The 57,359-nt window shown below is 53.0% G+C and carries 56 protein-coding genes and 2 tRNA genes (1 of these 58 cut by a window edge); 19 read left to right on the plus strand and 39 right to left on the minus strand.

From position 1 onward, the window contains the following. On the plus strand, window positions 1–248 hold the 3' end of the coding sequence (locus tag C0557_RS23015; protein ID WP_007369936.1) for an LLM class flavin-dependent oxidoreductase. 760 nt of this gene lie to the left of the window's left edge; only the last 248 of its 1,008 coding nucleotides appear in the window; the start codon falls outside the window, past its left edge; the stop codon is at window positions 246–248. 81 nt (window positions 249–329) lie between these two features. Here the strand turns inward: C0557_RS23015 and mtr are convergent, their stop codons facing one another. The 12 genes from mtr to C0557_RS23075 all read right to left on the minus strand — a co-directional run bounded on the left by mtr (window position 330) and on the right by C0557_RS23075 (window position 14,137). Next, entirely contained in the window at window positions 330–1,574 is a 1,245-nt protein-coding gene (gene mtr, locus C0557_RS23020; protein ID WP_208661495.1) for a tryptophan permease, read from the minus strand. Window positions 1,575–1,712: 138 nt separating this feature from the next. Next, window positions 1,713–3,623 (minus strand): DEAD/DEAH family ATP-dependent RNA helicase, encoded by a 1,911-nt coding sequence (locus tag C0557_RS23025; RefSeq protein ID WP_208661497.1) that lies wholly within the window; start codon window positions 3,621–3,623, stop codon window positions 1,713–1,715. After that, window positions 3,616–3,696, minus strand: a complete 81-nt coding sequence (gene yrbN / locus C0557_RS27705; protein ID WP_107147034.1) for a protein YrbN — start codon at window positions 3,694–3,696, stop codon at window positions 3,616–3,618. Before yrbN ends, C0557_RS23025 begins: the two co-directional genes overlap by 8 nt. 106 nt (window positions 3,697–3,802) lie before the next feature. Further along, entirely contained in the window at window positions 3,803–4,687 is an 885-nt protein-coding gene (gene nlpI, locus C0557_RS23035; RefSeq protein WP_035887942.1) for a lipoprotein NlpI, read from the minus strand. A 110-nt stretch (window positions 4,688–4,797) separates the two neighbouring features. Next, on the minus strand, window positions 4,798–6,933 hold the full coding sequence (gene pnp, locus C0557_RS23040; RefSeq protein WP_074778552.1) for a polyribonucleotide nucleotidyltransferase: 2,136 nt from the start codon (window positions 6,931–6,933) through the stop codon (window positions 4,798–4,800). A 244-nt stretch (window positions 6,934–7,177) separates the two neighbouring features. Beyond that, window positions 7,178–7,447: a 30S ribosomal protein S15 gene (rpsO, locus tag C0557_RS23045; RefSeq protein WP_007369931.1), complete on the minus strand. Its 270-nt coding sequence runs from the start codon at window positions 7,445–7,447 to the stop codon at window positions 7,178–7,180. A gap of 148 nt (window positions 7,448–7,595) precedes the next feature. Further along, complete coding sequence (truB, locus tag C0557_RS23050) at window positions 7,596–8,543, minus strand: tRNA pseudouridine(55) synthase TruB (protein ID WP_074778553.1); 948 nt, start codon at window positions 8,541–8,543, stop codon at window positions 7,596–7,598. Beyond that, complete coding sequence (gene rbfA, locus C0557_RS23055; RefSeq protein WP_039056815.1) at window positions 8,543–8,944, minus strand: 30S ribosome-binding factor RbfA; 402 nt, start codon at window positions 8,942–8,944, stop codon at window positions 8,543–8,545. Before rbfA ends, truB begins: the two co-directional genes overlap by 1 nt. A gap of 204 nt (window positions 8,945–9,148) precedes the next feature. Next, window positions 9,149–11,860 carry a translation initiation factor IF-2 gene (infB, locus tag C0557_RS23060; protein WP_208661499.1) on the minus strand — a complete coding sequence of 904 codons (2,712 nt, stop codon included), beginning with the start codon at window positions 11,858–11,860 and terminating at the stop codon, window positions 9,149–9,151. A gap of 24 nt (window positions 11,861–11,884) precedes the next feature. Next, window positions 11,885–13,372, minus strand: a complete 1,488-nt coding sequence (gene nusA / locus C0557_RS23065) for a transcription termination factor NusA (RefSeq protein ID WP_043956400.1) — start codon at window positions 13,370–13,372, stop codon at window positions 11,885–11,887. Between the two features lie 28 nt (window positions 13,373–13,400). Then, on the minus strand, window positions 13,401–13,853 hold the full coding sequence (gene rimP / locus C0557_RS23070) for a ribosome maturation factor RimP (RefSeq protein ID WP_017457352.1): 453 nt from the start codon (window positions 13,851–13,853) through the stop codon (window positions 13,401–13,403). Window positions 13,854–14,060: 207 nt separating this feature from the next. Next, a tRNA-Met gene (locus tag C0557_RS23075) sits at window positions 14,061–14,137 on the minus strand. 376 nt (window positions 14,138–14,513) lie between these two features. Between C0557_RS23075 and argG the strand changes: the two genes are divergently transcribed. Continuing rightward, on the plus strand, window positions 14,514–15,860 hold the full coding sequence (argG, locus tag C0557_RS23080; RefSeq protein ID WP_043956399.1) for an argininosuccinate synthase: 1,347 nt from the start codon (window positions 14,514–14,516) through the stop codon (window positions 15,858–15,860). 107 nt (window positions 15,861–15,967) lie between these two features. On the opposite strand, the gene C0557_RS23085 is transcribed toward argG, so the two are convergent. The 6 genes from C0557_RS23085 to rlmE all read right to left on the minus strand — a co-directional run bounded on the left by C0557_RS23085 (window position 15,968) and on the right by rlmE (window position 21,560). Further along, window positions 15,968–16,054 (minus strand) — tRNA-Leu (locus C0557_RS23085). Window positions 16,055–16,063: 9 nt separating this feature from the next. After that, window positions 16,064–16,396: a preprotein translocase subunit SecG gene (secG, locus tag C0557_RS23090; protein WP_007369924.1), complete on the minus strand. Its 333-nt coding sequence runs from the start codon at window positions 16,394–16,396 to the stop codon at window positions 16,064–16,066. A 226-nt stretch (window positions 16,397–16,622) separates the two neighbouring features. Continuing rightward, window positions 16,623–17,960, minus strand: a complete 1,338-nt coding sequence (glmM, locus tag C0557_RS23095) for a phosphoglucosamine mutase (protein ID WP_208661502.1) — start codon at window positions 17,958–17,960, stop codon at window positions 16,623–16,625. Further along, the gene (folP, locus tag C0557_RS23100; protein ID WP_208661504.1) at window positions 17,953–18,801 is read right to left on the minus strand and encodes a dihydropteroate synthase; all 849 of its coding nucleotides are present in this window, start codon (window positions 18,799–18,801) and stop codon (window positions 17,953–17,955) included. Before folP ends, glmM begins: the two co-directional genes overlap by 8 nt. A gap of 98 nt (window positions 18,802–18,899) precedes the next feature. Further along, entirely contained in the window at window positions 18,900–20,831 is a 1,932-nt protein-coding gene (gene ftsH / locus C0557_RS23105) for an ATP-dependent zinc metalloprotease FtsH (RefSeq protein WP_074778561.1), read from the minus strand. A 102-nt stretch (window positions 20,832–20,933) separates the two neighbouring features. Further along, on the minus strand, window positions 20,934–21,560 hold the full coding sequence (gene rlmE, locus C0557_RS23110; protein ID WP_007369920.1) for a 23S rRNA (uridine(2552)-2'-O)-methyltransferase RlmE: 627 nt from the start codon (window positions 21,558–21,560) through the stop codon (window positions 20,934–20,936). 118 nt (window positions 21,561–21,678) lie between these two features. On the opposite strand from rlmE, the gene yhbY reads away from it, so the two are divergent. Continuing rightward, entirely contained in the window at window positions 21,679–21,972 is a 294-nt protein-coding gene (yhbY, locus tag C0557_RS23115) for a ribosome assembly RNA-binding protein YhbY (protein ID WP_007369919.1), read from the plus strand. 152 nt (window positions 21,973–22,124) lie between these two features. On the opposite strand, the gene greA is transcribed toward yhbY, so the two are convergent. Beyond that, the gene (gene greA, locus C0557_RS23120; RefSeq protein ID WP_035887959.1) at window positions 22,125–22,601 is read right to left on the minus strand and encodes a transcription elongation factor GreA; all 477 of its coding nucleotides are present in this window, start codon (window positions 22,599–22,601) and stop codon (window positions 22,125–22,127) included. Window positions 22,602–22,848: 247 nt separating this feature from the next. On the opposite strand from greA, the gene dacB reads away from it, so the two are divergent. Next, complete coding sequence (dacB, locus tag C0557_RS23125) at window positions 22,849–24,282, plus strand: serine-type D-Ala-D-Ala carboxypeptidase (protein WP_208661506.1); 1,434 nt, start codon at window positions 22,849–22,851, stop codon at window positions 24,280–24,282. Between the two features lie 79 nt (window positions 24,283–24,361). On the opposite strand, the gene cgtA is transcribed toward dacB, so the two are convergent. The 4 genes from cgtA to rplU all read right to left on the minus strand — a co-directional run bounded on the left by cgtA (window position 24,362) and on the right by rplU (window position 27,206). Continuing rightward, window positions 24,362–25,540, minus strand: a complete 1,179-nt coding sequence (cgtA, locus tag C0557_RS23130; RefSeq protein WP_208661509.1) for an Obg family GTPase CgtA — start codon at window positions 25,538–25,540, stop codon at window positions 24,362–24,364. 15 nt (window positions 25,541–25,555) lie between these two features. Continuing rightward, window positions 25,556–26,521, minus strand: coding sequence for a DMT family transporter (locus tag C0557_RS23135; protein ID WP_208661511.1), 966 nt, complete (start codon window positions 26,519–26,521; stop codon window positions 25,556–25,558). Between the two features lie 95 nt (window positions 26,522–26,616). Beyond that, window positions 26,617–26,874 carry a 50S ribosomal protein L27 gene (gene rpmA, locus C0557_RS23140; RefSeq protein WP_035887967.1) on the minus strand — a complete coding sequence of 86 codons (258 nt, stop codon included), beginning with the start codon at window positions 26,872–26,874 and terminating at the stop codon, window positions 26,617–26,619. Between the two features lie 20 nt (window positions 26,875–26,894). After that, window positions 26,895–27,206 (minus strand): 50S ribosomal protein L21, encoded by a 312-nt coding sequence (gene rplU / locus C0557_RS23145; protein WP_003025032.1) that lies wholly within the window; start codon window positions 27,204–27,206, stop codon window positions 26,895–26,897. A gap of 258 nt (window positions 27,207–27,464) precedes the next feature. Here rplU and ispB point away from each other — a divergent pair, with 258 nt between their 5' ends. Both ispB and sfsB read left to right on the plus strand, forming a co-directional pair. After that, on the plus strand, window positions 27,465–28,436 hold the full coding sequence (gene ispB / locus C0557_RS23150; protein WP_208661513.1) for an octaprenyl diphosphate synthase: 972 nt from the start codon (window positions 27,465–27,467) through the stop codon (window positions 28,434–28,436). Between the two features lie 204 nt (window positions 28,437–28,640). Continuing rightward, window positions 28,641–28,916, plus strand: a complete 276-nt coding sequence (gene sfsB, locus C0557_RS23155; protein ID WP_074778571.1) for a DNA-binding transcriptional regulator SfsB — start codon at window positions 28,641–28,643, stop codon at window positions 28,914–28,916. Window positions 28,917–28,974: 58 nt separating this feature from the next. On the opposite strand, the gene murA is transcribed toward sfsB, so the two are convergent. From murA to mlaF, 7 genes are all read right to left on the minus strand, one after another. Further along, window positions 28,975–30,234: a UDP-N-acetylglucosamine 1-carboxyvinyltransferase gene (murA, locus tag C0557_RS23160; protein ID WP_208661515.1), complete on the minus strand. Its 1,260-nt coding sequence runs from the start codon at window positions 30,232–30,234 to the stop codon at window positions 28,975–28,977. A 55-nt stretch (window positions 30,235–30,289) separates the two neighbouring features. Then, complete coding sequence (gene ibaG, locus C0557_RS23165; protein WP_007369909.1) at window positions 30,290–30,544, minus strand: BolA family iron metabolism protein IbaG; 255 nt, start codon at window positions 30,542–30,544, stop codon at window positions 30,290–30,292. 126 nt (window positions 30,545–30,670) lie between these two features. Continuing rightward, entirely contained in the window at window positions 30,671–30,964 is a 294-nt protein-coding gene (gene mlaB / locus C0557_RS23170) for a lipid asymmetry maintenance protein MlaB (RefSeq protein ID WP_208661517.1), read from the minus strand. Further along, a complete protein-coding gene (gene mlaC, locus C0557_RS23175) occupies window positions 30,961–31,599 on the minus strand; it encodes a phospholipid-binding protein MlaC (protein ID WP_208661519.1) in 639 nt (212 codons plus the stop codon). The genes mlaB and mlaC overlap by 4 nt, the downstream gene beginning before the upstream one ends. A 15-nt stretch (window positions 31,600–31,614) precedes the next feature. Further along, complete coding sequence (gene mlaD / locus C0557_RS23180; protein ID WP_043956385.1) at window positions 31,615–32,166, minus strand: outer membrane lipid asymmetry maintenance protein MlaD; 552 nt, start codon at window positions 32,164–32,166, stop codon at window positions 31,615–31,617. 4 nt (window positions 32,167–32,170) lie between these two features. Continuing rightward, window positions 32,171–32,953 carry a lipid asymmetry maintenance ABC transporter permease subunit MlaE gene (gene mlaE, locus C0557_RS23185; RefSeq protein WP_043956384.1) on the minus strand — a complete coding sequence of 261 codons (783 nt, stop codon included), beginning with the start codon at window positions 32,951–32,953 and terminating at the stop codon, window positions 32,171–32,173. A gap of 7 nt (window positions 32,954–32,960) precedes the next feature. Next, entirely contained in the window at window positions 32,961–33,773 is an 813-nt protein-coding gene (gene mlaF, locus C0557_RS23190; protein WP_074778577.1) for a phospholipid ABC transporter ATP-binding protein MlaF, read from the minus strand. A 229-nt stretch (window positions 33,774–34,002) separates the two neighbouring features. Between mlaF and C0557_RS23195 the strand changes: the two genes are divergently transcribed. From C0557_RS23195 to npr, 11 genes are all read left to right on the plus strand, one after another. After that, a complete protein-coding gene (locus tag C0557_RS23195) occupies window positions 34,003–34,977 on the plus strand; it encodes a calcium/sodium antiporter (protein WP_074778579.1) in 975 nt (324 codons plus the stop codon). Between the two features lie 13 nt (window positions 34,978–34,990). Beyond that, window positions 34,991–35,977 carry an arabinose-5-phosphate isomerase KdsD gene (gene kdsD, locus C0557_RS23200; RefSeq protein ID WP_074778581.1) on the plus strand — a complete coding sequence of 329 codons (987 nt, stop codon included), beginning with the start codon at window positions 34,991–34,993 and terminating at the stop codon, window positions 35,975–35,977. A 14-nt stretch (window positions 35,978–35,991) separates the two neighbouring features. Then, window positions 35,992–36,558: a 3-deoxy-manno-octulosonate-8-phosphatase KdsC gene (gene kdsC / locus C0557_RS23205; RefSeq protein WP_035887972.1), complete on the plus strand. Its 567-nt coding sequence runs from the start codon at window positions 35,992–35,994 to the stop codon at window positions 36,556–36,558. After that, window positions 36,555–37,130 carry an LPS export ABC transporter periplasmic protein LptC gene (lptC, locus tag C0557_RS23210; protein WP_074778582.1) on the plus strand — a complete coding sequence of 192 codons (576 nt, stop codon included), beginning with the start codon at window positions 36,555–36,557 and terminating at the stop codon, window positions 37,128–37,130. Before kdsC ends, lptC begins: the two co-directional genes overlap by 4 nt. Further along, window positions 37,099–37,653: a lipopolysaccharide ABC transporter substrate-binding protein LptA gene (gene lptA, locus C0557_RS23215; RefSeq protein WP_074778584.1), complete on the plus strand. Its 555-nt coding sequence runs from the start codon at window positions 37,099–37,101 to the stop codon at window positions 37,651–37,653. Before lptC ends, lptA begins: the two co-directional genes overlap by 32 nt. A gap of 6 nt (window positions 37,654–37,659) precedes the next feature. Beyond that, window positions 37,660–38,385, plus strand: coding sequence for an LPS export ABC transporter ATP-binding protein (lptB, locus tag C0557_RS23220; protein ID WP_074778586.1), 726 nt, complete (start codon window positions 37,660–37,662; stop codon window positions 38,383–38,385). Between the two features lie 48 nt (window positions 38,386–38,433). Beyond that, entirely contained in the window at window positions 38,434–39,867 is a 1,434-nt protein-coding gene (gene rpoN / locus C0557_RS23225; protein ID WP_035887975.1) for an RNA polymerase factor sigma-54, read from the plus strand. 22 nt (window positions 39,868–39,889) lie between these two features. After that, window positions 39,890–40,177 carry a ribosome hibernation promoting factor gene (hpf, locus tag C0557_RS23230; RefSeq protein WP_007369896.1) on the plus strand — a complete coding sequence of 96 codons (288 nt, stop codon included), beginning with the start codon at window positions 39,890–39,892 and terminating at the stop codon, window positions 40,175–40,177. 81 nt (window positions 40,178–40,258) lie between these two features. Next, complete coding sequence (gene ptsN, locus C0557_RS23235; RefSeq protein WP_007369895.1) at window positions 40,259–40,750, plus strand: PTS IIA-like nitrogen regulatory protein PtsN; 492 nt, start codon at window positions 40,259–40,261, stop codon at window positions 40,748–40,750. A gap of 42 nt (window positions 40,751–40,792) precedes the next feature. Then, entirely contained in the window at window positions 40,793–41,647 is an 855-nt protein-coding gene (rapZ, locus tag C0557_RS23240) for an RNase adapter RapZ (protein ID WP_007369894.1), read from the plus strand. Continuing rightward, window positions 41,644–41,916, plus strand: coding sequence for a PTS phosphocarrier protein NPr (gene npr / locus C0557_RS23245; RefSeq protein ID WP_007369893.1), 273 nt, complete (start codon window positions 41,644–41,646; stop codon window positions 41,914–41,916). Before rapZ ends, npr begins: the two co-directional genes overlap by 4 nt. 1 nt (window position 41,917) lies before the next feature. Here npr and mtgA read toward each other — a convergent pair whose 3' ends face one another. From mtgA to C0557_RS23265, 4 genes are all read right to left on the minus strand, one after another. Then, a complete protein-coding gene (gene mtgA, locus C0557_RS23250; RefSeq protein ID WP_208661521.1) occupies window positions 41,918–42,649 on the minus strand; it encodes a monofunctional biosynthetic peptidoglycan transglycosylase in 732 nt (243 codons plus the stop codon). Continuing rightward, window positions 42,646–43,299, minus strand: coding sequence for an isoprenoid biosynthesis glyoxalase ElbB (gene elbB / locus C0557_RS23255; RefSeq protein ID WP_208661523.1), 654 nt, complete (start codon window positions 43,297–43,299; stop codon window positions 42,646–42,648). Before elbB ends, mtgA begins: the two co-directional genes overlap by 4 nt. Before the next feature lie 230 nt (window positions 43,300–43,529). Next, window positions 43,530–45,872, minus strand: coding sequence for an aerobic respiration two-component sensor histidine kinase ArcB (arcB, locus tag C0557_RS23260; RefSeq protein WP_208661526.1), 2,343 nt, complete (start codon window positions 45,870–45,872; stop codon window positions 43,530–43,532). Window positions 45,873–45,973: 101 nt separating this feature from the next. Continuing rightward, a complete protein-coding gene (locus tag C0557_RS23265; protein WP_208663100.1) occupies window positions 45,974–46,900 on the minus strand; it encodes a TIGR01212 family radical SAM protein in 927 nt (308 codons plus the stop codon). A 672-nt stretch (window positions 46,901–47,572) separates the two neighbouring features. On the opposite strand from C0557_RS23265, the gene gltB reads away from it, so the two are divergent. Beyond that, entirely contained in the window at window positions 47,573–52,033 is a 4,461-nt protein-coding gene (gltB, locus tag C0557_RS23270; RefSeq protein ID WP_208661528.1) for a glutamate synthase large subunit, read from the plus strand. A 9-nt stretch (window positions 52,034–52,042) separates the two neighbouring features. After that, window positions 52,043–53,461, plus strand: coding sequence for a glutamate synthase small subunit (locus tag C0557_RS23275; RefSeq protein WP_074778602.1), 1,419 nt, complete (start codon window positions 52,043–52,045; stop codon window positions 53,459–53,461). 89 nt (window positions 53,462–53,550) lie between these two features. On the opposite strand, the gene sspB is transcribed toward C0557_RS23275, so the two are convergent. From sspB to zapE, 5 genes are all read right to left on the minus strand, one after another. Further along, window positions 53,551–54,054 carry a ClpXP protease specificity-enhancing factor gene (gene sspB / locus C0557_RS23280; protein ID WP_208661529.1) on the minus strand — a complete coding sequence of 168 codons (504 nt, stop codon included), beginning with the start codon at window positions 54,052–54,054 and terminating at the stop codon, window positions 53,551–53,553. Between the two features lie 4 nt (window positions 54,055–54,058). Then, entirely contained in the window at window positions 54,059–54,697 is a 639-nt protein-coding gene (gene sspA, locus C0557_RS23285) for a stringent starvation protein SspA (RefSeq protein ID WP_007369885.1), read from the minus strand. A 312-nt stretch (window positions 54,698–55,009) separates the two neighbouring features. After that, the gene (gene rpsI, locus C0557_RS23290; RefSeq protein WP_000829818.1) at window positions 55,010–55,402 is read right to left on the minus strand and encodes a 30S ribosomal protein S9; all 393 of its coding nucleotides are present in this window, start codon (window positions 55,400–55,402) and stop codon (window positions 55,010–55,012) included. 15 nt (window positions 55,403–55,417) lie between these two features. Then, window positions 55,418–55,846, minus strand: a complete 429-nt coding sequence (gene rplM, locus C0557_RS23295) for a 50S ribosomal protein L13 (protein ID WP_043956368.1) — start codon at window positions 55,844–55,846, stop codon at window positions 55,418–55,420. A 265-nt stretch (window positions 55,847–56,111) separates the two neighbouring features. Next, window positions 56,112–57,239: a cell division protein ZapE gene (gene zapE / locus C0557_RS23300; RefSeq protein ID WP_208661531.1), complete on the minus strand. Its 1,128-nt coding sequence runs from the start codon at window positions 57,237–57,239 to the stop codon at window positions 56,112–56,114. Between the last annotated feature and the right edge of the window lie 120 nt (window positions 57,240–57,359).

A 57,359-nucleotide genomic window follows, 5' to 3' on the forward strand; every position in this document is an offset into this window, starting at 1 on the left:
CGGCGCAGTTGCCGCCGCCGATCGCTAATATGGATCAGTTCTGGTCACCGTCGGAGCAGTATGGCGTACAGCAGGCACTGAGCATGTCGCTGGTCGGGGATAAAGCGAAGGTGCGCCACGGGCTGGAGTCGATCCTGCGGGAAACGGACGCGGACGAGATTATGGTGAATGGGCAAATTTTCGATCACCAGGCACGGCTCTACTCGTTTGAGCTGGCGATGCAGGTGAAAGAAGCACTGCTCGGGTAGCTTTTGTCTGTGCCGGATGGCGGCTTATCCTGCCTACAGCATTGAATAGGCCGGGTAAGCACAGCGCCACCCGGCCTGCAATTACTGATAAACCGGCAGCAGATTAAAGCTGGAAAGCAGGTGTACTACGGCGTTACCGATGCCAAACAGCAGAATCAGCATAATCATTGGCTTGCCGCCCCAGACGCGAAACGCCGGGCTGCCGAAGCGTTTACGTGACGCATTCGCCAGCAGCGCAGGAACAATCGCCGCCCAAATCGTCGCCGCCAGCCCCGCATAACCAATGGCATACAGAAAACCATTCGGCCACAGTAAACCACCGACAATTGGCGGTATGAACGTCAGCAAAGCCGTTTTGAAACGTCCAGCCGGTGAATCATCAAACCCAAACAGATCCGCCAGGTAATCGAACAGCCCTAAAGTCACGCCCAGGAATGAGCTGGCAACCGCAAAGTTTGAGAAAATCACTAACAGCAGATCCAGGCTACGGCTGTTCAACACGCCGCTGAGCGCCTGCACAAGTACATCAATATTGCCGCCCTTCGCTGCGATCTCAATAAATGCCGGACGTGGGATATTGCCCATCGTCACCAGCAGCCAGACAACATACAGCCCCAGCGCCAGTAACGTGCCGTAGACCAGGCAACGGGTGATGGTGCGCGGATCTTTGCCATAGTATTTCATCAGGCTTGGAACGTTGCCGTGATAACCAAACGAGGCAAGGCAAAACGGCAGCGTCATCAGCAAATAGGGGGTATAGGATGCGTCGCTTTGTGCCACATTAAACAGCGTCGCGGGCTGCACGTGCCCGAGCAGGCTGCCAAAGGTGAGGAAAAAAGTGATCACTTTCGCCCCCAGCACAATCGCCGTCATGCGGCTAACTGCGTGCGTGGAGAGCCAAACGATAAAAGCAACGCCCAACGCAAAGCAGAGTCCCGCCAGACGCGGCGACACGTTCAGCGACATTTCGCCAAAGGTGTGATGCAGAATGGAGCCGCTCGCCGAAATGTAAGCGTAGGTCAGAATATAGAGCACGAAGGCAATCGAGACGCCATTCACCAGATTCCAGCCTTTTCCCAGCAGATCTTTGGTGATGGTGTCGAAACTTGCCCCGCTGTGATAGTTAAGGTTGGCCTCAAGGATCATCAGACCCGAGTGCAGCATACAGAACCAGGTAAACAGCAGTGCCAGCAGTGACCAGAAGAACCACGCGCCGGACATCACTACGGGCAACGAGAACATGCCTGCGCCAATGATGGTGCCGCCGATTATTACCACCCCGCCGAACAGCGAAGGGGAAGCCTGTGTGGTTGTCAGTGTCGACATCTGAAATATTCTCCTGTGAATTCAACGCCTGGATTCAGGCCGCCGCATTGTACCAGTACAAGAGTACATTTCAGATAAAAAAAGCCCCGATCGTTTTGACCGGGGCTGTATCTTTTTCTTTACAGATCGTAAGGAAAATTATGCGTCGTTGCGACGACGGCTGGTGTTTTCGTCACGATCGCGGCGCGGAGCACGACGTTCGCCACCAAAACTACGGCCTTCCTGACGCTCACCGCTGAAACGACGGGCTTCGCCACGACCGCCTTCACGACGTTCGCCACCGAAACCACCACGGCGCTCACCGCCACCGCCACCGCGACGTTCGTTACGCTCGCGCGGCTGTGCATCGCCCAGCAACTGCATATTCATCGGTTTGTTGAGAATACGCGTACGCGTGAAGTGCTGCAGAACTTCACCCGGCATACCTTTCGGCAGCTCAATGGTGGAGTGGGAACCAAACAGCTTGATGTTACCGATGTAACGGCTGCTGATATCGCCTTCGTTAGCAATCGCGCCAACGATATGACGTACTTCAACACCGTCATCACGGCCCACTTCAATGCGGTACAGTTCCATGTCGCCAACGTCACGACGTTCACGACGCGGGCGATCTTCACCACCGCGCTCGGAACGCTCGCCACGCGGGCCACGGTCGTTGCGATCGCCACGACGTTCGAAACGCTCATCACGTTCGCGGAATTCACGCTTAGGACGCATCGGCGCATCCGGCGGCAGAATCAGCGGACGTTCGCCCTGTGCCATTTTCAGCAGTGCGGCGGCCAGCGTTTCAATGTCCATCTCTTCTTCAGAAGAAGGCTGGATTTTTGCCAGCAGCGCGCGGTACTGCTCCAGATCGCTGCTTTCCAGCTGCTGCTGTACTTTCGCGGCGAATTTTTCCAGGCGACGTTTGCCCAGCAGTTCTGCGTTCGGCAGCTCGACTTCCGGAATGGTCAGCTTCATGGTGCGTTCAATGTTGCGCAGCAGACGACGCTCGCGGTTCTCAACGAACAGCAGTGCGCGGCCAGCGCGACCCGCACGACCGGTACGGCCGATACGGTGAACGTAGGATTCAGAATCCATCGGAATGTCGTAGTTAACGACCAGGCTGATACGCTCAACGTCCAGACCACGCGCCGCAACGTCTGTTGCGATCAGGATATCAAGACGACCATCTTTCAGGCGTTCCAGGGTCTGCTCACGCAGCGCCTGGTTCATGTCGCCGTTCAGCGCGGCGCTGTTATAGCCGCTGCGCTCCAGGGCTTCAGCCACTTCCAGCGTCGCGTTTTTGGTACGAACGAAGATGATCGCCGCATCAAAATCTTCCGATTCGAGGAAACGAACCAGCGCTTCGTTTTTGCGCATGCCGTACACCGTCCAGTAGCTCTGGCTGATGTCCGGGCGAGTGGTTACGCTGGACTGAATGCGCACTTCCTGCGGCTCTTTCATAAAGCGGCGGGTAATGCGACGGATCGCTTCCGGCATGGTTGCAGAGAACAGCGCGGTCTGATGACCTTCCGGGATCTGCGCCATAATCGTTTCAACGTCTTCGATAAAGCCCATGCGTAGCATTTCGTCGGCTTCATCCAGAACCAGACCGCTCAGTTTAGAGAGATCCAGCGTGCCGCGTTTCAGGTGATCCAGCAGACGCCCCGGCGTACCGACGACGATCTGCGGCCCCTGGCGCAGGGCGCGTAATTGCACGTCATAACGCTGGCCGCCGTACAGGGCAACCACGTTTACGCCATGCATATGTTTAGAAAAATCAGTCATTGCTTCAGCTACCTGAACCGCCAGTTCGCGGGTCGGAGCAAGCACCAGGATCTGCGGCGCACGCAGGTCCGGATCGATGTTATGGAGCAACGGAAGAGAAAACGCTGCGGTTTTACCGCTACCAGTCTGGGCCATGCCCAGTACGTCACGACCAGACAGCAGGTGCGGAATGCACTCAGCCTGGATCGGAGATGGTTTTTCGTAACCGAGATCGTTCAGGGCTTCAAGGATAGGAGCCTTCAGCCCCAGATCTGCAAAAGTGGTTTCGAATTCAGCCATGTAGTACAAGTGCCTCTATGTCATTGGCGGCCAGTCTACATAACTCATCGTGAAAATGATTAGCAATTTTCATTGAAAAGTGTGAACCGGCTCAAAGTAGGTTAATTAACGAACAATGAAGCCCTCACCCGCGAAGATGATGGCAATCAAAAGAGATTACGGGCTGATATGTTCGTCAGCTATTGCTGGTCCGATTCTGCCAGGTCATCGTGCTCCTGGCCCAAGAGCGCTAATTCCAACAATGCGTAACGGTGCTCAACAAAATTATGGACATTGTTGGCAACCGTTAGTTTGAACAGTGCCGTGGCGCTGTCCTTATCCCCCAGACTTAGGTAATACTTACCTAAATAGAAGTTGGTTTCACTGAGATGCTCAGCGAGCGAGGTGTTATCCGTTGCGTCTGCCTTCAGGCGATCCATCAGCGTTGCTTCGCTAATGTCACCGAGGTAGAACTCGACAATATTCCATCCCCATTGTTCCTTGTCCGATTTCTCAAAGCGCTGTTTCAGTGCTTCTTTCGCCTGCTTCTCATCAAGCTTTCGCTCAACGATGTAAAGCCACAGGCTGCGGAAAGGATCATTAGGATCGTCTTGATAAAACGCCAGCAGATCATCTTGCGCTAACTTATCGCGACCGCCGTAATACAATGCGATCCCGCGATTTAAGTGCGCGTAGTTGTAAGTTGGATCAAGCTCAAGTACAGAATCAAACGCTTCATAGGCAGCATCAAAATTGCCTGCCTGCGTTAAATAAATGCCTAAGTAGTTGAATACTTCAGGCATATCCGGTCGAATTGCCAGCGCTTGTGAGAAATCATTCCGCGCTAAGGCCCTCAGACCGAGACTATCATACAACACTCCGCGCTCATATAAAAGCTGTGCGCGTTCGTCATCGGTTAAAGCCCGACTGGCAAGAATTTGTTCCATGCGTGCCAGAATCACTTCTTGCTGCAAAGTCGGTTGCAATGGCACCGCGAGGACTTCGCTCTTACGCCAGGCAGAGTTGCTGCATCCTGCCAGCGTTAAAGCTGTCGCAACGAAACACCAGCGCAAAAAAGGCTTCATTTCCCACTCCCGAAGACAACAATTGGATGAACGTCCTGTCCCCCGGCTGCAAACATGGCGTCCTGCCTGCGAATAAGCCCTCCGCCTGGTGGCGGAGGGTAAAGGCAACCTTACTCGCCCTGCTCTGCTTGCGGCGCTTCTAACGCTTCAGCAGGCTGAGTTTGTTCAGTCGCTTCTTTGATACTCAGACGAATACGGCCCTGGCGATCAACCTCCAGAACTTTCACCGGAACTTCCTGGCCCATCTGCAGATAATCGGTCACTTTCTCAACGCGCTTATCAGCGATCTGAGAGATGTGTACCAGACCTTCTTTACCGCCGCCGATGGCCACAAATGCGCCAAAGTCAACGATACGGGTCACTTTACCATTGTAGATACGGCCCACTTCGATCTCAGCGGTGATTTCTTCGATACGACGAATAGCGAATTTCGCTTTTTCACCGTCGGTGGCCGCGATTTTCACGGTACCGTCGTCTTCGATTTCAATAGTAGTGCCCGTTTCTTCGGTCAATGCACGGATAACAGAACCGCCTTTACCGATAACGTCTTTGATTTTGTCCGGGTTGATCTTGATGGTGTGGATACGCGGTGCAAACTCAGAGATATCGCCACGCGGCGCGTTAATCGCCTGCTCCATCACGCTCAGGATATGCAGACGTGCGCCTTTCGCCTGGTTCAGCGCGACCTGCATGATCTCTTTGGTGATACCTTCAATTTTGATATCCATCTGCAGCGCAGAGATACCGTCGCGGGAACCCGCTACTTTGAAGTCCATATCGCCCAGGTGATCTTCATCGCCAAGGATGTCAGACAGAACAACAAAGTTGTCGCCTTCTTTCACCAGACCCATTGCGATACCTGCAACGGCTGCTTTCACCGGCACGCCCGCATCCATCAGCGCCAGAGAAGCACCACACACAGAGGCCATGGAAGAAGAACCGTTGGATTCGGTGATTTCAGAAACCACGCGAACGGTGTACGGGAATTTTTCTGCATCTGGCATCACCGCCAGCACGCCGCGTTTTGCCAGACGACCGTGACCGATCTCACGACGCTTCGGCGAACCGACCATCCCGGTTTCCCCTACGGAATACGGAGGGAAGTTATAGTGGAACAGGAAAGAGTCAGTGCGCTCGCCCATCAGCTCGTCGATGATCTGAGCATCACGCGCAGTACCCAGCGTTGCCGTTACCAGCGCCTGAGTTTCACCACGGGTGAACAGTGCAGAACCGTGAGTACGCGGCAGAACACCGGTACGAACGTCCAGACCACGGATCATATCTTTTTCGCGGCCATCGATGCGCGGTTCGCCAGCCAGTACGCGGCTACGAACAACATTTTTCTCGATAGCGTGCAGAATTTCGCCCAGCTCGTTAGCGTCCAGCGTTTCATCTTCGGCAGTCAGAGCCGCGATAGTTTCAGATTTGATTACATCAACCTGAGCGTAACGTTCCTGTTTGTCGGTGATGCGATAAGCATCGCTCAGACGAGATTCTGCCAGAGCAGCGACGCGCGCGTTCAGCGCTTCGTTCACCGCTTCCGGCTGCCAGTCCCAACGCGGTTTGCCGGCTTCTTTCACCAGATCGTTGATGTTCTGGATAACAATTTGTTGCTGTTCGTGGCCAAATACCACAGCGCCCAGCATTTGATCTTCGCTCAGCAGTTCTGCTTCGGATTCCACCATCAGAACAGCCGCTTCAGTACCGGCAACAACCAGATCCAGCTTGCTTGCTTTCAGCTCTTCCTGGGTCGGGTTCAGCACGTACTGGTCGTTGATGTAGCCCACGCGAGCGGCGCCAATCGGACCATTGAACGGAATACCGGACAGAGACAGGGCCGCGGAAGCACCGATCATCGCGACGATATCCGGGTTAACCTGCGGGTTAACGGAAACGACGGTGGCAATAACCTGAACTTCATTAACGAAGCCTTCCGGGAACAGCGGGCGAACCGGGCGGTCAATCAGACGCGCAATCAGGGTTTCACCTTCGCTCGGACGGCCTTCACGACGGAAGAAACCACCGGGGATTTTACCAGCAGCGTAGGTACGCTCCTGATAGTTAACGGTCAACGGGAAAAAGTCCTGACCTGGTTTCGCTTTTTTCTGGCCAACAACGGTCACGAATACTGCGGTGTCATCCATGCTTACCATTACGGCAGCGGTGGCTTGACGCGCCATCATGCCGGTTTCCAGCGTAACGGTATGTTGACCGTACTGGAATTTACGAACGATCGGATTCAGCAAAATTCTGTCCTTTCTTAATGAATGTCAGCACACCAAAGGCGTGCTGACAATTAAACCGAATCTTCATGCATCCTCGCGACTAATGACAACCCTGACCCGCCCCATTGCGGATAAAGCCTCTCATTAGCCGCGCGAACCTCTGCAGTGAAGACATACATGGCAACAATACATTAGTTTACTGCCAATTGCTGCCGCCTGGTTGAAAAAAGGGGCCATAAAGGCCCCTTCTTGAAACTCGCCAGAATTAGCGACGCAGACCCAGACGCTCGATCAGCGAGGTGTAGCGCGCAACATCTTTGCGTTTCAGGTAGTCGAGCAGTTTACGACGCTGAGAAACCATACGCAGCAGACCACGACGGCTGTGGTGATCTTTTTTGTGCTCTGCAAAGTGACCCTGCAGGTGGTTGATCTGTGCAGTCAACAGAGCAACCTGAACATCGGTAGAACCGGTGTCGTTTGCATCACGACCAAACTCAGAAACGATTTTAGCTGTAGCTTCAGTACTTAGAGACATTTTAAAACTCCAAAGTATATATAAATGAAAGGGCGCCGATCTCTAATTCAGCGCTCCAGGGTTTAGCGCCGGGCAATGTTAAATACATGGCCCAACGTTAAGCGGCAATATTCTACTCGTAGTGACAGGTTCTCGCAAGGTAAGCCCGTTATACAGCAGGATACTCTACAACCAGACGACGCGGCGCCACGCGACCATCATCGTCCATCTCGCCCATACCGATAAATTTACCTTCATCACCTTCCGTCACGCGTACCAGCCCCTCTTTTGGTGCGGCTGATGCACGTACTGGCTGACCGTTTTTGAAATACGCGGCCACGACAGAAGGAATGTTGACGACGGGAAAATCGGATGCCGGGCTGTCCATCGGCATCAACAGCGGATCCAGTAGCTGCGCCGCCGGAATATTCTGCTGCTCAGCCTGGGCCACCAGCTCGTGCAGGTGCTCCAGGGTGACCATCCGCTCAACCGGGTATTTGCTCACCGCCAGACGACGCAGGTAGATAACATGTGCGCCACAACCCAGCTTCTCACCCAGATCGTCAATAATAGTGCGGATGTAAGTCCCTTTAGAGCAGTGGATTTCCAGCTCCAGCTCATTACCTTCATGACGAATAAATAGCAGCTCATAAACGGTAATAGGCCGGGCTTCACGCGGCACTTCAATACCCTGACGCGCATACTCGTAGAGTTTCTTTCCCTGATACTTCAGCGCGGAATACATTGACGGCACTTGCTGCGTATCACCACGGAAACTCTCCAGCGCCGCAGCCAATTGCTCGTCGGTAAAGGTTACCGGGCGCTCTTCGACAATTTGCCCGTCCGCATCAGAAGTATCAGTTCGCTGGCCCAGCCTCGCAATGACCCGATAGCGTTTATCAGAATCCAGCAGATACTGGGAAAACTTTGTCGCTTCGCCCAGACAAATCGGCAACATACCGGTCGCCAGCGGATCCAGCGCCCCGGTATGCCCGGCACGGTTAGCATTGTAGAGACGTTTGACCTTTTGCAGCACATCATTGCTCGACGCGCCTTGCTGTTTATCAAGCAGCAACACGCCATGCACGTCGCGACCACGACGACGAGGACGACTCATCAGTCCTCCTTGCTGTCGTCCGGATTCACACGACGTTCGTCATCGTGCTTCACCACGCTGGTCACCAGGTTGGACATACGCATCCCTTCCACCAGCGAATTGTCGTAGAAGAAGGTCAGTTCCGGCACGATACGCAGACGCATCGCTTTACCCAGCAGGCTACGAATAAAACCGGAAGCGTCCTGTAGCGCTTTGATGCCCGCTTTAACAGAAGCTTCATCTTTGTCGTTAAGGAAGGTGACAAACACTTTGGCATAAGCCAGATCGCGGGAAACTTCAACACCGGATACGGTAGTCATCATCCCCAGTCGCGGATCCTTGATTTCACGCTGCAGGATAATCGCAATTTCTTTTTGCAGTTCCTGGGATACGCGCTGCGGGCGACCAAATTCTTTCGCCATAATAATTCTCCAGACTAAAAAGGGGCCGTAGCCCCTTTTGATATTCTGCCGGGTGGCGTTTCGCTTACCCGGCCTACAATATTTGTATCCACGATGAATTACGGATTGCAGAAGGGCGGCAAATTCGTGCCCCCAGGAGCACAGATAACTCTGTAACCAGGGGTACACATGCCACCAACGCAGCAGCCCGAAAGGCGATGTGGATTACTCGATTGTGCGCTGAATTTCGATAATTTCGAACACTTCGATCATATCGCCAGTGCGCACATCGTTGTAGTTCTTCACGCCAATACCACATTCCATGCCGTTACGGACTTCGTTCACGTCATCTTTGAAACGACGCAGGGATTCCAGCTCGCCTTCATAGATAACCACGTTGTCGCGCAGGACGCGGATCGGGTTGTGACGTTTAACCACGCCTTCAGTAACCATACAGCCTGCGATCGCGCCGAATTTCGGTGATTTGAACACATCACGAACTTCCGCCAGACCGATGATCTGCTGTTTCAGTTCCGGAGAAAGCATACCGCTCATCGCTGCTTTCACTTCGTCGATCAGGTTATAGATGACCGAGTAGTAACGCAGATCCAGACCTTCAGCTTCGATCACACGACGCGCAGAGGCATCAGCACGAACGTTAAAGCCAACCAGAATAGCGTTGGACGCAGCTGCCAGAGTCGCGTCGGTTTCGGTGATACCACCTACGCCGGAACCCACGATCTTCACTTTCACTTCTTCAGTAGAGAGTTTCAGCAGAGAATCGGAGATCGCTTCTACAGAGCCCTGAACGTCAGCCTTCAGTACGATGTTCACTTCATGAACTTCGCCTTCAGTCATGTTGGCAAACATGTTTTCCAGTTTGGATTTCTGCTGACGCGCCAGTTTAACTTCACGGAATTTGCCCTGACGATACAGCGCAACTTCACGCGCTTTCTTCTCGTCACGCACAACGGTTGCTTCATCGCCCGCAGCAGGAACGCCCGAAAGACCGAGGATTTCCACCGGAATAGACGGACCCGCTTCAGTGACTTCACGGCCCAGCTCGTCACGCATCGCACGCACACGACCGTATTCGAAGCCGCACAGAACGATATCGCCTTTATGCAGCGTACCTTCGCGAACCAGCACGGAAGCAATCGGACCACGACCTTTATCCAGGAAGGATTCGATAACTACACCGCTCGCCATACCGTTACGAATAGCTTTCAGTTCCAGGACTTCGGCCTGCAGCAGGATTGCATCCAGCAGGTCGTCGATACCTGTACCGGCTTTCGCGGAAACGTGTACGAACTGGCTTTCGCCGCCCCACTCTTCCGGAATGATACCGTACTGAGCCAGCTCGTTTTTAACGCGATCCGGATCGGCTTCAGGTTTATCAATCTTGTTCACTGCAACCACCACCGGCACCTGCGCTGCTTTCGCATGCTGGATAGCTTCGATGGTTTGCGGCATTACGCCGTCGTCGGCAGCAACAACCAGAACAACGATATCCGTTGCCTGAGCACCACGGGCACGCATTGCGGTAAACGCGGCGTGGCCTGGGGTATCCAGGAAGGTGATCATGCCGTTGTCGGTTTCAACGTGGTATGCACCAATGTGCTGAGTAATGCCGCCCGCTTCACCGGAGGCCACTTTCGTCGAACGAATGTAGTCCAGCAGAGAGGTTTTACCGTGGTCAACGTGACCCATGATGGTCACAACCGGCGCGCGCGGTTCAGCCGCTGCACCAGTATCACGGTCGCTCATTACCGCTTCTTCCAGCTCGTTTTCACGACGCAGGATAACTTTGTGGCCCATTTCTTCCGCAACAAGCTGCGCGGTTTCCTGGTCGATAACCTGGTTGATGGTTGCCATCGCACCCAGTTTCATCATGGCTTTGATGACCTGAGAGCCTTTAACGGCCATCTTGTTCGCCAGTTCGCCAACGGTGAGGGTTTCACCGATTACCACGTCACGGTTAACTGCCTGCGCTGGCTTCTGGAAGCCCTGCTGCAGAGCGGAACCTTTACGCTGACGGCCACCTTTACCACCACGAACCGCTGCACGCGCTTCTTCACGGTCAGCTTTGCTTTCAGCGTGTTTGTTACCTTTCTTCGGACGCGGCGCTTTAGCAGTGCGGGTACGACCTCGACCACCTTCAACTTCACGGTCGTTGTCATCTTCCGCCTGGCGTGCATGCTGCGAAGTGGTTACGTGATAATCGCCGGTAGTCTCTTCTTCATCGCTGCTGGCTACCCAGCCATTTTCATTTTGTTCCGCCATACGACGAGCTTCTTCCGCTACGCGGCGCGCATTTTCTTCCAGTTTGCGGCGAGCCTCTTCTTCCGCTTTGCGCTTGAGTTCTTGCGCTTCAGCTTCGCGACGGGCTTTCTCCGTCTGGGCTGCCCTGGTCATTTCGTCAGATTGTTGGTTGCTCACTTTGCTATTTTCCGCAGCCTCGCGTTTTGCATTTTCAGCATGTTCGCGTTTAGCTTTTTCTTCAGCTTCACGTTTCAGGCGACTTTCGGCCTCACGCTTCGCTTTTTCCTCGGCTTCGCGCTCAGCGGCTTCCTCTGCTTCACGACGGGCCTTCTCTTCCGCTTCACGCATCGCCTCTTCTTCCGCAGCGAGACGTTCAGCCTCTTGTGGATCGCGTTTTACAAAGGTGCGTTTTTTACGGACTTCGATCTGCACCGATTTACTTTTACCACCGGTGCCCTGGATACTTAATGTGCTGCGCGTTTTGCGCTGCAGCGTCAGCTTATCAGGCGACGAACCATGTTCACGGTTCAGGTGCGCCAGAAGCGTCTGCTTTTCTTGTGCCGTCACTGAGTCTTCAGCGGACTTGCGGATCCCTGCATCAGCAAATTGCTGTACCAGGCGGTCCACGGAGGTCTGAATCTCAGCGGCCAGCGTTTTTACGGTTACATCTGTCATGCTGTTCCTTCCTGCTACAGTTTATTACGCTTCGTCACCAAACCAGCAAATATTACGTGCGGCCATGATGAGCTCACCTGCTTTCTCGTCGGTTAACCCTTCGATATCACTCAGGTCATCCACGCCTTGCTCGGCGAGGTCTTCAAGCGTACAAACACCACGAGCAGCCAGTTTGAAAGCCAATGCACGATCCAGACCTTCCAGATTCAGCAGGTCTTCAGCCGGCTCTTTATTGCCGAGACTCTCTTCCTGCGCCAAAGCCAGAGTGGTCAGGGCATTTTTCGCACGATCGCGCAGGGCTTCAACGGTGTCTTCATCCAGACCGTCGATTTCCAGCAGCTCTTTAATTGGCACATAGGCCAGTTCTTCCAGCGTAGAGAAACCTTCTTCGACCAGGACGGTAGCGAAATCTTCGTCAATATCCAGGTAACGGGTGAAGGTATCAATTGCTGCATGCGCTTCAGCCTGATGCTTGGACTGCAGATCTTCAACGGTCATAACGTTGAGTTCCCAGCCGCTCAACTGAGACGCAAGACGCACGTTCTGACCATTACGGCCGATAGCTTGCGCCAGGTTACCCGCCTCAACGGCGATATCCATGGTGTGCTTGTCTTCATCCACAACGATAGAAGCGACATCGGCCGGCGCCATCGCGTTGATCACGAACTGAGCCGGGTTGTCGTCCCACAGCACGATATCGATACGCTCACCGCCCAGCTCGGTTGAAACCGCCTGAACGCGCGCGCCACGCATACCAACGCAAGCGCCGACCGGATCGATACGCTTATCGTTGGTCTTCACAGCGATTTTGGCGCGTGAACCCGGATCGCGGGCTGCGGCTTTAATCTCAATCACTTCTTCGCCAATTTCCGGCACTTCGATGCGGAACAATTCGATCAGCATTTCCGGTTTGGAACGCGTGACGAACAGTTGAGCACCGCGCGCTTCAGGACGCACTGCATACAGCACGCCACGGATGCGGTCGCCCGGACGGAAGTTTTCACGCGGCAGCATATCTTCACGCAGGATCACGGCTTCAGCATTGCTACCGAGGTCAAGAGTGATGTTATCGCGGTTAACTTTCTTCACCACGCCAGTGATGATTTCGCCTTCGTGTTCGCGGAACTGATCGACCACCATCGCACGCTCAGCTTCACGCACTTTCTGTACGATAACCTGCTTCGCAGTTTGCGTGGTGATACGGTCAAAGGTCACGGATTCAATCTGATCTTCGACGTAATCGCCGACATTCAGACTTTCGTCTTCGTAGCGCGCCGCTTCAAGCGTGATTTCACGTGTCGGTTGCGTTACCTCTTCAACAACCATCCAGCGGCGGAAAGTATCGAAATCACCACTTTTACGATCGATGCTTACGCGTACATCGATCTCTTGTTCATATTTTTTCTTGGTTGCTGTAGCTAAAGCACTTTCCAGCGCTTCAAAGATTTTTTCACGCGGAAGCGACTTTTCGTTAGAAACAGCTTCAACAACAGCCAAAATTTCTTTGTTCATCGGGGGCCTTTCACCTCAATCCAGACTGTTAAAAGTGGGGGACCAGGTTCGCTTTCTGAATATTACTCAACGCGAACACTTCATCTTTACCTTCGACCGTAACGGTGATCATCTCGCCATCGACATCTTTAATGATGCCCTGCCATTTACGGCGGTTTTGCACCGCCATACGCAGCACCAGCGAGACTTCGTCGCCCTTAAAGCGCGCATAGTGCTCAGCCGTAAACAAAGGACGCTCAAGACCTGGTGAGGAAACTTCCAGGTTGTAAGCAACGGTAATCGGATCTTCAACATCCAGTACCGCACTGACCTGGTGGCTGACATCAGCGCAATCATCAACATTGATGCCATCTTCACTATCAATATAGATGCGCAGCGTAGATGTGCGACCACGCACAAATTCGATACCGACCAGTTCATAGCCCAGTGCTTCAACCGGCGCCGTAATCATCTCTGTTAATTTTTGCTCTAATGTGGACAAGTCCACCCCCAAGACATAAAAAAAGGGCGTATAGCCCAGTTATTTCGTACTCAGATAACAAAAAACCCCGATAAATCGGGGCTTTAAATAACTGAACCCTATAGCCGCAACTGCGGCCTGGAGAACCTTCCGTGAGTATTTTCTCAAATCCAGCTACGAAGGCGTTAAGTCTTCATAGTATATTTGAAAAAAAACACTTAGGGAAAGTGGTTGCGGGGGCCGGATTTGAACCGACGACCTTCGGGTTATGAGCCCGACGAGCTACCAGGCTGCTCCACCCCGCGCCTGAAACGTGGCAAATTCTACCCGGTTGAGCGCGAATTTGCAAATAATGCTGGGATTTGGTACCGAAGACGGGACGTAAAATCGGCCTACATTATATTGATAAATATAACTATCTGTCAACCATATGTTATGTGCATCCGGCGCACTCCCGACTATGCATTTTATTGCGGCAAATTATGCCTGTATAAAAGATGTCTCATACCAATAATTCCGATGAAAATTGCACTCTTCTCTTCCGGTCATCACCAAAAGATGATTAAATGAAAACTCATTTATTTTGCATAACCATTCACTGAGATTTTCAAAATGAGTGGTAAATAGTATGGCGTGGCTGTTAAGCCTCTCACCATCTGTCTATCAAGCAGGGATTTTTTTATGACGACGATTCTCAAGCATCTTCCTACAGGTCAACGTATTGGTATCGCTTTCTCCGGCGGCCTGGACACCAGTGCAGCGCTGCTGTGGATGCGCCAGAAAGGCGCGGTTCCATATGCATACACCGCAAATCTGGGTCAACCGGATGAGGATGACTATGACGCGATTCCCCGTCGCGCGAAGGAATATGGTGCGGAAAATGCCCGCCTGATCGACTGCCGCAAGCAACTGGTCGCTGAAGGCATCGCAGCCATTCAGTGCGGCGCATTCCACAATACCACCGGCGGTTTGACCTATTTCAACACCACCCCGCTCGGCCGTGCAGTTACCGGCACCATGCTGGTTGCAGCAATGAAGGAAGATGGCGTGAATATTTGGGGTGATGGCAGCACCTACAAAGGGAATGACATTGAGCGTTTCTATCGCTACGGGTTGCTAACCAACGCGGAGCTGAAAATCTACAAGCCATGGCTTGATACTGATTTTATCGATGAACTGGGCGGTCGTCAGGAAATGTCTGAATTCATGACTGCCTCCGGTTTTGATTACAAAATGTCAGCAGAAAAAGCATACTCAACCGATTCCAACATGCTGGGCGCGACGCATGAAGCGAAGGATCTCGAATTCCTTAACTCCAGCGTTAAAATCGTCAACCCAATCATGGGCGTTAAATTCTGGGACGAGAACGTCAAAATTCAGGCCGAAGAAGTGACTGTCCGTTTTGAACGTGGTCATCCGGTAGCGTTGAATGGTAAAACCTTTGCCGATGACGTTGAACTGATGCTCGAAGCGAACCGCATTGGCGGACGTCATGGGCTGGGCATGAGTGACCAGATTGAAAACCGTATCATCGAAGCGAAAAGCCGTGGTATTTACGAAGCACCGGGGATGGCTCTGCTGCATATCGCATATGAACGTCTGTTAACCGGTATTCACAACGAAGATACCATCGAACAGTATCACGCTCATGGCCGTCAGTTGGGTCGTCTGCTATATCAGGGCCGCTGGTTCGATCCGCAGGCGCTGATGCTGCGTGACTCTTTACAACGTTGGGTGGCCAGTGCGATCACGGGTGAGGTAACGCTGGAGCTGCGTCGCGGCAATGATTACTCGATCCTCAATACCGTTTCCGACAATCTGACTTACAAAGCAGAACGCCTGACGATGGAAAAAGGCGAGTCTGTGTTCTCTCCGGATGACCGTATTGGGCAGTTGACTATGCGCAACCTGGATATCACTGATACCCGAGAGAAACTCTTCAATTACGTGCAAACCGGTTTGCTCTCCACCACTTCCGGCAATGGTCTGCCGCAGGTTGAAAATCTGGAGAACAGCGAGAAGAAATAATTGCTGACGGATTAAAAAAGACGCCATCAGGCGTCTTTTTTATTGTCTCTCTTTCCGGATTACAGACGAAAAAAAAGACATCTTACGATGTCTTTTTTCTGGAATATTGGTACCGAGGACGGGACTTGAACCCGTAAGCCCAATCGGGCACTACCACCTCAAGGTAGCGTGTCTACCAATTCCACCACCTCGGCACGACTTACTTAGTGTGGGATATCGCTGGTCGGCTGCGCCGGCGCTGCAGGCTGAGTTTGTTCACTCTTCGCCGGTGCGCTCAGATTTTCCCACTCGCTTCCTTTATTGGTTTTATTGCTGTTAACATTACCCAGCACAAGGCTGATGATAAAAAACAGGGTTGCCAGTATACCAGTCGTGCGGGTCATGAAGTTGCCAGAGCCACTTGAACCGAACAACGTGCCAGACGCGCCAGCGCCAAAGGAGGCTCCCATATCAGCGCCTTTACCTTGTTGCAGCATAATCATGGCAACAAGCGCCAGCGCCACAATAAGGAAAACAACTAAAAGAGCTTCGTACATAATCAACCTGTTCCTTGCGGTATTGCCGCAGCAAATGCTTCAACCAATAAAAGTGGGTCGTTTTTTGCTTTCCCACTGAAGCGGGTGTGAATACTAACCAAAGCGAATGACCTTCGCAAGGGCAATTTCAGTGCATTTTATCAAGTGCGGAAAAAAACAGCAAAACTACAACTTCTGCCCCGTTAAAAGGCAGCAATAGCCGCCTTTTTAAGCACTTATCACACCATTATACGGCTTTCACCGCGTCGGCAATGCGATTTGCCATCGCCGTCACCTGAACTTCGTCTTCGCCTTCCACCATCACACGGATTAGCGGCTCGGTCCCCGACTTACGCAACAGCACGCGCCCACGGTTGCCCAGAGTAGCTTCCACCTCAGCCGTCGTCGTTTTTACATGCTCATCTTCCAGGGGATCACCTTTGCCAGCCGTAAAGCGCACGTTGACAAGCACCTGCGGGAACATCTTCATACCGCTACATAAATCGTGCAGCGACATATGGTTGCGTACCATTGCTGCCACAACCTGCAAACTAGCAACGATACCATCTCCGGTCGTCGTTTTATCCAGCAGAATCACATGCCCGGAGTTCTCTGCACCAATGCGCCAGCCTTTTTCCTGCATTTTTTCGAGGACATAGCGATCGCCTACTTTGGCACGAGCAAAAGGAATGCCCAGTTGCTTGAGCGCCAGTTCCAGACCCATATTGCTCATCAGCGTGCCGACAGCGCCACCACGTAATTGCCCCTGACGCAAACCTTCACGCGCAATGATGTACATGATCTGGTCGCCATCCACTTTGTTACCTTCATGGTCCACCATAATGACGCGATCACCATCGCCATCAAAAGCAATACCAAGATCCGCTTTTTCTGCCAGAACGCGTTGCTGCAATGCTCTGACATCCGTGGCACCGCATTTTTCATTGATATTTACGCCGTCAGGCTCACACCCCATGGCAATGACTTTCGCGCCTAACTCGCGGAATACATTCGGTGCGATGTGGTAAGTTGCCCCGTTAGCACAATCAACGACAATTTTTAGCTCGTTCAGGCTCAGTTCATTGGGGAATGTGGCTTTGCAGAATTCAATATAACGTCCAGCAGCATCAACTATGCGGCTTGCTTTACCCAGCTCAGCGGAATCGACGCAGGTCAGTTCTTTCTCCATTTCTGCTTCAATCGCCTCTTCAACCGCATCAGGCAGTTTAGTGCCATCGATTGAGAAGAACTTGATGCCGTTGTCATAAAACGGGTTATGCGATGCGGAAATAACAATACCTGCTTCAGCACGAAAAGTGCGGGTCAGATAGGCAACAGCAGGTGTCGGCATCGGGCCGGTGAAGGAAGCGGACAACCCCGCTGCCGCCAGTCCGGCTTCAAGAGCGGATTCCAGCATATAACCGGAAATACGGGTGTCCTTACCAATAATAATCTTCCGTGAACCGTGGCGTGCCAGTACTTTTCCGGCAGCCCAACCCAGCTTGAGAACAAAATCCGGGGTGATCGGTGCGTCGCCTACCCGGCCACGAATGCCATCGGTACCAAAATACTTACGATTACTCATAGCGTTTATTTTCCTTCGCTGACAGCGTGGCTTCAACCACGCGCATAGCTTCTACCGTTTCTTTTACATCGTGAACACGAATAATCTGCGCGCCCTGCATTGCCGCAATCACCGCACACGCAAGGCTCCCACTTAAACGCTCAGAAGGACCAACATTAAGCAGTTGTCCGACCATGGATTTACGTGACATCCCAACCAGCAGTGGCAACCCAAAGTGATGAAATTCCGCCAGGCGGGCCAGCAGCGCATAATTGTGCGAGAGATTCTTACCGAAACCGAATCCCGGGTCGAGTATCAATTTCTCTTTTGCGATACCTGCCTTTTCGCAACGGGCAATATGCTCAACAAAGAAGCGATCTACATCAGCAAACACATCGTCATACTTCGGCGCTTCTTGCATCGTTTTTGGTTGTCCCTGCATATGCATCAGGCACACCGGTAAACCAGTCTCGGCGGCAGCGTCCATCGCACCCGGCTCCGTTAACGAGCGGATATCATTAATAATATGTGCTCCTGCCCGTGCGGATTCGCGAATGACTTCAGGCTTCGACGTATCAACAGAGATCCAGACCTCAAAACGCTGGGCTATCGCTTCAACCACCGGGATCACACGCTCCAGTTCCTCCTCAACGCTAACTTCCGCCGCGCCCGGCCTTGTGGACTCTCCGCCAACATCAATAATTGTCGCCCCGGCGTTGATCATCAAATTGGCATGTTTGACTGCCTCAACTAACGTATTGTGCGTGCCGCCATCGGAAAATGAGTCCGGCGTAACGTTGAGGATCCCCATCACGTGCGGGTGGGAGAGATCGAGTATGGTGCCCTGGGCGTCGAGTTTCATGACTTAAAGTCCCTGCGTTGTTGCGGTTAATACAATAAAGAAAACCCCGGAGCATGCCCCAGGGTTTTTCAGTTAGAACAGGTCCAGCAACGGATAACTTATTTGTCGCCCAGTTGCTCAGACATGGTGTTGCCCGGGTTCGGCGTACGCGGTTCATCAACCGGACGCGGTGCACGCGGAGTACCATTGTTGTCAGAGTTGTTCGCGCCAGGATCTTCCCAACCAGCCGGCGGACGTACGTCGCGGCGCGCCATCAGGTCATCAATCTGCGGTGCATCGATGGTCTCATATTTCATCAGAGCATCCTTCATTGCATGCAGAATATCCATGTTATCGTTCAGGATCTGACGTGCGCGATCGTAGTTACGTTCGATCAACGCTTTCACTTCCTGGTCGATAATACGCGCAGTCTCATCAGACATATGTTTCGCTTTCGCTACAGAGCGGCCAAGGAAAACCTCACCCTCTTCTTCGGCGTAGAGCAACGGACCGAGTTTGTCAGAGAAACCCCACTGGGTAACCATGTTACGCGCCAGGTTGGTCGCAACTTTAATATCGTTGGACGCACCGGTAGAAACATGTTCAACACCGTAGATAATCTCTTCAGCCAGGCGCCCACCGTACAGCGTTGAGATCTGGCTTTCCAGTTTCTGACGGCTGGCGCTAATCGCATCACCTTCCGGCAGGAAGAACGTCACACCCAATGCACGACCACGCGGGATAATCGTCACTTTATGCACCGGATCGTGTTCCGGCACCAGACGGCCGATAATCGCATGACCTGCTTCGTGGTAGGCCGTGGACTCTTTCTGCGCTTCCGTCATCACCATGGAGCGGCGTTCCGCACCCATCATGATTTTGTCTTTCGCTTTTTCGAACTCGACCATCGAAACCACGCGTTTGTTACCGCGAGCGGCAAACAGTGCAGCTTCGTTGACCAGGTTCGCCAGATCGGCACCAGAGAAGCCCGGCGTACCGCGCGCGATAATCGCAGCATCGACATCCGGCGACAGCGGTACGCGACGCATATGGACTTTCAGGATCTGTTCACGACCGCGAACATCCGGCAAACCAACCACAACCTGACGGTCAAAACGGCCAGGACGCAGTAACGCAGGGTCGAGCACGTCCGGACGGTTCGTTGCAGCGATAACGATAATACCTTCGTTACCTTCGAAGCCGTCCATCTCAACCAGCATCTGGTTCAACGTTTGTTCGCGTTCATCGTGACCACCGCCGAGACCGGCGCCACGCTGGCGGCCAACGGCGTCGATTTCATCGATGAAGATAATGCACGGTGCCGCTTTCTTGGCCTGCTCGAACATGTCGCGCACACGAGAAGCACCAACACCCACAAACATTTCCACGAAGTCAGAACCGGAAATCGTGAAGAATGGAACCTTCGCTTCACCCGCAATGGCTTTCGCCAGCAGCGTTTTACCGGTGCCCGGAGGACCGACCATCAGTACGCCTTTGGGGATCTTACCGCCCAGTTTCTGGAAACGGCTCGGCTCACGCAGATATTCGACCAGTTCGCCAACTTCTTCTTTCGCTTCGTCACAGCCAGCAACATCAGCGAAAGTCGTTTTGATCTGATCTTCCGTAAGCATGCGCGCTTTACTTTTACCGAACGACATGGCGCCTTTGCCGCCGCCGCCCTGCATCTGGCGCATAAAGAAAATCCAGACACCAATCAGCAACAGCATCGGGAACCAGGAAATGAAGATGTTAGCCAGCAGGCTCGGCTCTTCAGGCGGCTCACCAACAACCTTGACGTTTTTCGTCAGCAGGTTATCAAGCAGTTTCGGATCGTTGACCGGGATGTAAGTCGTGTAACGGTTACTATCTTTCTTGGTAACGTTGATCTCACGTCCGTTGATACGCGCTTCGCGAACCTGGTCCTGGTTGACCTCTTGCAGGAAGGTAGAATAATCCACCTTGCGGCCATTAGACTCGCTGGGCCCAAAGCTCTGGAATACTGACATCAGCACAACGGCAATGACCAGCCAGAGTATTAGGTTTTTCGCCATGTCACTCAAGGGATTAACCTCATATTACAACTGTGTTAAAAACAGCGTCAGGATACAACATATCCAGTTTCTTTCAAACCAAAGGCCGAAATCAACGGGGTATCATTTTCGCCCGGTCGCTACAATATACACTTCGCGTGAACGCGCACGCGAAGAGTCCGGTTTACGCACTTTTACCTTCGTAAACATGGAACGAATTTCCGTGAGATATTCATCGAAACCTTCGCCCTGAAACACCTTAACTAAAAAACTTCCGCCTGGCGCCAACACATCGCGGCACATATCCAGCGCCAACTCAACCAGATACATTGAGCGAGGAATATCCACCGCTGGCGTTCCGCTCATGTTCGGCGCCATATCAGACATGACAACCTGGACTTTACTGTCGCCAACACGTTCCAGTAATGCTTTCAGGACTAATTCATCACGAAAATCGCCCTGAAGGAAGTCCACACCAACGATTGGATCCATCGGTAAAAGATCGCAAGCGATAATGCGGCCATTGCCGCCAATCTGAGTGACCGCATATTGCGACCACCCACCGGGCGCCGCACCGAGATCAACAACTGTCATCCCCGGCTTAAAAAGTTTGTCACTTTGCTGTATTTCATCAAGTTTAAACCAGGCACGGGAACGCAACCCTTTTTTCTGCGCCTGTTGAACATATTTATCGCTAAAGTGTTCCTGAAGCCAGCGGCTCGAGCTGGCAGAACGCTTTTTACCTGTCATTTAACTTTCCATCCGGGTTCATCGTCGACATCGATAAATTTCGACGCGCAATTTGGCGATACACAGGAGATGGCGGTAGAATGACCCGTTTTCAATCCCAACGTAAGCAAAATATACGATGAATCTGAGTACTAAACAAAAACAGCACCTGAAAGGTCTGGCACATCCGCTCAAGCCGGTAGTTATGCTTGGCAATAATGGTTTGACCGAAGGGGTACTGGCCGAGATTGAACAAGCGTTAGAGCACCATGAACTTATCAAGGTGAAGATCGCCTCTGAAGACAGAGAAACTAAGACCTTGATTGTGGAAGCTATCGTTCGCGAAACCGGCGCCTGCAACGTACAGGTCATCGGTAAAACGCTGGTGCTTTATCGCCCAACCGCGGAGCGTAAAATTTCGCTGCCACGCTAAGGATATCCTGAATTGAACACAAAAGCTGTGTAAAACGAGGGGTTTCCGCCAGCAGACGAGCAAAATGCCACGCTCCTGGTATTGATAAAAGGCCGCAATGCGGCCTTTTTCTTTTCTTTACAATAGATCAACAAACGTGACCTGTATTGTCATCACAGGTATTCCACTTTGATGATTTCGTATTCAACTTCGCCGCCAGGCGTACGGATCACTACGACATCATCCTGCTCTTTACCTACCAGACCACGCGCGATCGGTGAATTTACAGAGATGAGGTTCTGTTTAAAGTCAGCCTCATCGTCACCCACAATGCGGTAAGTCTGCTCTTCGTCATTATCCAGATTCAAAACGGTAACCGTTGCGCCAAAAATGACGCGGCCGTTTTTCGGCATTTTCGTGATATCGATAACCTGCGCATTGGAGAGCTTCGCTTCAATGTCTTTGATTCGGCCTTCGCAAAAACCCTGCTGTTCACGCGCAGCATGGTATTCAGCGTTCTCTTTTAGATCGCCATGCTCGCGGGCTTCCGCAATAGCGGCGATGATTTCAGGGCGGCGAACGGATTTCAGAAACTCCAGTTCTTCGCGCAGTTTTTCGGCACCACGTAAGGTCATCGGAATAGCTTGCATTTGTTATACCTCTTAAACATTCCTGTAAGGAGCGTTAACCCGCCCCGTCTGCTCTGTCTCCCCGCATACAGGGCTTCTCGCTAGGCAGGAGCAAAAGAAAACTGACCCGGGGACAAAGCCCCAGGTCAGCTACAATTTTTCAATTTGATACGTATTTTACCCGGAAGTTCACTATGGGTCATCGTTTACTTTCCGGGGCGTTGCGCCGTAGTATGACGGCTTGTTTCCAGGTTGTTAGCGCGAGATTATGCGATTTTCTAGCTTTATCATCGGATTGACCACTAGTATAGCCCTGACTGCTCAGGCCGCGAATGTTGACGAATATATTAATCAACTTCCGGACGGCGCGAATTTAGCACTGATGGTTCAAAAGGTAGGCGCTCAGGCGCCCGAGATTGATTACCACGGTAAGCAAATGGCGCTTCCCGCGAGTACGCAAAAGGTGATCACCGCACTGGCGGCACTTTTGCAACTCGGGCCGGACTTTCGCTTTACAACCACGCTGGAAAGCAAAGGTTCTGTCGAGAATGGGGTGTTAAAAGGCGACTTAATTGCACGATTTGGCGGCGATCCGACGTTAAAACGCCAGGATATTCGCAACATGATTAACGCGCTGAAAAAGTCAGGCGTGCAGAAAATCGACGGTAATGTACTGATCGATACGTCCATTTTCGCCAGCCACGATAAAGCCCCGGGCTGGCCCTGGAATGATATGACGCAGTGCTTTAGCGCTCCCCCGGCTGCGGCGATTATCGATCGCAACTGCTTCTCGGTATCACTTTATAGTGCGCAAAAACCAGGCGATCTGGCCTATATTCGCATCGCCTCTTACTACCCCGTCAATATGTTCAGCCAGGTTCGCACTCTCGCGCGTGATTCATCAGAAATACAATATTGTGAACTCGACGTCGTGCCCGGCGATTTAAACCGCTTCACACTCACCGGCTGCCTGCCACAGCGCGCAGACCCGCTTCCCCTGGCTTTCGCCATCCAGGACGGTGCCAGCTATGCCGGTGCCATTATTAAAGACGAACTCAAAACCGCAGGCATCACTTACACCGGCACGCTGCTGCGACAGACGCTGGAAAACCAGCCAGGCACGGTGATCGCCAGTAAGCAATCAGCACCATTACATGACCTGCTGAAGATCATGCTGAAGAAATCGGACAATATGATCGCCGATACCGTCTTTCGCATGATCGGACATGCTCGTTTTGGCGTGCCCGGCACCTGGAGAGCGGGCTCAGATGCAGTTCGTCAGATTCTGCGCCAGCAGGCTGGTGTTGATTTGGGGAATACGATTATTGCGGATGGTTCAGGTCTGTCGCGCCATAATTTGCTGGCGCCGTCAACCATGATGCAGGTCCTGCAATATATTGCGCAGCATGATACTGAGCTCAATTTTATCTCAATGCTGCCGTTGGCTGGCTATGATGGTTCGCTGCAATACCGTGCGGGCCTGCATGAAGCTGGCGTGGACGGGAAGGTTTCTGCGAAAACCGGATCATTGCAGGGCGTGTATAATCTGGCCGGATTTATTACCACCGCCAGCGGCCAACGGATGGCCTTTGTACAGTACCTTTCGGGTTATGCGGTAGAACCTGCGGATCAACGAAATCGCCGTATTCCGTTGGTGCGTTTTGAGAGCCGTCTGTACAAAGATATCTACCAGAACAACTAATAAAAAATGCCGGGATAGTTCGCACTGTCCCGGCATTTCACAGATTACAGCGCCCCACTAAACCGGGGCGTTTCAGGCATTAACGCTTGTAGATGAACTCGACGCCTTCTTCGTCGTCTTCGTCCCAGTCGTCATCCCACTCTTCATCATCTTCAGCAGCTGCTTCAGCATCTTCGAGTTGTTGGCGATGATAATCATCCCACATAAACTCAACTTTCTCAGGCTGCTGCTCTTCCTGTGCCTGCGAGATCGGGTTTTCAATGATAAACGTCATCACGTCCCAGCACAGCTCTTTGACGCCCTGCTGGCTGGCAGCAGAAATCAGGTAGAATTTATCTTTCCAGCCCAGAGCTTCAGCGATCGCTTTCGCTTTCTCTTCCGCTTCGGCTTTGTCCATCAGGTCAATCTTGTTGAACACCAACCAGCGCGGTTTAGAAGCCAGCTTTTCGCTGTATTTTTCCAGTTCGCCGACGATAACGCGCGCGTTTTCAGCCGGATCAGAACCATCGATCGGATCGATGTCGATCAGATGCAGCAGCACACGGCAGCGTTCCAGATGTTTCAGGAAGCGGATGCCAAGGCCTGCGCCATCAGCAGCCCCTTCAATCAGCCCCGGAATATCAGCAACCACGAAGCTCTTTTCGTTATCCATACGGACAACGCCCAGGCTCGGTACCAGCGTAGTAAACGGATAATCCGCCACTTTCGGTTTAGCAGCAGACACGGCACGAATAAAGGTTGATTTACCCGCATTCGGCATCCCCAGCATTCCCACATCCGCCAGCAGCATCAGTTCCAGTTGCAGATCGCGTTTATCACCCGGTGTACCCATCGTTTTCTGACGCGGAGTACGGTTAACAGATGATTTAAAACGGGTGTTGCCCAGACCGTGCCAGCCACCTTTTGCGACCATCAGACGCTGACCATGTTTGGTCATGTCACCCATGGTTTCGCCAGTGCCCTGATCGATAACACGCGTACCAACAGGCACCTTCACGGTGATGTCTTTACCGCGTTTCCCGGTACAATCACGGCTCTGACCGTTCTGACCACGCTCTGCGCGGAAAGATTTTTCAAAACGGTAGTCAATCAGCGTGTTCAGGTTTTCATCCGCTTCGAGCCAGACATCGCCACCGTCACCGCCATCGCCGCCGTCAGGGCCGCCTTTCGGAATATATTTCTCGCGACGGAAGCTTACACAGCCGTTACCACCATCACCCGCCACGACAAGGATCGTAGCTTCATCAACAAACTTCATTTTACTCTCCGTAACTCATTCGCCTGAGCGGGGCACAGTGACGACCACTTCACGACTGCGCCAACGTCCCAGCAGACGATGGCCAATAGCGGAAAACATGGCGCCCGCAACCACGACAAACGCACCGAGATAACCGACCAGGTTTAACATCGGTCTGGCGAAAACATCGGGCCAGGCCATTGATAACAAATCTGAAAATAACAGCGTAAACAGCGGCGTCAGCGTAATCAATGCGCTCACTTGCGCCGCCTGCCAGCGCGCCATTGCCTCCGCCAGCGCACCGTATCCAACCAGCGTATTCAGCCCACAGAAAATCAGGCAAGCGAGTTGCCAGTCGTTCAACTGGAACAGTACGCCGGGCTTTGCCAGCGGCAATAACGCTATCGTACATAAAGTGTACAGCAAAAAGAGGATTTGCTGAGACGCCAGTCGACGCAATAATATTTTTTGCGCGACGCCGTAGCTCACCCACACCATTGCCGCACCGACCCCGAAAATGACACCCCAGGTGTAATCCGTCAGTCGGGTAAAAATCTCCACCAGGCTGGTATTGAAAAACATCACCAGACCGCTGATTAGCATCAATGCACCAATCACCTGAGTACCACGCATCTTCTCTTTCAGAATAAAGACGCTGGCAACCATCATACCTACGGGAGAAAGCTGACCTATCACCTGCGAGGCCGTCGGGCTGACATACTGCAGGGAAGAGCTGAACAGGATAAAGTTCCCGAACAACCCACCAGTGGCAATAGCCAACAAAATTAACCAACGCGGCTTACGAAACATTTGCAGTGGAGGAAGTTTCCTCTTGTAGCCCAGAATCAGGCCAAGGCCGATCCCTGCCATTAAAAAGCGATAAAACACCACCGTAGGCGGCTCCATCACTTCCAGCACCTGCTTCATCGCAATAGGTAGCGCACCCCAGCATATCGCGGTGATGAGCGCCAGGACGATACCTATGCCTGCCTGCTGTTTCATGCCCGTATTCCCTGCCAGAAATTTTGCCGGACTTCTAATGTAAAAAGCCCCGCAACGTGTGCGGGGCTTTCTTCCGTTACCGGGACGCGAAAAACTTATTCAGCAACGATGCTGATGAATTTACGGTTTTTCGGGCCTTTAACTTCGAACTTAACTTTACCGTCAGTCAAAGCGAACAGAGTGTGGTCACGGCCGCAACCTACGTTAGGGCCAGCATGGAACTTGGTGCCACGCTGACGAACGATAATGCTACCTGCCAGAACTGCTTCACCGCCAAAGCGTTTTACGCCCAGACGTTTAGCTTCTGAATCGCGACCGTTACGAGTTGAGCCGCCAGCCTTTTTATGTGCCATTTAAATCTACTCCTCAGGTCTTAGGCGCTGATGCCAGTAATTTTCACATCAGTGAACCACTGACGATGGCCCTGCTGCTTACGGTAGTGTTTACGACGACGAAACTTAACGATTTTAACTTTCTCGCCACGACCGTGAGCAACAACTTCAGCTTTGATTACGCCGCCATCAACGAAAGGAACGCCGATTTTGACTTCTTCACCGTTTGCGATCATCAGAACTTCAGCGAACTCAACAGATTCGCCAGTTGCGATGTCCAGCTTTTCCAGGCGAACGGTCTGACCTTCGCTTACTCGGTGTTGTTTACCACCACTTTGGAAAACCGCGTACATATAAAACTCCGCTTCCGCGCACATATTCTGATCGATCAGAGTGCGCTATAAATATTCACAATAGGGCGCGAATATTACGCAAATCGTGAGCCTTTGACAAGAGAGATCGTCACTCAACGAAGAAAAAAAACACAACGTGTAAGGTATCGTTTATCTGGCGCGTTTTTACAGTACAATCAACAATACTATTCTAACCCGTAACCCTTTGTTATCCCATTTTGATATGTGGTAAACAGGACTGAAAGCCCGGCTTTTGCGATGAATTTAGAAAAAATCAATGAGTTAACCGCGCAAGATATGGCGGGTGTGAATGCGACAATCCTGCAGCAACTCAACTCGGATGTTCAGCTAATTAACCAGTTGGGTTATTACATCGTGAGCGGCGGTGGCAAACGCATCCGCCCAATGATAGCAGTACTGGCGGCGCGCGCCGTTGGATATGAAGGCAATTCACACATCACGATCGCAGCGCTGATCGAATTTATTCACACTGCGACACTTCTGCATGACGATGTTGTGGATGAATCAGACATGCGTCGCGGCAAAGCGACAGCTAATGCCGCATTTGGTAATGCCGCCAGCGTGTTAGTCGGGGATTTTATCTATACTCGCGCTTTTCAGATGATGACCAGTCTCGGTTCGCTGAGGGTGCTGGAACTGATGTCCGAAGCCGTGAATGTCATTGCCGAAGGTGAAGTGCTGCAATTGATGAACGTCAATGACCCGAACATCACCGAAGAAAACTACATGCGCGTCATCTATAGCAAAACCGCACGTCTGTTTGAAGCGGCCGCGCAGTGTTCCGGTCTGCTGGCCGGCTGCAACGAAGCACAGGAAAAAGGGTTACAGGATTACGGCCGTTATCTGGGAACCGCGTTCCAGTTGATCGACGACTTGCTGGATTACAGCGCTGATGGCGAGACATTGGGTAAAAACACCGGTGATGACCTGAACGAGGGGAAACCGACGTTGCCGCTGTTGCATGCTATGCACCACGGTACTCCGGAACAGGCACAGATGATTCGCGAAGCCATTGAGCAAGGTAATGGTCGGCATCTTCTGGAACCTGTACTGAAAGCAATGGCAGCTTGCGGCTCACTGGAGTGGACCCGTCGTCGCGCCGAAGAGGAAGCGGATAAAGCCATTTCTGCTCTACAGGTTCTGCCTGATACTCCATGGAGAGAGGCGCTGATCGGCCTGGCTCATATCGCGGTGCAACGCGATCGTTAATCCTTCCAGATTCCCGCGCACTGTCGCGGGAAAGTTCTTGTAAGTTTCCATAAATAAATCAAAACCTTTCAAATCACCTGACACTATTGCATTGTCAAAATCCTAAAACACAAAATATATATGAACTTTTTAGAACAAAAATTCCTGTATGAGTATAGTAAGAACCACAAAAGGATTGGTATCAACTTCTATCAGGGAGATGTTATGGAAACGAAATTTATCGACTGGCATCAAGCCGATATTATTGCAGGGCTGCGTAAAAAAGGGACATCACTGGCAGCAGAATCGCGAAAAAACGGGTTAAGCTCATCCACCCTTGCGAATGCATTGACCCGTTCCTGGCCGAAAGGAGAGTTGATTATCGCCAGGGCGCTGGGAACAGAACCGTGGGTAATATGGCCATCGCGCTATTACGATCCCGTCACTCATGCGTTTATTGATAAAACAAAGCTCATGCGCAAAAAGCGCAGCGATAAGTAAGTAAAACCGGCCAGTAAAAAAGGGAGCAGAGGCTCCCTTTTTTGTCGCTAACTATCGCTTACTCGCCTTTGACGCGCTCGATGTTTGCACCGAGAGCGCTGAGCTTATCTTCAATGCGTTCATAGCCGCGATCGATATGATAGATACGATCGACGATGGTTGTCCCTTCAGCAATACAACCCGCGAGCACCAGGCTTGCAGAAGCACGCAGATCGGTCGCCATAACCTGAGCGCCGGAAAGTACTTCTACGCCGTGGCAAATCGCCGTATTGCTTTCGATTTCCGCATGCGCGCCCATACGGATCAGCTCCGGAATGTGCATGAAACGGTTTTCAAAAATGGTTTCAGTGATGACGCCGGTTCCTTCAGCGACCAGATTCAGCAGCGTAAATTGCGCCTGCATGTCGGTCGGGAAACCCGGATGCGGCGCAGTACGCACATTCACTGCTTTCGGGCGTTTGCCGTGCATGTCGAGGCTAATCCAGTCTTCACCAACCTCAATTTCAGCCCCTGCATCACGCAGTTTCGCCAGCACCGCATCCAGCGTATCCGGCTGAGCATGACGACAGACAATTTTGCCGCCGGAGATCGCCGCCGCAACGAGGAAAGTCCCCGTTTCAATACGATCGGGCAACACGCGATAAACACCGCCGCCAAGGCGTTGTACGCCTTCGATAGTGATGCGGTCAGTACCCATACCGGAGATTTTCGCGCCAAGCGTGTTGAGGAAGTTTGCCGTGTCGACAATTTCCGGCTCGCGGGCAGCATTCTCGATGATGGTCGTACCTTCCGCCAGAGTGGCTGCGGACATAATCGTAACCGTCGCGCCGACGCTCACTTTATCCATCACAATATGTGCGCCTTTCAGGCGGCCATTGACAGAGGCTTTTACATAACCCTCTTCCAGTTTGATCTCAGCACCCAACTGCTCAAGGCCGGTAATATGCAAATCAACCGGACGCGCGCCAATTGCACAACCACCCGGCAGTGAGACCTGCCCCTGACCGAAACGGGCAACCAGCGGCCCCAGCGCCCAAATAGAGGCACGCATGGTTTTCACCAGATCGTACGGTGCACAGAACACGTTCACTTTGCTGGCGTCGATCCATACGGATCCGTTACGCTCCACCTTCGTACCCAGCTGGCTCAGCAGCTTCATGGTGGTGTCGATATCTTTCAGTTTCGGAACGTTGCGGATTTCGACCGGCTCTTCTGCCAGCAAAGCGGCAAAGAGGATCGGTAGTGCGGCATTTTTCGCACCTGAAATTGTCACTTCGCCCTGGAGACGCGTTGGCCCCTGTACACGAAACTTATCCATTCATCTGATCTCTGTTAAGAATTCACACGCGCAGCGGGACGAGACCCACCTACGCTCAAAAGCCGTTTAATTTGCGATCGCGAGCCCACTCTTGCGGCGTATACGCTTTGATCGACAGGGCATGAATACGGTTATCCGCGATGTATTCCATCAGCGGGCCATAGATGGTTTGTTGTTTCTTTACCCGACTCATGCCGTCAAAAATCTCACCCACAGCGACAACCTGAAAGTGACTGCCATCGCCAGTGACGTGGGCTTCCTGGAGAGAAAGTGCGTTCATAAGCACTGTCTGAATTTCATGATTTTCCATGGGTGTAAATATCATCTGATAGTGAAAACAGTCACACATCTTAGAGGAAAGTGACGCGGTCTTAAACAAGCAAAAAGCCCCATCAATATAAAGGATGGGGCTTTAGATAGTAACGCTTTGAAAAAATTAGCGAGGGAGTACATCTTCGGGCAGGTTATACAGTGCCGCAAGCGTCGCGACACTATCACTCATGCCAGCCAGCGAAATAGCGGCACCCTGCTTTTTTCCCTCAGCGATAAGATGAATCAATAAAGCGACACCAGCCGTATCAACACGAGTCACGCCCTGTAAATCGATGCACGTTACGCCTTTCATTGTCTCGACGCGCGCATTATACAGTGGGTTGAGAACGTCCTGGTCCAGCTCCCCCTGCAACATCAGGCTTTCACCGTCGCGCGACCAGTTGAGCTGCGGTGTCATTGCTTCTTCTCGTCCAGGGTAATTTTCTGGCGGGAAATCGACTGCAATTCCGCAGTCAGACCATCGATACCTTTCGTACGCAGCAGATCGCTCCACTCATTCTGTTTGGTGGTGATCATGCTGACCCCTTCGGCAATCATGTCGTAGGCCTGCCAGTTTCCGGTCTGCGTGTTTTTACGCCACTGGAAATCCAGGCGCACAGGCGGACGGCCGTTCGGATCAATAATGGTTACGCGGATCGGCACAATCGTGGCATCGCCCAGCGGCTGTTCCGGCGCAATCTGATAAGTCTGACCGTGATACATCGCCAGCGCCTGGCCGTAAGCCTGTTTCAGATACTCACGGAAAGCGGCGAAATACGCGTCGCGCTGCGCTGGCGTAGCTTCTTTATAGTAACGACCCAGCACCAGCGCACCAGCATACTTCACCTGTACATACGGCAGCAGTTCCTGATCGACGACATTACGCAGGTAGTCCGGGTTAGCGCGGATCTGCGGTTGCTCATTTTTGAGGCGATCGAACGTTTTCTGCGCCGCTTCTTTCATTGCAACATACGGGTTGCTTTGATCGGCAGCGACTGCCGCACTCAGCGGCGCCACGACCAACAGGGCAACCATTAATAAGCGTTTAAACATAACTCGATTCTCCTCTTAATTCGTCTGACCAGCAGACGGTGCGGCTTGAGTATTCCCTTCACCATGCGCTGCCGCATCGCCTGAATTCTTATTATCACCGCCTTTACTGTTGTAAAGGAATTGTCCGATGAGATCCTCAAGCACTATCGCTGACTTGGTGTCCTGAATCGTGCTGCCATCTTTAAGCATCGAGGTTCCCATTTCTGGATCGTCAAACCCGACATTCAGCGCCAGGTACTGTTCCCCCAGCAAACCCGACGTGCGTATAGCCAGCGAACTGGTATCCGGGATCTGGTTGTAGCGATCTTCGATATCCAGTGCCACGCGCGGCAGGTAGGTTTTAGGATCGAGGGAGATATCAGCAACGCGACCAATCACTACCCCGCCAATGCGGACCGGCGAACGCGCTTTCAGTCCACCGATATTGTCGAATGTCGCGTAAACGCGGTAGGTCGGTTCAGTACGCATTGACGTGACATCAGCCGCCTTCAGGCAGATGAAGAGTGCAGCCAGCAGCGCCAGCACCAGAAAAACACCTACCCAGATTTCACTTTTTTTCGTTTGCATGAACTCAATTCCCAAACATCAATGCGGTGAGCACAAAATCAAGACCAAGTACGGCCAGCGAGGAGTGCACAACAGTGCGCGTTGTCGCACGGCTGATCCCGGCAGAAGTCGGGATCGCATCGTAACCGTTAAACAACGCAATCCAGGTCACGGTAATAGCAAAGACTACGCTTTTTATCAGACAGTTAACCAGGTCCAGGCGCAGTTCAACGGCGTTTTGCATTGCCGTCCAGAAAAAGCCGCTATCAATACCTTTCCAGTTAACTCCGACCAGCGAACCGCCCCAAATCCCGACCGCGACAAAAATAATCGTCAGCAGCGGCAGCGAGATAACACCAGCCCAAAAACGGGGAGAAATCACGCGACGTAACGGATCAACCGCCATCATCTCCAGGCTGGAGATCTGCTCAGTAGCGCGCATCAGGCCAATCTCGGCCGTCAACGCAGAACCCGCGCGACCGGCAAACAGCAGCGCAGCAACCACCGGCCCCAGTTCACGCAGCAGCGACAGCGCCACCAGCATGCCAAGGCTCGTTTCTGCGCTGTAAGTCGTCAGCACCAGATAACCCTGCAGGCCGAGCACCATACCAATAAACACGCCGGAGACAATAATGATGAGCATGGATAACACGCCGACGTTATAGAGCTGGCGAACCAGCAACGGCGCATGCTTACGGAATTCTGGCTTGCCAACCACCGCGTTGAACAACATCAAACCGGCACGCCCAAATGTGGCGATCGTTTTGATGCCGCGATGTCCTAGCGCCGCCAGTGCATTTAACAGCATGAGCGTCTTAACTCCCTGAATCTAATAAATCGAGCTGGTAATCACCAGCCGGATAGCGGAACGGCACCGGGCCATCGGCAATGCCATCAAGGAACTGACGCACGCGAGGATCGCTATTTTCCTGTAGCCCCTGCGCGCTACCGTGGGCGATGATCTTACGGTCAGCCACGATGTAGGCGTAATCAGCAATGCTCAGCACTTCCGGCACATCATGAGAAACCACGATGCATGTGACGCCCAGCGCGCTATTGAGTTCAGAAATTAATTTTACCAGCACGCCCATGGTGATCGGATCCTGGCCAACAAACGGCTCATCAAACATGATCAGATCCGGCTCCAGCGCGATAGCACGCGCCAGCGCAGCACGTCGCGCCATGCCACCGGAGAGCTCCGAAGGCATCAGTCGTGCGGCGCCGCGCAAACCGACGGCTTCCAGCTTCATCATCACCGTGCTGTGCAGTAGCGGCGCGGGCAAATGCGTGTGCTCACGCAAGGGATAAGCAACGTTGTCAAAAACGTCCATATCGGTGAACAGCGCACCCGACTGGAACAACATGCTCATTCGTTTACGTACGGTAAAAAGACGCGAACGGCTCATTGCCGGCACGTTCTCGCCATCAAACAATATCTCGCCTTTGTCTGGCGGGATCTGGCCGCCAATCAGGCGCAGCAGCGTTGTTTTGCCGATCCCCGACGGCCCCATGATCGCGGTGATCTTACCGCGCGGTACCGTCAGTGAAATATTGTCGAAGATGGATCGATTACCGCGGGAAAAACTCACGCCACGGACATCGACCAGATTCGCCACAGTCTGGCTCATTTTCTTTTCCTTTCGACCTTATCGGATATAAGCATGACGCTTGCTAACATCTAAAACCCAATATTTTTACAGAATATTACCCGCGGAGGTTAGCGAAAGCTGGCATTTGTTTTACTTTTGAGCCGCATAAAGTCAAAATTAGGAATCATTACGCTATGCGTAACGTCCGGTTTCGCACGACATGGCGGCCTGCAAACCGGCAGAATTATACCTTAAGAAAGGACGTTAGATGCTTTTAGCCACGGCGCTATTGATAATTGGTTTACTCCTGGTGGTCTACAGCGCCGATCGTCTGGTGTTCGCAGCTTCGATACTTTGCCGGGCATTAGGCGTACCGCCCTTAATCATCGGGATGACCGTGGTCAGTATCGGCACGTCATTGCCAGAAATTATCACTTCGGTTGCAGCCTCCTTGCATGGTCAGCTTGATCTGGCTATCGGTACCGCCATCGGCTCCAACATCACCAATATCTTATTGATTCTCGGCGTCGCGGCGCTGCTGCACCCGTTTACCGTGCATTCCGATATTCTGCGTCGAGAATTACCGCTAACCTTGTTAGCCAGCCTGCTGGCTGGCGCTGTGCTTTACGATGGGCAGCTAACGCGCATAGATGGCATTATTTTACTGTTATTAGCCGTGCTATGGCTGGTGTTCATTGTTAAAATTGCCCGCCACGCCGAGCGTCAGGGCAATGACAGCCTGACACGCGAGCAACTGGCTGAATTGCCACGCGATGGCACGCTCTCTGTAGCCTGCCTGTGGCTGGGCGTCGCGCTGATTATTATGCCGATGGCAACACGCATGGTGGTGGATAACGCCACTGTGGTGGCGAACTATTTTGCGATCAGCGAACTCACCATTGGCCTGACGGTTATTGCTATCGGCACCGGGCTTCCGGAACTGGCAACAGCCATTGCGGGAGCACGCAAGGGGGAAGACGATATTGCGATAGGCAATATCATTGGCTCCAACATTTTTAATATTGCTATCGTGCTTGGCTTGCCCGCGCTGATTGCGCCGGGCGCGTTTAACCCGATGGCTTTTACGCGTGATTATGGCGTGATGCTACTGGTCAGCGCCATTTTTGCCCTTACCTGCTGGAAACGTAAGCAGATCAGTAAGGGCGTGGGCGCGCTGCTGTTTAGCGGGTTTATCGTATGGCTGGCGATGCTGTACTGGCTGTCGCCGCTTTTGACTGGATAATCGGATACGCATTATGTCGCAAATAGATTTGCAGCCGGGTTTTGACTTTCAACAAGCAGGCAAAGACGTCCTCGAGATTGAACGTGAAGGCCTCGCACAGCTTGATCAATATATCAACCATGACTTCGCTCAGGCGTGCGAGAAAATGTTTTATTGCGCCGGCAAAGTGGTGGTGATGGGGATGGGCAAATCTGGCCATATCGGCAGAAAAATGGCGGCAACATTCGCCAGCACGGGCACCCCTTCCTTTTTTGTCCATCCCGGCGAGGCGGCTCACGGCGATCTGGGTATGGTCAGCCCGCAGGATGTGGTGATCGCCCTGTCGAACTCTGGCGAATCAAACGAAATACTGGCGCTGATCCCGGTACTGAAACGGCTAAAAGTTTCGCTGATCTGTATGACCAGCCGCCCGGAAAGCAGTATGGCGCGCGCAGCGGATATTCATCTCTGCGTGAAGGTTCCTAAAGAAGCCTGCCCATTGGGCCTGGCGCCCACGTCCAGCACCACAGCCGCGCTGGTCATGGGCGATGCGTTGGCGGTTGCGCTGTTGAAAGCGCGCGGGTTTACCGCAGAGGATTTCGCCCTTTCTCACCCTGGCGGCGCGCTGGGACGCAAGCTGTTGTTGCGGGTAAACGATATTATGCACACCGGCGACGAGATCCCGCATGTCAGCAAGGCCGCCAGTTTGCGCGATGCGCTGCTGGAAATCACACGCAAAAATTTAGGTATGACGGTGATCTGCGACGATCTGATGAAGATCGAAGGTATCTTTACCGACGGCGACTTACGTCGCGTATTTGATATGGGCGGAGATGTACGCAGCATGGGTATTGCCGACGTGATGACACCGGGCGGCATTCGCGTACGGCCTAATACGCTGGCGGTCGATGCGCTGAACCTGATGCAGTCCCGCCACATCACCTCGGTGATGGTTGCCGATGGCGACCAGTTACTGGGTGTGTTACATATGCATGATTTGCTGCGCGCTGGCGTAGTGTAAAGAAGGACATCAGAATGAGTAATGCTGGCGCGTCGCTTCCAACCTGTTATGGGCCGGTTAGCGCGCAAGTCATGAGCAAAGCGGAAAAAATTCGCCTGCTGATCCTCGATGTGGACGGCGTGCTATCCGATGGCCTCATCTATATGGGCAATAATGGGGAAGAGCTAAAAGCGTTTAACGTTCGCGATGGCTACGGGATCCGCTGTGCGTTAACTTCCGGCATTGAGATCGCCATTATTACCGGTCGAAAAGCTAAACTGGTAGAAGATCGTTGTGAAACCCTGAAAATTAAGCACCTGTATCAGGGACAGTCGGATAAACTGCTGGCCTACCGTGAATTACTGGCCAGGCTGGCGCTAACGCCGGAGCAGGTTGCCTATGTGGGTGACGATTTAATTGACTGGCCAGTGATGGCCGAAATTGGTCTCAGCATTGCCGTCGCCGATGCGCATCCTTTGCTGCTCCCGCGTGCCGATTACGTCACGCGCATCAATGGAGGTCGCGGTGCAGTCCGTGAAGTGTGTGATTTGTTGCTGCTGGCGCAGGGCAAGCTGGATGAGGCCAAAGGGCAATCGATATGAGTAAAACCAGACGTTGGGTCATTATTCTACTGGCGCTGGTCGCTTTGGTACTGATTGGTATTAACCTGACCTCTCAGGATGAGTCTGAACCAACCACAACTGACGACCAGGCGCCAACCTACACCAGCAAACATACCGACACGGTGGTTTATAGCCCGGAAGGTGCGCTTAATTACCGCTTGATTGCGCAAAATGTCGAATACTACTCCGTCGATGGCGTGAGCTGGTACGCACAACCAGTGCTGACAACCTTTGATCAGAACAAAATACCGACCTGGTCGATTAAGTCAGATAAAGCGAAATTAACAAGCGACAGAATGCTTTACCTTTACGGACATGTTGAGGTCAACGCATTGACAGCAGATGCACAGCTACGAAAAATCACCACGGATAACGCCCAGATCAATCTGGTAACGCAGGATGTTACTTCCGATGATCAGGTAACATTGTACGGAACAACATTTAATTCCACCGGCCTGAAAATGCGCGGCAACTTACGCAGCAAAAACGCCGAGCTGATTGAAAAGGTTAGAAGCTCCTATGAAATTCAAAACAAACAAACTCAGCCTTAACCTGGTTCTCGCCAGTACGCTTTTTGCCGCTGCGCTTCCGGCTTTTGCCGTGACCGGTGATACCGAACAGCCGATCCATATCGACTCCGATCAGCAGTCGCTGGATATGCAGGGCAATATTGTCACCTTCACCGGCAATGTCGTGGTGACGCAGGGAACCATTAAAATCAACGCCGATAAAGTGGTGGTAACACGCCCGGGCGGCCAGCAAGGCAAAGAGATCATTGATGGTTATGGCAACCCGGCTACGTTTTATCAGATGCAGGACAACGGCAAACCGGTGAAAGGCCACGCTTCACAGATGCACTACGAGCTGGAAAAAGATTTTGTCGTGCTGACCGGTAAAGCCTATCTCGAGCAGCTGGACAGCAACATCACTGGCGACAAGATCACCTACCTGGTGAAAGAGCAGAAAATGCAGGCGTTCAGCGACAAAGGTAAACGCGTCACCACCGTACTGGTGCCGTCGCAGTTGCAGGACAAGGGCAACACCCAAACCCCGGCTCCTAAGAAGAGTAACTAATTCGTTATGGCAACATTAACTGCAAAGAATCTCGCGAAAGCCTATAAGGGCCGCCGCGTGGTTGAAGACGTCAGCCTGACCGTTAACTCTGGCGAAATTGTTGGGCTGCTTGGCCCTAACGGCGCAGGGAAAACGACCACCTTCTATATGGTGGTCGGGATTGTTCCGCGTGACGCGGGCAATATCATTATTGATGACGACGATATCAGCTTGCTGCCACTGCATGCGCGCGCGCGTCGCGGCATCGGTTATTTACCGCAGGAAGCGTCCATTTTTCGTCGTCTGAGCGTGTATGACAACCTGATGGCGGTACTTCAGATCCGTGACGATCTGACTTCCGAACAGCGCGACGATCGCGCTAACGAATTGATGGAAGAGTTCCATATTGAGCATCTGCGAGACAATATGGGGCAGTCCCTTTCCGGTGGTGAACGTCGCCGTGTTGAAATTGCGCGCGCACTGGCGGCAAATCCTAAATTTATTTTGCTGGATGAACCCTTTGCGGGCGTCGATCCTATCTCGGTTATCGACATCAAGCGCATCATTGAACACTTACGTGACAGTGGGTTAGGCGTGTTGATTACTGACCACAATGTTCGCGAAACGTTGGCGGTGTGTGAACGAGCTTATATCGTCAGCCAGGGGCATTTAATTGCTCATGGTACACCGCAGCAAATCCTTGAAGACGAACATGTTAAGCGCGTATATCTTGGGGAAGACTTCAGACTCTGATAGGGTAGAGTTTATCGAGGTATTTTGTCGGAGAGTGCTGCTCTGAATATGAAGCAAGGTTTGCAATTAAGGCTTAGCCAACAGCTAGCTATGACGCCGCAACTGCAACAGGCTATCCGTCTGTTGCAGCTGTCTACGTTAGAACTTCAGCAGGAACTTCAGCAAGCGCTGGAGAGTAACCCATTGCTGGAACAAGCCGATCTTCATGAAGAAGTGGATAGCCAACAAACCCAGGAAAATGAAGGCCTGGATACTGTAGACGCGCTCGAACAGAAAGAGATGCCCGAAGAGCTGCCGCTGGACGCCAGTTGGGATGAGATTTATACCGCTGGAACACCTTCCGGCAGCAGCCACGATTATATTGATGACGAACTGCCGATTTATCAGGGGGAAACGACACAGTCTCTTCAGGATTACCTGATGTGGCAGGTAGAGTTAACGCCGTTTTCCGATACCGATCGCGCAATCGCAACCTCTATTGTCGATGCGGTCGATGAGACCGGCTACCTTACCGTGTCGCTTGAGGATGTGCTGGAAAGCATGGGTGATGAAGAAATCGGTCTCGATGAAGTTGAAGCGGTGTTAAAGCGCGTTCAGCGTTTCGATCCGGTTGGCGTCGCTGCGCGCGATCTGCGCGACTGCCTGTTGATCCAACTTTCCCAGTTCGCGAAAGATACGCCCTGGTGCGAAGAGGCTCGCCTGATCATCAGCGATCACCTCGATCTGCTCGCTAACCACGATTTCCGCTCTCTTATGCGCGTCACGCGTCTTAAAGAAGACGTGCTGAAAGAAGCAGTAAATTTGATCCAGTCGCTAGATCCGCGCCCCGGCCAGTCGATCCAGACCGGCGAACCAGAATATGTCATTCCGGATGTGCTGGTGCGTAAGCATAACGGGCGCTGGACGGTAGAACTGAACTCCGACAGCATTCCGCGTCTGCAAATCAACCAGCACTACGCTTCAATGGGCGGCGGCGCGCGCAATGACGCCGACACCCAGTTTATCCGCAGTAATTTGCAGGAAGCGAAGTGGCTGATCAAAAGCCTTGAAAGCCGTAACGACACGCTATTGCGCGTCAGCCGCTGCATCGTTGAGCAGCAGCAGGCGTTCTTTGAACAGGGCGAAGAGTTTATGAAACCGATGGTGCTGGCGGATATCGCCCAGGCCGTCGAAATGCACGAGTCCACGATTTCCCGTGTGACAACTCAGAAGTACCTGCACAGTCCTCGCGGCATTTTTGAACTGAAGTATTTCTTCTCCAGCCATGTGAATACGGAAGGCGGCGGCGAAGCCTCGTCAACAGCCATTCGCGCGCTGGTTAAGAAATTAATCGCCGCAGAAAACCCTGCAAAACCGCTGAGCGACAGTAAGCTGACGACGCTGCTTTCCGATCAAGGAATTATGGTAGCGCGGCGTACCGTTGCGAAGTATCGAGAGTCTTTATCCATTCCGCCGTCTAACCAGCGTAAACAGCTGGTGTGACCCAACCGATAAGGAAGACACTATGCAGCTTAACATCACAGGACAAAACGTCGAGATCACTGATGCTTTACGTGAATTTGTGAACAGCAAATTTGCCAAGCTTGAGCAGTATTTCGAAAGGATTAATCAGGTCTATATTGTGTTGAAAGTGGAGAAAGTGATCCATACCTCGGATGCAACCCTGCATGTAAATGGAGGTGAGTTGCATGCCAGCGCGGAAGGACAGGATATGTACGCTGCCATCGACGGTTTGATTGATAAACTATCGCGGCAGTTGACAAAACATAAAGATAAACTGAAACAACACTAATTGTCCGGGCGTTCGTTTGGCGCGTTGCACCCTACCGTAACCCGGTAGGGTGCTTAGCTCTGACGGCGCTTAGGTGAAATTATGATGAATAACGATTCGGCTCTTCAACTGAGCAATGTCCTTAACCAGGAATGTACACGTAGCGGCGTTCACTGCCAGAGCAAAAAACGAGCGCTGGAAATCATCAGTGAACTGGCGGCAAAACAGCTCGGCCTGCCGCCACAGGTCGTTTTCGAAGCCATTCTTACGCGTGAGAAAATGGGCAGTACCGGTATTGGTAACGGTATTGCCATTCCCCACGGTAAGCTGGAAGAGGACACGCTGCGTGCCGTCGGCGTTTTTGTGCAGCTCGAAACGCCCATAGCTTTCGACGCTATCGATAATCAGCCCGTTGATCTGCTGTTTGCACTGCTGGTGCCGGCCGATCAAACCAAAACGCATCTTCATACGCTCTCGCTGGTGGCTAAACGGCTGGCGGATAAAACCATTTGTCGTCGCCTGCGCAGTGCGCAGAACGATGAAGAGCTGTATCAGATAATCACGCAGACAGAAGGCGAAAGCGACGATGCGTAACGGGAAGAACACCTTTTTTGTCGTTGTGGGGAGAAACGGTTCATGGTCCTGATGATCGTAAGTGGTCGTTCGGGTTCAGGAAAATCCGTGGCCCTGCGCGCCCTGGAAGATATGGGCTTCTATTGTGTCGATAACCTGCCGGTCGTGCTGCTGCCGCAACTGGCGCAGACGCTCGCCGATCGTCAGACCTCTGCCGCCGTCAGTATTGATGTGCGTAACATGCCGGAATCACCGGAAATTTTTGAACAGGCGATGAGCAGTCTGCCAGATGCCTTCTCGCCGCAGCTGCTGTTCCTTGATGCTGACCGCAACACGCTGATTCGGCGCTACAGCGATACGCGCCGCTTACATCCGCTCTCCAGCAAGAATTTATCGCTGGAAAGCGCTATCGATGAAGAGAGCAACCTGCTGGAGCCACTGCGTTCCCGCGCGGACCTGATTGTCGATACCTCCGAAATGTCGGTACATGAGCTGGCCGAAATGCTGCGCACCCGCCTGCTCGGCAAGCGCGAGCGCGAACTGACCATGGTCTTTGAGTCGTTCGGCTTTAAGCACGGCATCCCTATCGATGCCGACTACGTCTTTGACGTTCGCTTTCTGCCCAACCCGCACTGGGATCCGAAACTGCGCCCGATGACCGGTCTCGACAAACCTGTCGCGGCGTTCCTTGACCGGCATACCGAAGTGCACAATTTTATTTACCAGACCCGCAGTTATCTTGAACTGTGGTTACCGATGCTGGAAACCAACAACCGTAGCTATCTGACCGTCGCTATCGGCTGTACTGGCGGTAAGCATCGTTCTGTTTATGTCGCCGAACAGCTGGCGGATTATTTCCGCTCGCGCGGTAAAAACGTTCAGTCCCGTCACCGTACGCTGGAAAAACGCAAAACATGACCGTAAAACAAACCGTTGAGATCACCAATAAACTGGGCATGCATGCGCGCCCGGCGATGAAACTGTTTGAGCTGGTACAGGGATTTGACGCAGAAGTGTTACTGCGCAACGACGAAGGTACCGAAGCGGAAGCCAGCAGCGTGATTGCATTGCTGATGCTGGATTCCGCCAAAGGGCGGCAAATTGAAGTCGAAGCCAGCGGCCCACAGGAAGAAGAAGCCCTGGCAGCCGTGATTGCCCTGTTCAACGCGGGCTTTGACGAAGACTGAGTTAGTACAGCTTATTGCTCTGCAAAAAGCCTTCTCCTCCGAGCTGGCGCATCTGGCGCAGGATCCACGCCTGACGGCTGCGAACATAGCCGGATGGCGCTGCCGCCTGGAAACGTATTGGGTTTGGCAGTACTGCCGCCAGCAATGCCGCTTCCGACATGGTTAACCGGCTGGCCGGTTTGTGGAAATAGCGCTGAGCCGCCTCTTCCACGCCAAACACGCCGTCGCCAAACTCTGCAATATTGAGATACACCGTCAGGATACGCCGTTTCGTCCACACCGCTTCCATCCCCAGCGTCAGCCCGGCTTCCAGCCCTTTTCGCACCCAACTTTTTCCATCCCATAACAGCAGGTTCTTCACCGTTTGTTGAGAGATAGTCGATGCGCCACGAATACGGTTCTCATGGCGTTCATTATGTGAAAGCGCCTTCTGGATCGCGCCAACGTCCAGCCCCCAGTGATCGGGGAAACGCTGATCCTCTGCTGCGACAACAGCCAGCGCCATCCACGGTGAAATCTCATCCATACTGACCCAGTCGGAATGAGCAACATAGCCAAAGTTACCCGTCAACCAGGCCCCAATTTGCCGCTCGGCCATCACGGCAGAAAATGGCACCGGCAGAAAGCTGAACAGCACAATGCCGCCGCCCCAGAAAATGGCCAGTACCAGTAAAACCCGCAGCGCAATACGCTTGAGCATAGTTTTCAGCGGGCCGCGAAAGCCGTTTCTCATTCCGCCAGCACCAGTACGCGCGCCACCAGCTTTTCGATCCCCGCCGCAGCCTGCGCAATATCCTCAGCAAGCATATACGCTGGCGTGGTTACCACTTTATTATCTTCATCCACCACTATATCGTCCACCGGGCACGGCACATGTTCCGCCCCCATCTCCTCCAGCACTTCCGCGATATCGACATCCGTACCGATTGTCAGACGCAGCGGGAAGTCGAAAATTTTCGGCAGCAACGCCGGAGCGATACACATAAATCCCAGCGGTTTACCCGCCTGATGCATCTCCAGCACGCGCTGTTTAAGCGTATCATCGACGACGCACTCGCGGCCCTGGCTGGCGAAATTACTCAAATTTTTGGCGGCACCAAAACCACCAGGTACAATCAGCGCATCCAGATCATTTACTGATAGTTGTGCCAGCGGCCGGATATTTCCACGCGCAATTCGGGCAGCTTCGACCAGCACGTTGCGACTCTCAGTCATGACATCACCCGTCAGGTGATTCACCACATCGCTCTGCCATTTATCCGGCGCGAAGCAAACTGCCTCAGCGCCTGAACGGGCGATCGCCAGTAATGTGATCACCGCCTCATGGATTTCCGCACCGTCATAGACACCCGCGCCGCTAAGAATCACGCCCACTTTTTTCATTTTGCTCATCCTTTATGCAGCGTACTGTCGATAATTAAAAATTTTGATAAGGGAGCCTTGCTTCACACATTTCACTGATTGATGTAACAAATCATTTAAGATTTGCTATCTTATGTGCGTGTGGTCGAATTTTTTCAGGCTACGCCCTTGCAAAAAAGAGTAAAAATTACGGCGCAGCCACGGTTTCCCTGGTGTTGGCGCAGTATTCGCGCACCCCGGTTAATCCGGGGTCATTTTTTTCCAGCGTCCACCGCCGCAACCCAGGCTTTCAGTACCGCCACATCGTTCTGCCACTCCTGTTTCATCTCTTCCACCCATTCACCGACATTGTCCCACCACGCCGGAAGATCGGGAGACTGGATCTGTTGCCCCAGTTGCTGCAGATGGCGTAAACCGACAGAGCCTGCCGCGCCTTTAATCTTATGTCCCTCTTCGGTTATGCCTTTCTGATCGCGTGCCGTAAGATTTGACTCAAGCACATTGAGATAGCCCGGCATCATTTTTTCAAAGACAGCCAGCCCATCGGTGATCAATTTAGGCCCCACCAGCTCGATATATTGCTCAAGCATGGCCGTATCCAGCACCGTTTGTACTTTGCTGTTATCGACAGTTATCACCTGCTCCTCCTCGTTGGCGTTTGTATCCCAGAACTTTTTAATCATGGCAGTTAATGCCGGGACCGCCAGCGGTTTGCTCAATACGTCATTCATGCCCGCATCGAGATACTCCTGCTTGTTTTTCAGCACGTTGGCCGTCAGTGCTACCAGCGGCGGCAGATCTTCGCGCGGGTAACGGCTGGTTAGCGTGCGGGAAATATCCAGCCCGGTCATGTCCGGCAGTTGAATATCCAGAAGCAGCAGATCGTATTCGCCCGGGGCAAACATCTCCAGCGCCGCGCTTCCGGTCATCGCCACATCAACGCTACAACCCAGCTTTTCCAGCACCGAGCGCGCAACAATGACATTCAGCTCAATGTCCTCAACCAGCAGCACATGCAGCGCGGGCAACGGCATATCATCATCTTCGAAAGCGTCATCAACCTCTTCCGCCACTGCGGGCGCATGAACGGTCAGCGTAAAGATGGACCCGGAGCCAGGCTGGCTGCTGACAGAGATGTCACCGCCCATATTTTTGGCGAGGCGACGCGAAACGGCCAGGCCAATACCCGTCCCTGTGGCTGGCTTGCCGCCGTGACTATCTTTCACCTGGTAATACATGGCAAAGATCTTATCCTGCTCGTCGCGCGGAATACCGATACCCGAATCCTGCACTTCGAAGTGCAGCATTTCGCCTTCATCGTAGCGAACGCGCACTTCAACCTGCCCTTGAGGGGTAAATTTCACCGCATTGCTGATCAGGTTCCACAGAATCTGCCGCAGACGCGTACCGTCGGTAATTACCTTGTGCGGCAGCGGCAACGTTGGCTCCAGTACAAAACGCAGCCCTTTTTGATGCGCCTGCAAACCGGAAAGGTTTTCCAGATCGGCTAGGAAGCTGGTGAAATCCAGCGGCTGGTTATCAAGCTGAACTTTGCGGCGCTCCATTTTATCCATGTCGATAATATCGTTGAAGATATTCCCCAGCGTCACGGCTGAGACATGGATTGTCTTCAGGTATTTCTCTTGCTCCTGCGTTAACTCCGTGTCGAGCAGGATCCGGCTCAGGCCGACGATGCCATTCAGCGGTGTACGCAGCTCATGGCTAATCGTGGAAATGAAGGTGGTCTTGTCCCGGCTGGCCCGCTCCAGCGCATCCTGGTAGCGTTTACGCTCAGTAATATCGCGGCCAAAGCCCATCAGCCCGTGGCGTTTACCCACGCGGTCGTAATAAGGCACTTTACGGATTTCGAAACAGGCTTTGCGCCCGTCCGGATAATCCAGCCACTGTTCGTAGGTCAGCGATACGTTATGACGAAAGACTTTTTCATCAGTTTCAATGACTTTCGCTGCGGCTTCCTCCGAATAGACATCCTGCGGTTTCAGGTGAATGAGCTGCTTCTCGCTTTTGCCGGTCAGCAGTTCCATCGCCCGGTTACAGCCGGAAAACTCTTTATCTTCGTTACGGTAGAAAACCAAATCCGGTGAGGCATCAAGGAAAGAGCGCAGAAAGGAGGATTGTTGTTCGAGCTGGATCTGCGTTTGCTCACGCTCCTGCATCTCTCTTTTTAGCTGTTCAAAGGTCTCCTGGCGCTCCGCTTCAGCCTTTTCACGATCGCTGATCTCCTGGTTAAGCTGGGCAATATTATCTTTTAACTGCACATTGAGCTTCAGATCGCGATCGCGCATCTCTTCGAGTTTTTCTACCAGCCGCGATAACCGCTGGCGAGATTCTTCCAGTTGCTCAACCACCACCGATAAGAAGTAGACCGCCCACGGAGTGATCAGCAGACCAAAAAAGATCGAGCGGATGACATCGATGCTCTCCACCTGCCCCTGCAATACCATGGTGACCGCCATCTGCACGACGATAGCCAACACCACCAGCGCTAAAGCCAGCAGCAAGGAAAAGCGCACCAGACCAAGCTTCATCATCAGATCGACGTAGTATTGCGCCAGTAAACGGATTTGCTTCATAGAGTTTCCCTCGGACAATTGCGCTCAATAATACTCAATTCTGGGCAAGGGATTGAAGCTTGTGTGAAAAATGCGGTGAGAGTTAAGGTTTCGTCGCCGGTTCAGGCGGGTAATTGCCAGCAGCGACCAAGCGCCGAACCTTGTCCGCCCTGCTCATTCAGATAGCGATCCAGCTCCACCATGCCGGTCCAGCGGTTTTCGCACCACAGCGGCGCCAGCAGCGTCGGGCGGCGCGCGCTGGCGGAAACGCGATGATAGACAACCTCCGGCGGCGTATGGCGAATCATCTCTCCGGCAATAACGGTATACTCTTCCAGGCCAATACCGTTCAGGCGGCCAGCTTCCCATGCCTTCGCCATAATACTGCCTTTCACGATATGCAGCGGATGCAGCTTAATGCCATCAACGCCAGCATCTGTAACGCGCTGGAGGGTCTCCAGGCAATCCACGTGACGTTCCCCTGGTAACCCGACAATCAAATGCGTGCAGACCTTCAGGCCGCGTTTACGGGCCTGCTGCGCCGTTTTCTGGTAGCAGGCGAAATCATGCCCACGGTTGATGCGATGCAGCGTTTTATCGTGAGCGGTTTGCAGGCCCAATTCCAGCCACACTTCATAGCCCTGTTGATGGTATTCACAAAGCAAATCCAGCACCGCTTCCGGCACGCAATCAGGGCGCGTGCCGACGCACAAACCCACAATATTCGCCTGGCTTATCGCCTGCTGGTACATCGACCGTAGCACCTGCACTTCCGCCCAGGTGCTGGTGTAAGCCTGGAAATAGGCGAGATAGCGACGTGCGCGATTGACGAGGTTCGCCTGATGAGCAAGCTGGTCAGCAATGGATTGGTGCTGCTGTGCCTCATCGGCAAAAGAAGCGACATTACAGAACGTACACCCGCCGCGTCCAATGGTGCCATCGCGGTTTGGACAGCTAAAACCGCCATGCAAAGTGAGTTTATGGACTTTTTCTCCATACCGGCGAGCAAGATCCCCACCAAACATATTGACTAATTTCTGTAACTGCATAATCTGAAAGGCCGCCCAAACGAAAGGGCGTAGCCTGCCACTTTTAGCTTTCATCGGCGATGACCTGGATCAATCGCCCCGGAAGGCTTTTATTCATTGCATAAACAGTCAATATAATCGCAATTTCATTCACCTCAAAGGCGATTACTTTTCCTTATATTCCTGCCTTATTTTGCAGAAATACGCGCATAAGTGAAAAACAGTGACTTCATGCAACTCCCACCTGCACAGCAGAATAAAAATCTGCTGTTAAAGATACACTCAGGACAGAACATCAGAAACTACGCTTTGGTATAGTGAGTCAGATCACACTCCGCTACCGCTTGTCGTTGCGCTTTCTGAATGTAAAAAACATTAAATAAATATAAATATCAAATAGATAAACCATCTTTAGCACATTTTTGTATAAATAAGCTCGGCATTTGACCTGTGTACGGATTCCCGATAACTTGGGAATCCGCTGGAAGCTTTCTGGATGAGCAGTCTGCTCATCATATTTATGCAGTAATTGAGATTCCCTCTTAAGCAAGTCCTCAACACTTGTGTATCGATGCGAAAAGGAAATTAAAGAGGGCGACATGCGAGGCATATGCCCCGTCGCCATGCTCTTTTTGCGCCTGTGCGTATCGATCAACGGAGGGTGTCTCGTAGAGCCTGGGGAGGTTCACTGATATGTTGTACGATAAATCTCTCGAGAGAGATAACTGTGGTTTCGGCCTGATCGCCCACATAGAAGGCGAACCTAGCCACAAGGTAGTGCGTACCGCTATTCACGCACTGGCCCGAATGCAGCACCGTGGCGCAATCCTTGCCGATGGTAAAACCGGCGATGGTTGCGGCCTGCTGCTGCAAAAACCCGACCGTTTCTTCCGAATTGTGGCGGAAGAGCGCGGCTGGCGCTTAGCCAAAAATTATGCCGTGGGCATGCTGTTCCTGAATCAGGATCCAGAAAAAGCCAGCGCGTCGCGTCGCGTTGTTGAAGAAGAGCTGCAACAAGAAACCCTGTCGATCGTCGGCTGGCGCGATGTGCCAACCAACGAAGGGGTGCTCGGTGAAATCGCCCTCTCCTCGCTGCCTCGTATTGAACAAATTTTCGTGAACGCCCCCGCAGGCTGGCGCCCGCGCGATATGGAGCGTCGTCTGTTTATCGCTCGTCGCCGCATTGAAAAACGCCTGCAGGAAGATAAAGAGTTCTACGTTTGTAGCCTCTCCAATCTGGTGAACATCTATAAAGGTCTGTGTATGCCGGCGGATCTGCCGCGCTTTTACCTGGATCTGGCGGATCTGCGTCTGGAATCGGCCATTTGCCTGTTCCACCAGCGCTTCTCCACCAACACCGTACCACGCTGGCCGCTGGCGCAGCCGTTCCGCTACCTGGCGCACAACGGTGAAATCAACACCATTACCGGTAACCGTCAGTGGGCGCGCGCGCGTACCTACAAATTCAAAACGCCGTTGATCCCGGATCTTCATGATGCCGCGCCGTTCGTCAACGAAACCGGTTCTGACTCCAGTTCAATGGATAACATGCTCGAGCTGCTGCTGGCAGGCGGGATGGATATCGTGCGCGCCATGCGTTTGCTGGTACCGCCAGCCTGGCAGAACAACCCGGATATGGATCCGGACCTGCGTAGCTTCTTCGACTTTAACTCCATGCACATGGAACCGTGGGATGGCCCGGCGGGCATCGTGATGTCCGATGGTCGTTTCGCTGCCTGTAACCTCGATCGTAACGGTCTGCGCCCGGCGCGCTACGTCGTCACCAAAGACAAGCTGATTACCTGTGCTTCAGAAGTGGGGATCTGGGATTATCAGCCGGACGAAGTGGTCGAAAAAGGCCGTGTCGGCCCGGGCGAGCTGATGGTTATCGATACCCGCGACGGGCGCATTCTGCACTCGGCTGAAACTGATGACGATCTGAAAAGCCGCCACCCGTATAAAGAGTGGATGGCGAAAAACGTTCGCCGTCTGGTGCCGTTTGAAGATCTGCCTGACGAAGACGTCGGTACCCGCGAGATGGACGACGATCTGCTGGCAAGCTACCAGAAACAGTTTAACTACAGCTTTGAAGAGCTGGATTCGGTTATCCGCGTGCTGGGTGAAAATGGTCAGGAAGCGGTCGGCTCCATGGGCGATGACACCCCGTTTGCCGTGCTCTCCAGCCAGCCACGCATTATTTATGACTACTTCCGCCAGCAGTTCGCGCAGGTCACCAACCCGCCGATCGATCCGCTGCGTGAAGCCCACGTTATGTCGCTGGCGACCAGCATCGGTCGCGAAATGAATGTCTTCTGCGAAGCGGAAGGCCAGGCACATCGCCTGAGTTTCAAATCACCGATCCTGCTGTACTCCGATTTCAAGCAGCTGACGACGATGGAAGAGGAGCACTACCGCGCCGACACGCTGGACATCACCTTCGACGTGACCGAAACGTCGCTGGAAGAGACCGTCAAAGCGCTGTGCGATAAAGCAGAGCAGATGGTGCGTAACGGTACGGTATTGCTGGTGCTCTCTGACCGAAACATCGCCAAAAATCGCCTGCCGGTTCCGGCACCGATGGCGGTGGGCGCGATCCAGACCCGCCTGGTGGATAAGAGCCTGCGCTGCGATGCCAACATTATTGTTGAAACAGCGAGTGCCCGCGACCCGCACCACTTTGCGGTGCTGCTCGGCTTCGGCGCGACGGCCATCTACCCGTACCTGGCGTATGAAACGCTGGCGAAACTGGTCGACAACAATGCCATCGAGAAAAATTACCGTACAGTGATGCTGAACTACCGTAACGGCATCAATAAAGGGCTGTACAAGATCATGTCCAAAATGGGCATTTCGACGATCGCCTCATACCGCTGCTCAAAACTGTTTGAAGCCGTGGGCCTGCACGATGACGTTGCTGCGCTCTGCTTCCAGGGCGTTATCAGCCGTATCGGCGGCGCGGGCTTTAGCGACTTCCAGCAGGATCTGCTGAACCTCTCTAAACTGGCCTGGCTGGCGCGTAAACCGCTGTCGCAGGGCGGCCTGCTGAAATATGTCCACGGCGGCGAATACCACGCTTATAACCCGGATGTCGTGCGCACGCTGCAACAGGCAGTACAGAGCGGCGAGTACAGCGATTATCAGGAATATGCGAAGCTGGTTAACGAACGCCCGGCGGCTACGCTGCGCGATTTGCTGGCCATCACGCCGAACGGTGAAGCGGTTAGTCTGAAAGATGTGGAACCGGCGACCGAGCTGTTCAAACGCTTCGATACCGCAGCAATGTCTATCGGCGCGCTCAGCCCGGAGGCTCACGAAGCGCTGGCGGAAGCCATGAACAGCATCGGCGGCAACTCTAACTCCGGTGAAGGCGGTGAAGACCCTGCTCGTTACGGCACCAATAAAGTGTCGCGTATCAAGCAGGTTGCTTCTGGTCGCTTTGGCGTCACCCCGGCATACCTGGTGAATGCGGATGTCATTCAGATCAAAGTCGCCCAGGGGGCAAAACCGGGCGAAGGCGGTCAGTTACCGGGTGACAAAGTCACACCGTACATCGCCAAACTGCGCTACTCGGTGCCAGGCGTGACGCTGATCTCTCCGCCACCGCACCACGATATCTACTCTATCGAGGATTTAGCGCAGCTGATTTTCGACCTGAAGCAGGTCAACCCGAAAGCGATGATCTCCGTGAAGCTGGTTTCCGAACCGGGCGTCGGTACCATCGCTACCGGTGTGGCGAAAGCCTATGCCGACCTGATCACTATCGCTGGTTACGACGGTGGTACAGGCGCAAGCCCGCTCTCTTCGGTGAAATATGCCGGTTGTCCGTGGGAACTGGGGCTGGTGGAAACCCAGCAGGCGCTGGTCGCGAACGGTTTGCGTCACAAGATCCGTTTGCAGGTGGATGGCGGTCTGAAAACCGGGCAGGACATCATCAAAGCCGCCATTCTGGGTGCCGAAAGCTTTGGTTTCGGTACCGGGCCAATGGTCGCGCTGGGCTGTAAATACCTGCGAATTTGTCACCTGAACAACTGCGCAACCGGCGTAGCGACTCAGGATGACAAACTGCGTAAGAATCACTATCACGGTCTGCCGTTCAAAGTGACCAACTACTTTGAATTTATCGCCCGTGAAACCCGCGAGTTAATGGCGCAGCTGGGCGTGAAACGCCTGGTCGATCTGATTGGCCGCACCGACCTGCTGAAAGAGCTGGACGGTTTTACCGCCAAGCAGCAGAAACTGGATCTGGCGAAGCTGCTGGAAACCGCCGAGCCGCACCCAGGCAAAGCGCTGTACTGCACGGAAAACAACCCGCCGTTTGATAATGGCGTGCTGAACGCGCAGTTATTGCAGCAGGCGAAACCGTATGTCGATGAGAAGCAGAGCAAAACTTTCTGGTTCGATATCCGCAACACCGATCGTTCAGTGGGGGCTTTGCTGTCTGGATACATCGCGCAGTCTCACGGCGATCAGGGGCTGGCAGCCGATCCGATTAAGGCGCATTTCAGCGGCACCGCAGGCCAGAGCTTCGGCGTGTGGAACGCAGGCGGCGTTGAACTCTATCTGACCGGCGATGCCAACGACTATGTGGGTAAAGGTATGGCGGGCGGTTTGTTGGCGGTGCGTCCGCCGGTGGGTTCGGCCTTCCGTAGCCATGAAGCGAGCATTATCGGTAACACCTGCCTGTATGGCGCAACCGGCGGTCGTTTGTACGCGGCGGGCCGCGCAGGTGAGCGTTTTGCGGTGCGTAACTCCGGCGCCATCACGGTTGTAGAAGGCATCGGCGACAACGGCTGTGAATATATGACCGGCGGCATTGTTTGCGTGCTGGGTAAAACTGGCGTCAACTTTGGCGCAGGGATGACCGGCGGCTTTGCCTATGTACTGGATGAAGACGGTGAATTCCGTAAACGCGTTAACCCGGAGCTGGTGGAAGTGCTGAGCGTCGATGACCTCGCCATCCATGAAGAGCATTTGCGCGGTCTGATCACCGAGCATGTGCACCATACCGGTTCTCAGCGCGGCGAAGAGATCCTGGCGAACTGGCCGGCATTCTCGTCGAAATTCGCCCTGGTGAAACCGAAATCCAGCGATGTAAAAGCCCTGTTAGGTCACCGTAGTCGTAGCGCGGCAGAGTTGCGCGTGCAGGCGCAGTAAGGAATTGAGATGAGTCAGAACGTTTACCAATTTATCGACTTACAGCGTGTTGATCCGCCCAAGAAACCGGTCAAGCTGCGTAAAATTGAGTTTGTTGAAATCTACGAGCCCTTCTCTGAAGGGCAAGCGAAAGCGCAGGCCGATCGCTGTCTCTCCTGCGGTAACCCGTATTGCGAGTGGAAATGTCCGGTTCATAACTACATTCCTAACTGGCTGAAGCTGGCCAACGAAGGACGTATTTTTGAAGCAGCAGAGCTGTCGCACCAGACAAACACCCTCCCGGAAGTATGCGGACGCGTCTGCCCGCAGGACCGTCTTTGTGAAGGTTCCTGCACGCTGAACGATGAGTTTGGCGCGGTTACCATCGGCAACATCGAGCGCTATATCAACGATAAAGCGTTCGAGATGGGCTGGCGTCCCGATCTGACCGGCGTGAAGCAAACCGGTAAACGCGTGGCGATTATCGGTGCAGGTCCGGCAGGTCTGGCGTGTGCCGATGTGCTGACCCGCAACGGCGTAAAAGCCGTCGTCTTCGACCGTCATCCGGAAATCGGCGGCCTGCTGACCTTTGGTATTCCGGCCTTCAAGCTGGAGAAAGAGGTGATGACTCGCCGCCGTGAGATTTTTACCGGCATGGGTATTGAGTTCAAACTCAATACCGAAGTGGGTCGCGATGTGCAGATCGACGAACTGCTGAAAGATTACGACGCGGTGTTCCTCGGCGTCGGGACTTATCAGTCAATGCGCGGCGGGCTGGAGAATGAAGACGCTACGGGCGTATTCGATGCGCTGCCGTTCCTCATCGCTAATACACGTCAGATTATGGGCTTTGGCGAAACGCCAAATGAGCCGTATATCAGCATGGAAGGCAAACGTGTCGTGGTGCTTGGCGGTGGTGATACCGCGATGGACTGCGTGCGTACTTCCATTCGCCAGGGTGCAACGCACGTAATTTGTGCTTATCGCCGTGATGAAGAGAACATGCCGGGCTCCCGACGCGAAGTGAAAAACGCGCGTGAAGAAGGTGTGGAATTCCAGTTTAACGTGCAGCCGCTGGGTATTGAAATCAATGCCAACGGCAAAGTGTGCGGCGTGAAGATGGCTCGCACCGAAATGGGCGAGCCGGATGCAAAAGGCCGTCGCCGTGCGGAAATCGTTGCGGGTTCTGAACATGTGGTTCCGGCCGATGCCGTGGTAATGGCGTTTGGTTTCCGTCCGCACAGCATGGAGTGGCTGGCGAAGCACAGCGTTGAACTTGACGCTCAGGGTCGTGTTATCGCGCCGGAAGGCAGCGAAAATCCGTTCCAGACCAGCAACCCGAAAATCTTTGCTGGTGGCGACATTGTACGTGGATCCGATTTGGTGGTGACTGCGATTGCCGAAGGCCGTAAAGCGGCTGATGGCATCATGAACTACCTCGAAGTGTAATACCCATGTAGCGACCCAAAAGGAGGCTTCGGCCTCTTTTTTATTGGCGGATCGCGGATAGTAAAACAGGGCCATTCGGCCCTGTTTGATTACTTAACTACCCGCAACGACGGGCGTCCACCGCGCGGCGGCGGATCGTCATCAGGGTCGTTGTCCTGATCGTCAGCATGATCGGGTTTATCACCGTCGATAACCGACATCACCGTCTCGCCTTCCTGCTCTGAAGTCTCGAGGTCGTCATTCAGCATGGCGACATCTTCATCGTAGGCAGCTTCCGGTTCGAACATAGTGCCTGCGCCGTTTTCACGGGCGTAAATAGCCAGCACGGCCGCCATCGGCACAGCAACCTGACGCGGCACACCGCCGAAGCGCGCATTGAAACGCACCTCGTCGTTCGCCAGTTCCAGGTTACCTACCGCGCGCGGCGCGATGTTCAACACGATTTGACCGTCACGCGCATACTCCATCGGCACGCGAACATCCGGCAACGTCACATCAACAACCAGATGCGGCGTTAGCTGGTTATCCAGCAGCCATTCATAGAAAGCCCGCAGCAGATACGGACGGCGTGGAGACAGTTGTGACAAATCCATTCAATTAACCCCGGCCAAGGCGCATTTCGCGCTCGGCTTCAGTCAGAGAAGCCAGGAAGGAATCACGCTCAAATACGCGCGTCATATATCCTTTCAGCTCTTTGGCTCCTGCGCCGCTCAGCTCGATGCCCAGTACCGGTAAGCGCCACAGCAACGGTGCGAGGTAGCAGTCAACGAGGCTGAACTCGTCGTTCAGGAAGTAAGGTTTCTGGGTGAACAGCGGACCAATTGCCAGCAGCTCTTCACGCAGTTGTTTACGGGCAGCATCGGCCTGTGCGCCGCTGTTGTTCTGGATGATATTCATCAGGGAATACCAGTCCTTTTCAATGCGATGCATGTACAGGCGGCTTTCACCGCGCGCGACCGGGTAAACCGGCATTAGCGGCGGATGCGGAAAACGCTCGTCCAGATATTCCATAATGATACGTGATTCCCACAGGGTGAGTTCACGATCTACAAGTGTCGGTACGCTTTGATTCGGGTTGAGGTCAATCAGATCCTGAGGAGGATTATCCTTTTCCACGTGCTCAATTTCGAAGCTGACACCTTTTTCGGCCAGCACGATACGGACCTGATGGCTATAGATGTCCACAGGACCAGAAAACAGCGTCATTACCGAACGTTTGTTGGCAGCGACAGCCATGAAAACCTCCAGGTATATTCAAGAATTTACTGCTACCGGACTTACTCGACCGGTCAGATGTGAGTTACCTACCCGCCCGTACTGTCACTTTCGTTCAGGAAGCAAACAAAAAATGAACAATCCCAGCCATTTGGGCAGAAAATTGGATGATAGCTTACCAGATTTTGCGGGGTTTGTGGTGAGGGGATTCTGCAAATGCTGAAAAAGACGCAATAAATGATTGATTACTGTGGATAACACGTTTTTTATCCATAAAAAAACCCGGCTTGCACCGGGTTTTTTCGCCAATCGTTCTGCCGAAGCAGAAAGCAATTAACGTTTGGAGAACTGCGGACGACGACGTGCTTTGCGCAGACCGACTTTTTTACGTTCAACCTGACGAGCGTCACGAGTGACGAAGCCAGCTTTACGCAGTTCGGAACGCAGAGACTCATCGTACTCCATCAGAGCGCGGGTGATACCGTGACGGATCGCACCTGCCTGACCGGAGATACCACCACCTTTAACGGTGATGTACAGATCCAGTTTTTCAACCATGTCGACCAGTTCCAGCGGCTGACGAACTACCATGCGGGCAGTTTCACGACCGAAGTACTGTTCCAGAGAACGCTGGTTGATTACGATTTTACCGTTGCCCGGTTTGATAAACACGCGAGCGGCGGAGCTTTTGCGGCGACCAGTGCCGTAGTATTGATTTTCAGCCATTGCCTATAATCCCGATTAGATGTCAAGAACTTGCGGTTGCTGTGCCGCGTGGTTGTGCTCGTTACCCGCGTAAACTTTCAGTTTACGGTACATAGCACGACCCAGCGGGCCTTTTGGCAGCATGCCTTTAACCGCGATTTCAATCACACGCTCAGGACGGCGGGCAATCATCTCTTCAAAGGTCGCTTCTTTGATACCACCGATGTGGCCGGTGTGATGGTAGTACACTTTGTCAGAACGTTTGTTGCCGGTTACAGCAACTTTTTCTGCGTTCAGAACGATGATGTAATCACCAGTATCAACGTGCGGAGTGTATTCCGCTTTATGCTTACCGCGCAGGCGACGAGCCAGTTCGGTAGCCAGACGGCCCAGAGTTTTACCGGTCGCGTCAACAACATACCAGTCGCGTTTTACGGTTTCTGGTTTAGCTGTAAAAGTTTTCATTATAAAGCTTACCCAAATAATAAGTTACACGTTGGTGAACACCCAAACGCCTAAATACAAGTGAGGTTCACACGACATTGTCCAGTAAACCTACCCCTTCGGATATGTTTAGCCGGCACACAAGAGTTTCGGGAAAAAAACCTTGTAGTAACGTGGGGTCGCAGGATTATAGAGAAGTCGTGGGCAAAGATCGACCCCTTTTTGTGATTTGGCACGGCTTTTGTGCAAGGCGAATCCCTCTCCCTCCGGGAAAGGGAGTTACCGATTACGGCATATGCGCACGCTTGAGATATTCTTCGCTCTGCATCTCTTGCAGGCGGGACAAACAGCGCTGAAATTCAAATTTCAGCCGCTCGCCCTGATAAATCTCATGCAGCGGCGCGGTAGCACTCACCACCAGCTTCACGTGGCGCTCGTAAAACTCATCCACTAACGCAATAAAGCGTCGTGCTTCACTCTCCATCAGCGGCGTCATTACCGGCACATCGAATAACATTACGGTATGGAACAAGCGTGAGAGCGCGATGTAATCGTGCTGGCTGCGCGCATCGACGCAGAGCGTGGCAAACGACACCGCCAGCGTCTGGTTTTCCACACCCAGCGTTGGCAGCGCACGGTGATTAATCTCCAGCTGCGGCGCATGCTCACGCTTTGCGCCCGCCAGCGCTAACCACAATGCATCCATTTGCCGCGCGGTCTCGCTATCCAGCGGAGTCAGCCATAAGTGCGCCTGGGTTAATGTGCGCAGACGATAATCGACGCCTGCATCGACATTCATCACATCGCAAAACTGCTTGATGGCATCGATAGCAGGTAAAAAGCGCGAGCGCTGTAAGCCGTTGCGGTAGAGCTTATCCGGCGGAATATTCGACGTCGCCACCAGCGTAATACCACGGGCGAACAGCGCTTTCATTAACCCGCCCAGCAGCATGGCGTCGGTAATATCCGAAACGAAAAATTCATCGAAGCACAGCACATCGGTTTCAGCTTTGAAACGATCGGCAACAATTTCCAGCGGATCGCTATGCCCCTGAAGCGAGGTGAGTTCTTCGTGAACGCGCAGCATAAAACGGTGAAAGTGCAGACGTTGTTTACGCTCACCCGGCAGGCTCTGATAGAAGATGTCCATCAGCCAGGTTTTGCCACGGCCAACGCCGCCCCACATATAGAGGCCGCGCACCGGCGCGCTTTCACGCGGTTCACGTTTTCCCAGCAGTTTGCCAAACTTCGCCAGCAAACCACCGTTTGTCGGTGCACTGTTGTCGCTGCGGGTAATAAGTTCTTGATAGATATGTTCCAGCCGCTGAACGGCTTCTTTTTGCACATCATCAGGCTGATGGCTTCCCTCGTTGAGGGCGCTGTTGTATCGCGATGTCGGGGTAAGGCTTTGCATGGTGTTATTGTTGTTCCTTGAAAATCGATCCGCCCCCACAGGGTTGACGAAAAAAAGGCCGTTCTACACTACGCGATGATTTGTCAGGATTCCACTTCTACACCAGAAGCGGTTATAGTG

This window comes from Kosakonia sp. MUSA4, from assembly GCF_013085925.1.
Classification (GTDB): Bacteria; Pseudomonadota; Gammaproteobacteria; order Enterobacterales; family Enterobacteriaceae; genus Kosakonia; species Kosakonia sacchari_B.

What these genes read in the sequence shown, in the direction of transcription:
- mtr (WP_208661495.1), bottom strand. Translation starts at nt 1,574, where the DNA reads ATGTCGACACTGACAACCACACAGGCTTCCCCTTCGCTGTTCGGCGGG.
- C0557_RS23025 (WP_208661497.1), bottom strand. Translation starts at nt 3,623, where the DNA reads ATGGCTGAATTCGAAACCACTTTTGCAGATCTGGGGCTGAAGGCTCCT.
- yrbN (WP_107147034.1), bottom strand. Translation starts at nt 3,696, where the DNA reads ATGAAAATTGCTAATCATTTTCACGATGAGTTATGTAGACTGGCCGCC.
- nlpI (WP_035887942.1), bottom strand. Translation starts at nt 4,687, where the DNA reads ATGAAGCCTTTTTTGCGCTGGTGTTTCGTTGCGACAGCTTTAACGCTG.
- rpsO (WP_007369931.1), bottom strand. Translation starts at nt 7,447, where the DNA reads ATGTCTCTAAGTACTGAAGCTACAGCTAAAATCGTTTCTGAGTTTGGT.
- truB (WP_074778553.1), bottom strand. Translation starts at nt 8,543, where the DNA reads ATGAGTCGTCCTCGTCGTCGTGGTCGCGACGTGCATGGCGTGTTGCTG.
- rbfA (WP_039056815.1), bottom strand. Translation starts at nt 8,944, where the DNA reads ATGGCGAAAGAATTTGGTCGCCCGCAGCGCGTATCCCAGGAACTGCAA.
- infB (WP_208661499.1), bottom strand. Translation starts at nt 11,860, where the DNA reads ATGACAGATGTAACCGTAAAAACGCTGGCCGCTGAGATTCAGACCTCC.
- nusA (WP_043956400.1), bottom strand. Translation starts at nt 13,372, where the DNA reads ATGAACAAAGAAATTTTGGCTGTTGTTGAAGCTGTTTCTAACGAAAAG.
- argG (WP_043956399.1), top strand. Translation starts at nt 14,514, where the DNA reads ATGACGACGATTCTCAAGCATCTTCCTACAGGTCAACGTATTGGTATC.
- secG (WP_007369924.1), bottom strand. Translation starts at nt 16,396, where the DNA reads ATGTACGAAGCTCTTTTAGTTGTTTTCCTTATTGTGGCGCTGGCGCTT.
- glmM (WP_208661502.1), bottom strand. Translation starts at nt 17,960, where the DNA reads ATGAGTAATCGTAAGTATTTTGGTACCGATGGCATTCGTGGCCGGGTA.
- folP (WP_208661504.1), bottom strand. Translation starts at nt 18,801, where the DNA reads ATGAAACTCGACGCCCAGGGCACCATACTCGATCTCTCCCACCCGCAC.
- ftsH (WP_074778561.1), bottom strand. Translation starts at nt 20,831, where the DNA reads ATGGCGAAAAACCTAATACTCTGGCTGGTCATTGCCGTTGTGCTGATG.
- rlmE (WP_007369920.1), bottom strand. Translation starts at nt 21,560, where the DNA reads ATGACAGGTAAAAAGCGTTCTGCCAGCTCGAGCCGCTGGCTTCAGGAA.
- yhbY (WP_007369919.1), top strand. Translation starts at nt 21,679, where the DNA reads ATGAATCTGAGTACTAAACAAAAACAGCACCTGAAAGGTCTGGCACAT.
- greA (WP_035887959.1), bottom strand. Translation starts at nt 22,601, where the DNA reads ATGCAAGCTATTCCGATGACCTTACGTGGTGCCGAAAAACTGCGCGAA.
- dacB (WP_208661506.1), top strand. Translation starts at nt 22,849, where the DNA reads ATGCGATTTTCTAGCTTTATCATCGGATTGACCACTAGTATAGCCCTG.
- cgtA (WP_208661509.1), bottom strand. Translation starts at nt 25,540, where the DNA reads ATGAAGTTTGTTGATGAAGCTACGATCCTTGTCGTGGCGGGTGATGGT.
- C0557_RS23135 (WP_208661511.1), bottom strand. Translation starts at nt 26,521, where the DNA reads ATGAAACAGCAGGCAGGCATAGGTATCGTCCTGGCGCTCATCACCGCG.
- rpmA (WP_035887967.1), bottom strand. Translation starts at nt 26,874, where the DNA reads ATGGCACATAAAAAGGCTGGCGGCTCAACTCGTAACGGTCGCGATTCA.
- rplU (WP_003025032.1), bottom strand. Translation starts at nt 27,206, where the DNA reads ATGTACGCGGTTTTCCAAAGTGGTGGTAAACAACACCGAGTAAGCGAA.
- ispB (WP_208661513.1), top strand. Translation starts at nt 27,465, where the DNA reads ATGAATTTAGAAAAAATCAATGAGTTAACCGCGCAAGATATGGCGGGT.
- sfsB (WP_074778571.1), top strand. Translation starts at nt 28,641, where the DNA reads ATGGAAACGAAATTTATCGACTGGCATCAAGCCGATATTATTGCAGGG.
- murA (WP_208661515.1), bottom strand. Translation starts at nt 30,234, where the DNA reads ATGGATAAGTTTCGTGTACAGGGGCCAACGCGTCTCCAGGGCGAAGTG.
- ibaG (WP_007369909.1), bottom strand. Translation starts at nt 30,544, where the DNA reads ATGGAAAATCATGAAATTCAGACAGTGCTTATGAACGCACTTTCTCTC.
- mlaB (WP_208661517.1), bottom strand. Translation starts at nt 30,964, where the DNA reads ATGACACCGCAGCTCAACTGGTCGCGCGACGGTGAAAGCCTGATGTTG.
- mlaC (WP_208661519.1), bottom strand. Translation starts at nt 31,599, where the DNA reads ATGTTTAAACGCTTATTAATGGTTGCCCTGTTGGTCGTGGCGCCGCTG.
- mlaD (WP_043956385.1), bottom strand. Translation starts at nt 32,166, where the DNA reads ATGCAAACGAAAAAAAGTGAAATCTGGGTAGGTGTTTTTCTGGTGCTG.
- mlaE (WP_043956384.1), bottom strand. Translation starts at nt 32,953, where the DNA reads ATGCTGTTAAATGCACTGGCGGCGCTAGGACATCGCGGCATCAAAACG.
- mlaF (WP_074778577.1), bottom strand. Translation starts at nt 33,773, where the DNA reads ATGAGCCAGACTGTGGCGAATCTGGTCGATGTCCGTGGCGTGAGTTTT.
- C0557_RS23195 (WP_074778579.1), top strand. Translation starts at nt 34,003, where the DNA reads ATGCTTTTAGCCACGGCGCTATTGATAATTGGTTTACTCCTGGTGGTC.
- kdsD (WP_074778581.1), top strand. Translation starts at nt 34,991, where the DNA reads ATGTCGCAAATAGATTTGCAGCCGGGTTTTGACTTTCAACAAGCAGGC.
- kdsC (WP_035887972.1), top strand. Translation starts at nt 35,992, where the DNA reads ATGAGTAATGCTGGCGCGTCGCTTCCAACCTGTTATGGGCCGGTTAGC.
- lptC (WP_074778582.1), top strand. Translation starts at nt 36,555, where the DNA reads ATGAGTAAAACCAGACGTTGGGTCATTATTCTACTGGCGCTGGTCGCT.
- lptA (WP_074778584.1), top strand. Translation starts at nt 37,099, where the DNA reads ATGAAATTCAAAACAAACAAACTCAGCCTTAACCTGGTTCTCGCCAGT.
- lptB (WP_074778586.1), top strand. Translation starts at nt 37,660, where the DNA reads ATGGCAACATTAACTGCAAAGAATCTCGCGAAAGCCTATAAGGGCCGC.
- rpoN (WP_035887975.1), top strand. Translation starts at nt 38,434, where the DNA reads ATGAAGCAAGGTTTGCAATTAAGGCTTAGCCAACAGCTAGCTATGACG.
- hpf (WP_007369896.1), top strand. Translation starts at nt 39,890, where the DNA reads ATGCAGCTTAACATCACAGGACAAAACGTCGAGATCACTGATGCTTTA.
- ptsN (WP_007369895.1), top strand. Translation starts at nt 40,259, where the DNA reads ATGATGAATAACGATTCGGCTCTTCAACTGAGCAATGTCCTTAACCAG.
- rapZ (WP_007369894.1), top strand. Translation starts at nt 40,793, where the DNA reads ATGGTCCTGATGATCGTAAGTGGTCGTTCGGGTTCAGGAAAATCCGTG.
- npr (WP_007369893.1), top strand. Translation starts at nt 41,644, where the DNA reads ATGACCGTAAAACAAACCGTTGAGATCACCAATAAACTGGGCATGCAT.
- mtgA (WP_208661521.1), bottom strand. Translation starts at nt 42,649, where the DNA reads ATGAGAAACGGCTTTCGCGGCCCGCTGAAAACTATGCTCAAGCGTATT.
- elbB (WP_208661523.1), bottom strand. Translation starts at nt 43,299, where the DNA reads ATGAAAAAAGTGGGCGTGATTCTTAGCGGCGCGGGTGTCTATGACGGT.
- arcB (WP_208661526.1), bottom strand. Translation starts at nt 45,872, where the DNA reads ATGAAGCAAATCCGTTTACTGGCGCAATACTACGTCGATCTGATGATG.
- C0557_RS23265 (WP_208663100.1), bottom strand. Translation starts at nt 46,900, where the DNA reads ATGCAGTTACAGAAATTAGTCAATATGTTTGGTGGGGATCTTGCTCGC.
- gltB (WP_208661528.1), top strand. Translation starts at nt 47,573, where the DNA reads ATGTTGTACGATAAATCTCTCGAGAGAGATAACTGTGGTTTCGGCCTG.
- C0557_RS23275 (WP_074778602.1), top strand. Translation starts at nt 52,043, where the DNA reads ATGAGTCAGAACGTTTACCAATTTATCGACTTACAGCGTGTTGATCCG.
- sspB (WP_208661529.1), bottom strand. Translation starts at nt 54,054, where the DNA reads ATGGATTTGTCACAACTGTCTCCACGCCGTCCGTATCTGCTGCGGGCT.
- sspA (WP_007369885.1), bottom strand. Translation starts at nt 54,697, where the DNA reads ATGGCTGTCGCTGCCAACAAACGTTCGGTAATGACGCTGTTTTCTGGT.
- rpsI (WP_000829818.1), bottom strand. Translation starts at nt 55,402, where the DNA reads ATGGCTGAAAATCAATACTACGGCACTGGTCGCCGCAAAAGCTCCGCC.
- rplM (WP_043956368.1), bottom strand. Translation starts at nt 55,846, where the DNA reads ATGAAAACTTTTACAGCTAAACCAGAAACCGTAAAACGCGACTGGTAT.
- zapE (WP_208661531.1), bottom strand. Translation starts at nt 57,239, where the DNA reads ATGCAAAGCCTTACCCCGACATCGCGATACAACAGCGCCCTCAACGAG.